The 57,671-nt window shown below is 38.9% G+C and carries 55 protein-coding genes (2 of these 55 only partly in view); 32 read left to right on the top strand and 23 right to left on the bottom strand.

Annotation, left to right across the window (positions count from 1 at the left end; genetic code table 11):
- The 3 genes from B3E00_RS02830 to pth all read left to right on the top strand — a co-directional run.
- A protein-coding gene (locus tag B3E00_RS02830; protein WP_293883805.1) for a ribose-phosphate pyrophosphokinase crosses the window boundary here: on the top strand, positions 1–509 show its 3' portion. 448 nt of this gene lie to the left of the window's left edge; 509 of the gene's 957 nt are visible here — the last part of the coding sequence; the start codon falls outside the window, past its left edge; its stop codon occupies positions 507–509.
- 599 nt (positions 510–1,108) lie between these two features.
- Positions 1,109–1,705 (top strand): 50S ribosomal protein L25/general stress protein Ctc, encoded by a 597-nt coding sequence (locus B3E00_RS02825; protein WP_209580563.1) that lies wholly within the window; start codon positions 1,109–1,111, stop codon positions 1,703–1,705.
- Positions 1,706–1,786: 81 nt separating this feature from the next.
- Positions 1,787–2,350: an aminoacyl-tRNA hydrolase gene (gene pth / locus B3E00_RS02820; protein WP_209580561.1), complete on the top strand. Its 564-nt coding sequence runs from the start codon at positions 1,787–1,789 to the stop codon at positions 2,348–2,350.
- A 1-nt stretch (position 2,351) separates the two neighbouring features.
- On the opposite strand, the gene B3E00_RS02815 is transcribed toward pth, so the two are convergent.
- From B3E00_RS02815 to B3E00_RS02800, 4 genes are all read right to left on the bottom strand, one after another.
- Entirely contained in the window at positions 2,352–2,492 is a 141-nt protein-coding gene (locus B3E00_RS02815) for a type II toxin-antitoxin system YoeB family toxin (protein ID WP_209580559.1), read from the bottom strand.
- Positions 2,493–2,567: 75 nt separating this feature from the next.
- Positions 2,568–2,771: a hypothetical protein gene (locus tag B3E00_RS02810; protein ID WP_209580558.1), complete on the bottom strand. Its 204-nt coding sequence runs from the start codon at positions 2,769–2,771 to the stop codon at positions 2,568–2,570.
- Positions 2,772–2,837: 66 nt separating this feature from the next.
- On the bottom strand, positions 2,838–4,619 hold the full coding sequence (locus B3E00_RS02805; RefSeq protein ID WP_293936776.1) for a M56 family metallopeptidase: 1,782 nt from the start codon (positions 4,617–4,619) through the stop codon (positions 2,838–2,840).
- Positions 4,620–4,623: 4 nt separating this feature from the next.
- Positions 4,624–4,986 carry a BlaI/MecI/CopY family transcriptional regulator gene (locus B3E00_RS02800; RefSeq protein WP_209580554.1) on the bottom strand — a complete coding sequence of 121 codons (363 nt, stop codon included), beginning with the start codon at positions 4,984–4,986 and terminating at the stop codon, positions 4,624–4,626.
- Between the two features lie 337 nt (positions 4,987–5,323).
- On the opposite strand from B3E00_RS02800, the gene B3E00_RS02795 reads away from it, so the two are divergent.
- The 15 genes from B3E00_RS02795 to B3E00_RS02725 all read left to right on the top strand — a co-directional run bounded on the left by B3E00_RS02795 (position 5,324) and on the right by B3E00_RS02725 (position 21,524).
- Positions 5,324–6,694 carry a hypothetical protein gene (locus B3E00_RS02795; protein WP_293883796.1) on the top strand — a complete coding sequence of 457 codons (1,371 nt, stop codon included), beginning with the start codon at positions 5,324–5,326 and terminating at the stop codon, positions 6,692–6,694.
- A gap of 5 nt (positions 6,695–6,699) precedes the next feature.
- Positions 6,700–7,707, top strand: coding sequence for an SPFH domain-containing protein (locus B3E00_RS02790; protein ID WP_209580552.1), 1,008 nt, complete (start codon positions 6,700–6,702; stop codon positions 7,705–7,707).
- Positions 7,708–7,713: 6 nt separating this feature from the next.
- On the top strand, positions 7,714–7,959 hold the full coding sequence (locus tag B3E00_RS02785; protein WP_209580546.1) for a hypothetical protein: 246 nt from the start codon (positions 7,714–7,716) through the stop codon (positions 7,957–7,959).
- Between the two features lie 189 nt (positions 7,960–8,148).
- Positions 8,149–9,435 carry a citrate synthase gene (locus B3E00_RS02780; protein ID WP_209580544.1) on the top strand — a complete coding sequence of 429 codons (1,287 nt, stop codon included), beginning with the start codon at positions 8,149–8,151 and terminating at the stop codon, positions 9,433–9,435.
- 250 nt (positions 9,436–9,685) lie between these two features.
- A complete protein-coding gene (gene nuoH / locus B3E00_RS02775) occupies positions 9,686–10,759 on the top strand; it encodes an NADH-quinone oxidoreductase subunit NuoH (RefSeq protein WP_209580543.1) in 1,074 nt (357 codons plus the stop codon).
- Positions 10,760–10,765: 6 nt separating this feature from the next.
- The gene (locus B3E00_RS02770; protein WP_293883790.1) at positions 10,766–11,329 is read left to right on the top strand and encodes a 4Fe-4S binding protein; all 564 of its coding nucleotides are present in this window, start codon (positions 10,766–10,768) and stop codon (positions 11,327–11,329) included.
- 3 nt (positions 11,330–11,332) lie between these two features.
- Positions 11,333–11,875 carry an NADH-quinone oxidoreductase subunit J gene (locus tag B3E00_RS02765; protein WP_293936774.1) on the top strand — a complete coding sequence of 181 codons (543 nt, stop codon included), beginning with the start codon at positions 11,333–11,335 and terminating at the stop codon, positions 11,873–11,875.
- Entirely contained in the window at positions 11,872–12,180 is a 309-nt protein-coding gene (nuoK, locus tag B3E00_RS02760) for an NADH-quinone oxidoreductase subunit NuoK (protein WP_293936772.1), read from the top strand. The genes B3E00_RS02765 and nuoK overlap by 4 nt, the downstream gene beginning before the upstream one ends.
- A gap of 33 nt (positions 12,181–12,213) precedes the next feature.
- Complete coding sequence (locus tag B3E00_RS02755) at positions 12,214–14,238, top strand: NADH-quinone oxidoreductase subunit L (RefSeq protein WP_293936770.1); 2,025 nt, start codon at positions 12,214–12,216, stop codon at positions 14,236–14,238.
- A 3-nt stretch (positions 14,239–14,241) separates the two neighbouring features.
- Positions 14,242–15,843: a complex I subunit 4 family protein gene (locus B3E00_RS02750; protein ID WP_293936768.1), complete on the top strand. Its 1,602-nt coding sequence runs from the start codon at positions 14,242–14,244 to the stop codon at positions 15,841–15,843.
- 6 nt (positions 15,844–15,849) lie between these two features.
- Entirely contained in the window at positions 15,850–17,334 is a 1,485-nt protein-coding gene (locus B3E00_RS02745; RefSeq protein ID WP_293936765.1) for an NADH-quinone oxidoreductase subunit N, read from the top strand.
- Positions 17,335–17,545: 211 nt separating this feature from the next.
- Positions 17,546–18,151 carry a DUF4254 domain-containing protein gene (locus tag B3E00_RS02740; RefSeq protein ID WP_293889603.1) on the top strand — a complete coding sequence of 202 codons (606 nt, stop codon included), beginning with the start codon at positions 17,546–17,548 and terminating at the stop codon, positions 18,149–18,151.
- Positions 18,152–18,155: 4 nt separating this feature from the next.
- Complete coding sequence (locus B3E00_RS02735) at positions 18,156–19,181, top strand: glycosyltransferase family 9 protein (protein WP_293936763.1); 1,026 nt, start codon at positions 18,156–18,158, stop codon at positions 19,179–19,181.
- A complete protein-coding gene (locus B3E00_RS02730) occupies positions 19,178–20,392 on the top strand; it encodes a glycosyltransferase family 4 protein (RefSeq protein WP_293936761.1) in 1,215 nt (404 codons plus the stop codon). The genes B3E00_RS02735 and B3E00_RS02730 overlap by 4 nt, the downstream gene beginning before the upstream one ends.
- A gap of 13 nt (positions 20,393–20,405) precedes the next feature.
- Positions 20,406–21,524, top strand: coding sequence for a glycosyltransferase family 4 protein (locus tag B3E00_RS02725; RefSeq protein ID WP_293936758.1), 1,119 nt, complete (start codon positions 20,406–20,408; stop codon positions 21,522–21,524).
- Here B3E00_RS02725 and B3E00_RS02720 read toward each other — a convergent pair.
- From B3E00_RS02720 to B3E00_RS02685, 8 genes are all read right to left on the bottom strand, one after another.
- Entirely contained in the window at positions 21,516–22,472 is a 957-nt protein-coding gene (locus B3E00_RS02720; protein WP_293936756.1) for a glycosyl transferase family 90, read from the bottom strand. The two genes, B3E00_RS02725 and B3E00_RS02720, sit on opposite strands and share 9 nt — an antisense overlap.
- 62 nt (positions 22,473–22,534) lie before the next feature.
- Positions 22,535–23,203, bottom strand: a complete 669-nt coding sequence (locus B3E00_RS02715; protein ID WP_070561253.1) for a glycosyltransferase family 32 protein — start codon at positions 23,201–23,203, stop codon at positions 22,535–22,537.
- A 12-nt stretch (positions 23,204–23,215) separates the two neighbouring features.
- A complete protein-coding gene (locus B3E00_RS02710; RefSeq protein WP_293936752.1) occupies positions 23,216–24,025 on the bottom strand; it encodes a glycosyltransferase family 2 protein in 810 nt (269 codons plus the stop codon).
- Between the two features lie 24 nt (positions 24,026–24,049).
- On the bottom strand, positions 24,050–24,859 hold the full coding sequence (locus B3E00_RS02705; RefSeq protein ID WP_293936750.1) for a glycosyltransferase family 2 protein: 810 nt from the start codon (positions 24,857–24,859) through the stop codon (positions 24,050–24,052).
- A 4-nt stretch (positions 24,860–24,863) separates the two neighbouring features.
- Positions 24,864–26,030 (bottom strand): glycosyltransferase, encoded by a 1,167-nt coding sequence (locus tag B3E00_RS02700; protein ID WP_293936747.1) that lies wholly within the window; start codon positions 26,028–26,030, stop codon positions 24,864–24,866.
- Positions 26,031–26,200: 170 nt separating this feature from the next.
- Positions 26,201–27,469 carry a glycosyltransferase gene (locus B3E00_RS02695; RefSeq protein WP_293936744.1) on the bottom strand — a complete coding sequence of 423 codons (1,269 nt, stop codon included), beginning with the start codon at positions 27,467–27,469 and terminating at the stop codon, positions 26,201–26,203.
- A complete protein-coding gene (locus B3E00_RS02690) occupies positions 27,466–28,524 on the bottom strand; it encodes a glycosyltransferase family 2 protein (protein ID WP_293936741.1) in 1,059 nt (352 codons plus the stop codon). Before B3E00_RS02690 ends, B3E00_RS02695 begins: the two co-directional genes overlap by 4 nt.
- A gap of 49 nt (positions 28,525–28,573) precedes the next feature.
- Entirely contained in the window at positions 28,574–29,803 is a 1,230-nt protein-coding gene (locus tag B3E00_RS02685) for a hypothetical protein (RefSeq protein WP_293936739.1), read from the bottom strand.
- A 428-nt stretch (positions 29,804–30,231) separates the two neighbouring features.
- Here B3E00_RS02685 and B3E00_RS02680 point away from each other — a divergent pair, with 428 nt between their 5' ends.
- From B3E00_RS02680 to B3E00_RS02660, 5 genes are all read left to right on the top strand, one after another.
- Positions 30,232–30,723: a SixA phosphatase family protein gene (locus B3E00_RS02680; protein ID WP_293936736.1), complete on the top strand. Its 492-nt coding sequence runs from the start codon at positions 30,232–30,234 to the stop codon at positions 30,721–30,723.
- A gap of 197 nt (positions 30,724–30,920) precedes the next feature.
- A complete protein-coding gene (locus B3E00_RS02675) occupies positions 30,921–32,921 on the top strand; it encodes a thioredoxin domain-containing protein (protein ID WP_293889631.1) in 2,001 nt (666 codons plus the stop codon).
- A 36-nt stretch (positions 32,922–32,957) separates the two neighbouring features.
- Complete coding sequence (locus B3E00_RS02670; protein ID WP_209580491.1) at positions 32,958–33,455, top strand: FKBP-type peptidyl-prolyl cis-trans isomerase; 498 nt, start codon at positions 32,958–32,960, stop codon at positions 33,453–33,455.
- 98 nt (positions 33,456–33,553) lie between these two features.
- Positions 33,554–34,243, top strand: a complete 690-nt coding sequence (locus B3E00_RS02665; protein ID WP_293889598.1) for an SMUG2 DNA glycosylase family protein — start codon at positions 33,554–33,556, stop codon at positions 34,241–34,243.
- 590 nt (positions 34,244–34,833) lie between these two features.
- Positions 34,834–35,574: a hypothetical protein gene (locus B3E00_RS02660; protein ID WP_293889597.1), complete on the top strand. Its 741-nt coding sequence runs from the start codon at positions 34,834–34,836 to the stop codon at positions 35,572–35,574.
- Positions 35,575–35,667: 93 nt separating this feature from the next.
- Here the strand turns inward: B3E00_RS02660 and B3E00_RS02655 are convergent, their stop codons facing one another.
- Both B3E00_RS02655 and B3E00_RS02650 read right to left on the bottom strand, forming a co-directional pair.
- Entirely contained in the window at positions 35,668–36,486 is an 819-nt protein-coding gene (locus B3E00_RS02655) for an Rpn family recombination-promoting nuclease/putative transposase (protein WP_293883866.1), read from the bottom strand.
- 212 nt (positions 36,487–36,698) lie between these two features.
- Positions 36,699–37,160 carry a hypothetical protein gene (locus B3E00_RS02650; RefSeq protein ID WP_293883739.1) on the bottom strand — a complete coding sequence of 154 codons (462 nt, stop codon included), beginning with the start codon at positions 37,158–37,160 and terminating at the stop codon, positions 36,699–36,701.
- 531 nt (positions 37,161–37,691) lie between these two features.
- Here B3E00_RS02650 and B3E00_RS02645 point away from each other — a divergent pair.
- Positions 37,692–38,108, top strand: coding sequence for a helix-turn-helix domain-containing protein (locus B3E00_RS02645; protein ID WP_293883737.1), 417 nt, complete (start codon positions 37,692–37,694; stop codon positions 38,106–38,108).
- A gap of 208 nt (positions 38,109–38,316) precedes the next feature.
- Here the strand turns inward: B3E00_RS02645 and B3E00_RS02640 are convergent, their stop codons facing one another.
- Positions 38,317–39,981 carry an SWIM zinc finger family protein gene (locus B3E00_RS02640; protein ID WP_293883735.1) on the bottom strand — a complete coding sequence of 555 codons (1,665 nt, stop codon included), beginning with the start codon at positions 39,979–39,981 and terminating at the stop codon, positions 38,317–38,319.
- A gap of 136 nt (positions 39,982–40,117) precedes the next feature.
- A complete protein-coding gene (mnmD, locus tag B3E00_RS02635) occupies positions 40,118–40,783 on the bottom strand; it encodes a tRNA (5-methylaminomethyl-2-thiouridine)(34)-methyltransferase MnmD (protein WP_293883864.1) in 666 nt (221 codons plus the stop codon).
- Between the two features lie 278 nt (positions 40,784–41,061).
- Here mnmD and B3E00_RS02630 point away from each other — a divergent pair, with 278 nt between their 5' ends.
- Positions 41,062–42,312: a dicarboxylate/amino acid:cation symporter gene (locus B3E00_RS02630; RefSeq protein WP_293883733.1), complete on the top strand. Its 1,251-nt coding sequence runs from the start codon at positions 41,062–41,064 to the stop codon at positions 42,310–42,312.
- A gap of 77 nt (positions 42,313–42,389) precedes the next feature.
- Here B3E00_RS02630 and B3E00_RS02625 read toward each other — a convergent pair whose 3' ends face one another.
- Positions 42,390–43,349, bottom strand: coding sequence for a lipid A deacylase LpxR family protein (locus B3E00_RS02625; protein ID WP_293883731.1), 960 nt, complete (start codon positions 43,347–43,349; stop codon positions 42,390–42,392).
- 339 nt (positions 43,350–43,688) lie between these two features.
- Between B3E00_RS02625 and B3E00_RS02620 the strand changes: the two genes are divergently transcribed.
- From B3E00_RS02620 to B3E00_RS02605, 4 genes are all read left to right on the top strand, one after another.
- On the top strand, positions 43,689–44,096 hold the full coding sequence (locus tag B3E00_RS02620; protein ID WP_209580469.1) for a cytochrome c maturation protein CcmE: 408 nt from the start codon (positions 43,689–43,691) through the stop codon (positions 44,094–44,096).
- Between the two features lie 19 nt (positions 44,097–44,115).
- On the top strand, positions 44,116–46,575 hold the full coding sequence (locus tag B3E00_RS02615) for a heme lyase CcmF/NrfE family subunit (protein ID WP_293883729.1): 2,460 nt from the start codon (positions 44,116–44,118) through the stop codon (positions 46,573–46,575).
- A complete protein-coding gene (locus tag B3E00_RS02610; protein WP_293936733.1) occupies positions 46,575–47,336 on the top strand; it encodes a Rossmann-like and DUF2520 domain-containing protein in 762 nt (253 codons plus the stop codon). Before B3E00_RS02615 ends, B3E00_RS02610 begins: the two co-directional genes overlap by 1 nt.
- A 216-nt stretch (positions 47,337–47,552) precedes the next feature.
- Entirely contained in the window at positions 47,553–49,079 is a 1,527-nt protein-coding gene (locus B3E00_RS02605; RefSeq protein ID WP_293936731.1) for an FMN-binding glutamate synthase family protein, read from the top strand.
- A gap of 94 nt (positions 49,080–49,173) precedes the next feature.
- On the opposite strand, the gene B3E00_RS02600 is transcribed toward B3E00_RS02605, so the two are convergent.
- From B3E00_RS02600 to B3E00_RS02590, 3 genes are all read right to left on the bottom strand, one after another.
- Positions 49,174–49,617, bottom strand: coding sequence for a MarR family winged helix-turn-helix transcriptional regulator (locus B3E00_RS02600; RefSeq protein WP_293936729.1), 444 nt, complete (start codon positions 49,615–49,617; stop codon positions 49,174–49,176).
- A gap of 264 nt (positions 49,618–49,881) precedes the next feature.
- Complete coding sequence (locus tag B3E00_RS02595) at positions 49,882–50,658, bottom strand: amidohydrolase (protein WP_293883721.1); 777 nt, start codon at positions 50,656–50,658, stop codon at positions 49,882–49,884.
- 84 nt (positions 50,659–50,742) lie between these two features.
- Complete coding sequence (locus tag B3E00_RS02590) at positions 50,743–51,711, bottom strand: polyprenyl synthetase family protein (RefSeq protein ID WP_293883719.1); 969 nt, start codon at positions 51,709–51,711, stop codon at positions 50,743–50,745.
- Between the two features lie 111 nt (positions 51,712–51,822).
- Here B3E00_RS02590 and B3E00_RS02585 point away from each other — a divergent pair, with 111 nt between their 5' ends.
- Together B3E00_RS02585 and B3E00_RS02580 are read left to right on the top strand one after the other, a co-directional pair.
- Positions 51,823–52,992: a glycosyltransferase family 4 protein gene (locus B3E00_RS02585; RefSeq protein WP_293883717.1), complete on the top strand. Its 1,170-nt coding sequence runs from the start codon at positions 51,823–51,825 to the stop codon at positions 52,990–52,992.
- Complete coding sequence (locus tag B3E00_RS02580; protein WP_209580447.1) at positions 52,989–53,318, top strand: metal-sulfur cluster assembly factor; 330 nt, start codon at positions 52,989–52,991, stop codon at positions 53,316–53,318. The genes B3E00_RS02585 and B3E00_RS02580 overlap by 4 nt, the downstream gene beginning before the upstream one ends.
- 2 nt (positions 53,319–53,320) lie before the next feature.
- Here the strand turns inward: B3E00_RS02580 and B3E00_RS02575 are convergent, their stop codons facing one another.
- From B3E00_RS02575 to B3E00_RS02565, 3 genes are all read right to left on the bottom strand, one after another.
- Entirely contained in the window at positions 53,321–54,562 is a 1,242-nt protein-coding gene (locus tag B3E00_RS02575; protein WP_293883714.1) for a cation:proton antiporter, read from the bottom strand.
- A 3-nt stretch (positions 54,563–54,565) separates the two neighbouring features.
- Positions 54,566–55,045, bottom strand: coding sequence for a cation:proton antiporter regulatory subunit (locus B3E00_RS02570; protein ID WP_046672804.1), 480 nt, complete (start codon positions 55,043–55,045; stop codon positions 54,566–54,568).
- A gap of 305 nt (positions 55,046–55,350) precedes the next feature.
- On the bottom strand, positions 55,351–56,139 hold the full coding sequence (locus tag B3E00_RS02565) for an MBL fold metallo-hydrolase (protein ID WP_293883705.1): 789 nt from the start codon (positions 56,137–56,139) through the stop codon (positions 55,351–55,353).
- 114 nt (positions 56,140–56,253) lie between these two features.
- Between B3E00_RS02565 and recJ the strand changes: the two genes are divergently transcribed.
- Positions 56,254–57,671: the 5' portion of a single-stranded-DNA-specific exonuclease RecJ gene (gene recJ / locus B3E00_RS02560; RefSeq protein WP_293883703.1), read on the top strand. Its footprint extends 283 nt past the window's final position; the window shows 1,418 of its 1,701 coding nt (coding positions 1–1,418); it begins with the start codon at positions 56,254–56,256; the stop codon falls past the right edge of the window.

Genomic DNA, 57,671 nt, shown 5'->3' with positions numbered 1-57,671 from the left:
GCTCTATTATCTTTGTTCCTTATATCAAATCACTAAAACTTCCGAATTTAACGATTGCTTCTCCAGATATGGGCGGTTCGTACCGAGCACGTACTTTTGCTAAATTTTTCAATGCAGAAGTTATTATCTGTGATAAACGCCGTAAGCGTGCGAATGAAATCGAATCGATGTCGATCATCGGCGACGTTACAGGTCAAGATGTTGTTTTGATCGATGATATCTGTGATACGGCCGGTACACTTTCAAAAGCAGCGGCATTGATTATGGAAAACGGTGCAAAATCTGTCAGAGCAGTTTGTACGCATGCTGTGCTATCAGGAAAAGCTTATGAAACCATTGAAAATTCTGTATTGTCAGAAATGATCGTGACGGATACGATTCAATTGGATCCAGAAAAAGCAAAACAATCGACCAAAATCAAAGTGTTATCCACAGCTGATTTATTCGCGAAAGCCATAAAAAGCGTCAATCAACACTCTTCTATTTCTGACTTATTTGAAGTAGAATAAGCGTTGCGTTTTAGCTATTAAATATTGGACTCTGGTGCGTGAAGCCTTTAGCGAAACGACCAGAGTCTTTTTTTTGTATGGCACCATCCCCCCTTTTCTAAAAGCAACAACTATTTAAAAATACTATTTCGCGTGGTTCCTCTTTTTAGCCCTAGGCGAATAGCTTTCTAGTTCATACATAAGTGAACAATACTTGATTTATATCAATTCCTACATTACCGAGGGGACAACAGGGGGTTAACAGGGGTAAAACCCCTGTTAACCCCCTGTTAACCCCTGTTAACCCCCTGTTATTTCCCTACTAAAAGAGTCCTATTTCGGTTTTAATATAGGAAATGGTATCTATTTGTTCTTAAATTGAGCTAAGCAACAAATTTGAATAGGTATAATCATGAGAATGGAAAAGTTCATAATCTTGAATAAGTGCCTGTTTTCGAGGTAATATCAGTCGTATTTTTTGATAATACCAGAAATTAGATTATCTTTGCACCTCAAATTTATAAAAAATTAAAAGATGAAACCGAGATGTAAATAGCATTGTCAGAAAAACAATTGTTATTTACTCGAGCTCTCATCAACCATTAAAAAAAAATTAAAAGATGAAATCAATTGCTATTAGCGGTTCTGTAAGACAGAACGTAGGGAAAAGAGATGCAAAAGAATTGCGTTACCAAGGCTTAGTACCAGCAGTACTTTACGGTGGTACAGAGCAAACAGCTCTTTCTGTGTCCGCAGCTGATTTGAAACCAGTTCTTTACACTGCTGACGTAATCATTGTTGAATTAAACATTGAAGGTCAAACTAAAAGAGCTATCGTTCAAGACGCACAATTCCACCCATTAACTGATTTAGTTACTCACGTTGACTTTTTAGAGTTATTCGATGACAAAGAAGTATCATTGAATATCCCTATCAAATTGACAGGAACTTCTCCAGGTGTTAAAATGGGGGGTAAATTAGTTCAAAAATTACGTAATTTACGCGTAAAAGCTTTACCTGCAAACTTACCGCAAGAAATTGAAGTACCAATGGAATCTTTAGAGGTTGGTAAATCAGTTCGTGTGGGTCAAATTCAATTAGAAAACGCAAAAGTATTGAACAATGCTGATGATACAATCGTATCAGTAATCATGTCTCGTGCATTGCGTCAAGCTGAACAAGAAGCTGCTAAAGCAACTAAAGGTGGTAAAAAATAATCTGAACAAGATTTTAAGATACTGCAGAAAGCACCGGAATTCGGTGCTTTTTTTGTTTACTAAAATTTTTATTTTTGCATCATGAATTATCTTATCGTTGGATTAGGCAATATTGGCAGTGAATATGCCGACACAAGGCATAATATCGGTTTTATGGTTGCCGATGAGCTTGTTAAACAGGCCAGTGCTAGCTTCTCCTTGCTGAAATTAGCCTATTATAGTGAATTTAAGCAACGAGGGCATAATGTCACCGTCATTAAACCTACGACTTACATGAACTTAAGTGGAAAAGCTGTTAATTATTATATGCAACAATGTAAAGTCCCAATTGAGCATGTATTGGTAATTGTGGATGATTTGGCGATCCCTTTCGGCTCACTACGCATGAAGCCCAAAGGAAGTAGCGCTGGTCACAACGGACTAAAATCCATTGAACAGCTTTGCGGTGGACAAGCATATCCCCGTTTACGTTTCGGCATTGGAGACAACTACCCAAAAGGTAGACAGGTAGATTATGTACTTGGCCCTTTTGATAAAGATGAACAAGCAGAGTTACCGGCTCTGATAGACCATTCCGTTAAAATGATCCAGAGTTTTGTTAATATAGGCATCGAGCTAACCATGACTAATCTGAATACAAAATAAGTCACTTGTTGTTGTAATGCCCCAGTGCTTGGATCACAACGACAGCAGTCTCATCTTCAAAAATTTCATAAATAAGGCGATCTTTCTTATTGATCGCCCTACTCCAAATTTCGCCGTCAAAATATTTTAATTGTTCGGTCAATTCTTGTCCTATCAGATTTACGTCCAGATTTTTTTATCATTTGCAAATCTCTAATCGCTTTTTTTGAATATTGGATTAAATACTTTCCCATATATTCTTGCTATCCAATTGGACTAATTCACCTCTTTCTTTCTCAGCTCTAGCTTCTTTCACGCGGTCATTTAATTTCGACGATCTATCTTCAGACTCAACTTTTATTTTTGTCCCACCGAGTGCCTTTAGCACCGCTTTAATCTTTTCTACTTCAGAAGAATCTATTTGAAATGATAATATTGCCATAACCCTTTCGTTTTTACAAAAAAAAACAACTCCACAAACGGAAAAGCCAAATATATCGGCTTTTTCTTATCGAATGGATAATTGCCCCCTTTCTTTTTTAACCGCTTCTCCTTTTTCTTTCTCTAACTCAGTCTTAGTTACTTTGTTCCCTTTCCCAGAAAGACCGTCTTCTACATCAGAAGATGCTGCCTTAGGATGTTCCTCTGCATATGCCTTGGTGGTCACAATGATAACGCCATTCTCCGCCTGATCACCATATAGTGCCGTAGCAGGATTATTTTTCAAAACCGATATGTTATCGATTGTATTCGGGTCTAACCCACTTAACTGAGCGTCTTCGACAATTTTCCCGTCGACCACAAATAGAGGATTATCCTTAGCTCCATGAACTCCACGAAACTTAATACTGCGGACAGCAACTTTCCTCGATCCATCATTTGATAACCCAATGCTATTTCCAGAGATTCCCTCCGCTCGGCCTTTAAGCTCTGGTTCAGTCGTATTTACAGATTTATACCCCGCCACAACAACTTTCGTAGGATTTCCATTTACCTTAATCTTAGGATTACCTGCATTGTCCTTTTTATCATTAGTAAAAGTAAGGGTCTGATTCGTTACCATAGGTAAACCATTTTTCTTCAACGTAACAAGGACAACGCCATTCTTGCCTTTTTCACCATATATTGCCTTACCATTATCCTTTATTACATTGATCGATTCGATTTCCGACGATGGAATAGCAGACATAATGGTTGAATAGAGCGGCTCCTTTTCAGACTTCATATTTGTCCGAAAATGAATCGTATCTCTAACACCTTTTGGCTTCAAGGTATCCTTTGTCATTTGCCTGGTAAGCAAATCTTCCGCTAAAGGCTTACTTACCTTGCTACTTATCGTTGCAGGCAAAGCAACATCAACTTGTAAGTCCTTGTCCAACTGAATAACAGCCGTCTTATTTACCTGCTCCACTACCCCTTCTATACTCCCCTCGGCTTTACTTACTGTAAATGCGGCTCCCGTCAATAAAAATACCGGTAAAAGAAAGGCATATTTACTCAGCTCTATTTTCGATGATCGCTTCTTGTTCATCATCATAATACGACGTTTTAAAAGTTTAAAATTAAATTGATTGCTCAATCCCACCGAGCCCCCCTTTTTGGACACGTTCAATAAGCTGTACTGGTAGGTTTGCTTGTCCACTCCTTTATCAAGGACCTGTTGATCAGTCAAGAACTCCAAATTTTGGCGAATGGCCCTGCGCATGAGCCAAACGAAAGGATTGTACCAACAACACACCAATATCATTTCAAACAATAAAATATCTAGACTGTGAAGGCCTTTCACATGAATATCCTCATGCTTAAAAATATCTTTCAGTTCAGCCTCCTGATGCTGCCCCTTATTGACATATATTTTATTCAAAAACGAAAATGGAACAACCGGAATAAGCACATTCCGGAATAAATACGTCCGCCATTGATCGGACTTCGAATTCAGATGAATCCGCAATAAACTCAATAACTGAAATACAAATTTCAATAACAATAAAACGGCACCGGTCACAAACAGGATTTCCACCAGCCTTCCTAAAGATAGCTGTTGTTGGACCTCCGGCTCCGTCATATATAGTGAAATCTGCTCGCCTACTCCCCCCAGATTCAGCCCGCGCTGTACGAACAAAGACTTTAAATCCAAAAATGGATACATAAAAGCAAAAAGTCCACCCACTAGGAAGTATACCCGATTTAGCACATAGAATGTCAGCCCTTTCAATAGTCCAATATATCCCAAATAGATAATACCCAACAACAGATTGACTTGTATAATATAGGTGAGTAAGGTTTCCATGCTATCAAGATTTATTATGCTTAATCATGTCCATAATTTCCTTTAATTCATCAGCTGTTAGTTTCTCTTCCTGCACAAAGAAAGATACCATCTCCTTATAGGAATTTTTAAAATAATCACCGACAAAGGAATTCATAAATTTCGCTTTATAATCTTCCTCACTCACCATCGGTTCATAGCGCTTAGCGTTGGCATAACGCACTGCTTTCACAAAATCTTTACGTTCCAGATTCTTTACTGTTGAAGCCAAGGTGGTATAAGGCATCTTTTCACCTTTGATATTATCTAAGATCTCCTTTATAAATCCTCCATTGAGACTCCAAATCGACTGCATTGCCTGTTCTTCCTGTGCTGTTAATTTTTCCATGCCTGTATCTACTTTATCTAATCTTTCACTAATCTACGAACAATTCGTAAATATAAAAAATCTTTTTATACTGAGTTATATAATCGACAGTAAATAGCATCAGTCCTATTAGATCAAAAAAGAAATCGCTCATTTTCTGCGTTTTTAAACTCAAATCCCACGAATATAAGTTAGCTGGCAGAAAATTTGTTATAGGATTATTTTAATTCTAAATTCACTATAAATCGTGTCCTGCATTGGAAAGAAAAAAAAATCAATTGGATAAATTCACTGCAATCCGATCGATTGGAAGCATGAAAAGTAATAAGATGATTCAAGATAAATACAATTAAGATCAATGGCTAAAAATATTAAAGCGATCAAATGTCCGCATTGTGGGAGTATAAAAGTTACCACACTACGTCCGGATTATTATAAATGTGACAGCTGCGGAACAGAATTTTTTCTCGATAGCGACGATATCAATATCAATCACAACTATAACTATCCGCGCAACAATACAGATCAATATAAGGCCCTTCGGATTGTCCTATTCGCCGTTGTGGGATTTATCGCGGTCATGTTTATCATCGGGGCTATAAGTGCTATTTTTTCCAAGAAACCTGAGCCGAGTTATTCCACTTATAGTGGTTCCAACTCAGCGAACGAGAAAGAAGAAGTAGAACCGCTTGAATGGAACTATGCGAGTAATACGTTATTCATGGACAAAAATAATACGCCGCATGTTGTGGTCGTTGGTAATGTAGGAACTTTTAGGAAAAGAATGGATTCAACCAAAGACAACAAGGTATACATTGGGCTTTTTGACCCTAAAACAGGTAAAAAAGAATGGGTAAAAGCATTGATGGAGACTCCCGTTGAATTATCGAGCAGCGACGTTAAACTTCAGGTATTTGAAGATCAAAACCTTTACATCATCGTCAAGTCCAAATACATCTATCAACTTGACAAAAACACGCTCACGTATAAGAGTGTTTTGGAAAATTATGTTAAAGATGCTCCATCTTTAAGTACTGGCATAGCCAAAGTTGAATTTAAGTATGAAGACTATGGTTCCGCTTATCAAATTATCAACAATGAAGGTCAAAATCTGGCCTATTACCCGTTAATAAATAAGGCGATACCGGATAAAGTGCTTTACGAGGAAAGAAGAAAAAAACTTCCCAATCCGACGACAAAAACGGAGTTTACTTTTTCAAGTAAGTCCAGCTATTATCCAGAGGAAAAAATTCAGTTAATCCAGTATACTTACCATTATCAATATGGATATCCTAAAGATACCCCACGGTTTTCTTGGGATAAGGATTATGGTGGATCGGGTATTTTTACCGACCGAGATCCCTATAAAAAGGTATTGATCAATCCGTGGCAATTTAAAGGAGCGCGTTTGATTAACTTTAAAGACTTTACACCAGGCAGACTTTACTTTCAGCCTATAGTCATCGCCCAGAATGACAAAACGCTCCTTATCGCCTATAAGCCAACACCAGCTGAAGACGATCCTTTCCAGATCCAACTGCTGGATATCACAACTGGGGCTATACAAAAAACCTTTACTACTGACCTCAAGTCCATCTATGGAAATGGGAGCCTGTTAAAAGACGGCTTTATTGTAAGAGGCTCGAGTGACTATTATTATTTTGATAATAATGGAAAACAAATCAACAAATTTGAAGGGTATAATCCCAAATTCGACACACTAAATTAATAACTATGGGACTATTTAATCTTTTTAACAACCAACTTTCTGAAGTTATCGAGTGGAAAAACCAAGACCCTCGATTATTATGGTATAAATTTCCATCCGAAAGGAATGAGATCAAAAATTCCAGCAAACTAATCCTCGCCCCAGGGCAGGGATGCATTCTTGTGTATGAAGGTAAAGGCGAAAATCTGCTAACCGAACCTGGAACGTATAACCTCAAAACGGATAATCATCCATTTTTTACTACGTTAGCACGACTACGGCAAAATTTTGAATCAGAGCACAAACTGTATATCTACTTTTTTCGCACGGCTGCTATCGTCAATCAATCCTGGGGAACAGGTTCTCCGATCAAATATATCGACCCACAATACAATTTACCTATAGAAATCGGTTTGAATGGTACATTTTCCTACCTGATCAATGAACCGGTCCATTTCTATAAAAACATTGTCGCCAATCAAAATACAGTCACTACAGCAGTCATCCAAGACATACTCAATAATCGCATTCCCCAACAAATTACCGCACAGATTGCACAAAAGAAGCTAGGCTATAATGAGATTGATAGCCAACTAGCATTACTATCTAACGACATCAAGACTGCAGTGGAACAAGATTTTAAAGATCTCGGGCTCGATATTACAGATTTTAAAATCCTAGGAACCCAATTTGATGCCAATACCAAAAGGAGGATTGGAGAAATCGCCGATCTAACCACGCAAAATCAAGCCGCACAGCAAGCAGGTTTAAGCTATGTTGAATTAGAAAAGTTACGCGCGCTGCGTGATGCCGCTAAAAATGAAGGTGGGATTGCGGGAGTGGGTGCACAACTTGGCGTCGGTATGGAACTTGGTAAGCAGTTTGATCTTCAAAAAGAGGAAATCAAAGGTCATATTCAGCAAGAAGGCGACTTCGTGGAGAAGCTCCAAAAGATGCAACTGCTACTTCGTGAAAATATCATTACCCAGGAAGAATTCGACGCATTAAAAAAACAGATTCTCAACAAAATATAACCCATTATGAAATATATATTCGGTATACTATTTACCTTGGTGATTCTCTTCGTTGCTACCTATTTCCTTTTGGGAATGTGGGGCATTCAGCTGTTAGCTGCCGAAAATTTCAGTAAAATTCTATGGACAACTGGAATACTGACCGCAACTTCTATTATTCTTGTGTGTTTTGTTATACTTCCTTTCTTTGGATCAGGTAAACATGGGAATTATGAAGATAAAGGAAAGGTTGCTCAGCGAAAAATAGATTAGCGCTTTGTACAATAAGGTAATGTTAAATTTGGATAAATGATTTGCTTATTTAAGTAAATTGTTAGTAGATATTATCCAATATGACGTAGTCATGTCATTTTAATTCCACAAGAACTTTCAATTTTAAATATCAAATAGTTAAATTTGTGAGATTAGCATAACAAATCAGATATAAGATAATATATAAACATGTCAGATAAAGCATCTATAAATTTAGACGGAACTTCTTATGACCTTCCGGTCGTTGTCGGTACTGAGAATGAAAAAGCAGTTGATATTTCCAAATTAAGAGATCTAAGCGGATTTATTACATTAGACCCAGGATATAAAAATACGGGTGCTACGAAGAGTGCGATTACTTTCCTTGACGGTGAAAAAGGCATATTGAGATATAGAGGATATCCCATTGAACAATTGGCAGAGAAATCGACTTTCTTGGAAGTTGCTTATTTGTTGATTTATGGAGAGCTTCCCAAAAAAGAGGTATTGGAAAAATTCAGAGCTGACATCAAAAAGCAAATGATGATCCACGAGGACATGAAAAATTTCTTCGCTGGATTTCCTTCCAAGTCACACCCAATGGGGCAACTTTCCTGTTTAGTTGGTGCATTATCGGCATTTTACCCAGAATCTTTAAATCCAAACTTAACAGATGAAGAGGAGGATCAAACGATCATCAATCTTTTGGCAAAAATGCCTACAATCGTTTCTTGGATCCAAAAGAAATCATTAGGACACCCTGTTGTATACCCTAAAAATAACCTTGGCTACATCGACAACTTCCTGAATATGTTGTTCGGAGAAGTTAACGACGAAAAAACATTCGATCCGGTTGTCATTGATGCTATGCACAAGTTGCTGATTTTGCATGCTGATCACGAGCAAAACTGTTCGACATCTACCGTTCGCATTGTAGGTTCGTCAAATGCAAACCTCTATGCATCTGTTGCTTCAGGTATTAATGCATTATGGGGTCCATTGCATGGAGGTGCAAACCAAGCGGTAATTGAAATGTTAGAAGCTATTAAAAATGATGGTGGTGATGCCGAAAAATATCTTGCCAAAGCGAAAGACAAAAACGATCCTTTCCGTTTAATGGGATTCGGTCACCGCGTTTATAAAAACTTTGACCCACGTGCTAAAATCATCAAAAAAGCATGTGACGATATTTTGGAAAAATTAGGTGTGCAAGACCCTGTATTGGATATCGCTAAGAAATTAGAAGAAGCTGCATTGAATGACCAATACTTCATCGACAGAAAACTTTATCCAAATGTGGATTTTTACTCTGGTATTATTTACCGTGCACTAGGTTTCAAAGCAGATATGTTTACGGTATTATTTGCCTTAGGCCGTCTCCCGGGATGGATTGCACAATGGAAAGAAATGCGTGAAAACAAAGAGCCTATCGGCCGTCCTAGACAGGTGTATGTTGGCCACACAGAACGTGATTACGTTGAATTCTCAAATCGTTAATTCGGTTTTGATTTATATCCGAAAAAGCATCCTTACAGGATGCTTTTTTCTTTTTATTGCAACTCCTGTGAATCCTTTGCAAGTACGAATGACCTATTCGATCAAACAATAAACAGCTGCTCGCCGCTACGCTATTGTCACGATAATCTACTTGTTAAGTATATTTTAATTTTTCCTTATCTAAATTCCCTGTTTTTCGTTAAGTTTGCGTATTGATTCGTCTCTTATTAAAAATCATTATAAATAAGACTTGCTAGAAAATGTACTACATATCTTGGTTCCTATTGCTATTTTCACCTTTATAGCAGCATTTACCTTATTTGCAGTATATGCCGAGCGAAAGATTGCCGGATTCGTCCAAGATCGGCTAGGTCCTATGGAAACCGGAAAGTATGGTAGTCTTCAAACCATCGCTGATATTCTTAAATTACTCCAAAAAGAACTGATCACCCCTTCATCGGCAGATAAGATTCTCTTTAGGATTGCTCCTATCATTATTTTTGTTGCCGTCTTTACAGGGTTTGCCGTTATTCCTTGGGCAAAGGATTTTATTCCAGCCGATACGCATACCGGTTTATTTTTCATTATGGCGATAATTTCCATTGATGCTTTGGGCATTTTAATGGCTGGTTGGGGTTCCAACAATAAATATTCTTTGTTAGGCTCCATGCGTGCCATTGCACAGATGGTATCCTATGAAATACCGGTCGGCCTTTCGCTGATTACAGTTGTCATGCTTACACAAACCCTAAACCTGAATGAAATCGCTATTGGGCAGGGAATCCTCACCAATGGGAGCATTAAATTCTTGGGTATTTGGGAAGTTAATGAGATTGGCGGTCTCTTCGCCTGGAATATTTTTCAGGCTCCGCATTTGATTATCACCTACATCATATTCTTTATCGCTACTCTTGCCGAGTGTAATCGTGCTCCTTTTGATATTCCGGAAGCCGAATCTGAACTGGTCGGTGGTTTCCATACGGAATATGGTGGAATACAATTTGCCTTTATCTTTCTGGCCGAGTACGCTATGATGTTTTTGGTATCGATGTTGGGCGTTGTCCTCTTTTTAGGCGGCTGGAACACGCCATTACCAAACATTGGGGCTGTACGCCTCGCAGATTGGACGACTGGTTTAGCTTGGGGAATATTTTGGACCTTAGCCAAATCATTCCTTATTGTAGGCATCCAAATGTGGATCCGATGGACATTACCGCGGTTACGTGCAGACCAATTGATGAGTTTATGTTGGAAAGTATTGACACCGCTGGCTTTTCTGTGTATGGCCATCTCTGCCATTTGGCGAATTTTAGTTATAGCATAGGATATTATGATATTTAAAACGGCTTCGCATGCATTTCGTACGGCAATCAAAGGTTTATCTTTGACTGTCAAACACCTGTTTGGTGCACGTCGCTCACGGACGGAATTAAATATCAAAAAAGAAAACTACTTTAATCAACAGGAAGGTATTGTGACGGTGCAGTATCCGCGTGAAAAAATGCCCATCCCGGAAGTCGCGCGTTACCAATTGCAGGTTGATATCGACGACTGTATTGTATGTGATCTTTGCGCTAAGGCATGTCCTGTGGACTGTATCGAAATTGAAGCGATCAAATCGCCAGAAGCGATCGGAAAGACTTCTGACGGTAGCGTCAAACGGTTATATCCCGCAAAATTCAATATTGATATGGCTAAATGCATGTATTGCGGCCTGTGCACGGTGGTATGTCCGACAGAATGTATTACCATGACCAATGCATATGACCGCAGCTCGCAAAAGCTGACCGATCTTATTTACGGGTTTTCAGACATGACTGACGAGCAGGTAGCTCAACGCAAAGCTGAATGGACACAGTTTCAAGCTGAAAAGGAGGCAGCAAAGCAAAAATAGAAAATGGAAAGTATTTTGTTCTACGCTTTCGCTATCCTAGCAATCGGTTCGGCCCTTTTACTGGTCAATCTTAAAAATATCGCGCGCGCATTATTCCTGTTTTTTATTGTTTTATTTGCAATGGCAGGACTATACCTATTTGCGTTAGCTGATTTCGTGGCCATCACACAAATCATGGTCTATGTCGGAGGCGTACTCATTCTTATGCTGTTTGCCTTTATGCTGTCCAATAAAGAACTTCTAAAAGACCTTCAAGATAACCGCGGTTCCTTCTTAAGCATGCCCAAATGGCAAGCTATTCCAGTGGTACTTGGTTTTCTGTTACTGATGCTTTATGGCATCTTTGAATGGCAACAGGCACCATCAACGTGGATCATTCAGTCCATAGAAAATGGAAATAATATTACTGCGACTGATAACAATATTCATCAAATCGGATTACGTTTTATGACTTTTTACGTATTGCCTTTTGAAATTATATCGATATTTCTGATGATGGCTTTAATTGGAGCTTCTCATTTATCCAGAAAGGAGCGTACACTATGATCACGCTGACCCATTTCTTGGTGGTGAGTGCGTGTATCTTTAGCATTGGACTCTACACCGTTCTTTCCAAAAAAAATGCGATTATGATTTTGGTTGGTATTGAATTAATGATCAATGCAGCTATCCTGAATTTTGTTGCCTTTGGGAAATATGATAAAGTGAGTTATAGTGGGCAAATTTTTGCGTTGTTTGCGATTGTTCTAGCAGCGGCAGCTGTAGCCGTTGGATTGGCTATTGTATTAAATGTTTATAGACATTACAACACCATTAATCCGGATGAGGTAAACCAATTAAAAGACAAATAAACATTGGATCAAGTTGTTCACATATCGCCCCTTTTGACCGCGCTAGTTACCGTAGTGTCCCCATTAGTAGCGTTCTTATATCAATCTTTATTAGGCAAACGTGACCAGTCAGGTATTGTCTCCCTCCTAGCCATCGCCCTCAGTTTTACCGGTGGTGGGCTTACCTGGTTCACCATATGGAATAATGCCCCCGTAACGGTTCAGGCGGATTGGTTCACTATTGGCGAAACCTCATTTAAAGTTGGTATCCTGTTAAATAATTTAAGCACCTTAATGCTTTTTTTGGTACCTACTGTCGCGTTGCCGGTGCATATTTATTCTCGGGCATATATGAAAGGTGATCCTGGCATTCATCGCTATTGGATGTATCTAAGCCTGTTTTGTTTCGCCATGTTGGGATTGGTCATTATGGACAGTCTTTTACTGATGTATGTCTTTTGGGAGTTGGTTGGGTTTGCGTCCTATCTCCTTATCGGATTTTGGTTTACGCGCGAAACAGCTGTACAAGCCAATAAAAAGGCATTTTTGGTTAATCGCATCGGTGACCTCGGCTTTCTAATCGGCCTTGCGATCTTATTTACGCAGTTCAAGACACTTAATTTGGTCGATTTATTTGGTGATAACGGACTGCTCTATCAATCCGCAATCGTCGATGGACTATGGGTATCTCCAGTCAATAGTTTACCTCAGATCTGGTTTACCCTAGGAGGACTAGCCTTTTTCTTGGCTGCTATGGCCAAATCAGCACAATTCCCACTACATGTATGGCTTCCGGATGCCATGGAAGGCCCTACATCCGTATCGTCCTTGATCCATGCGGCAACCATGGTAGCAGCCGGCGTATTCCTATTGGCTACTGTATTTCCATTATTCAGCGAATCGGCATTACTATTTATCGCTATTATCGGTACCATCACGGCAGCTTCGGCAGCATACTTCGCCTTGGGCCAATATGACATCAAGCGTATTCTTGCCTTTTCGACCATATCGCAACTGGGCTTTATGATGGTTGGGATCGGTATTGGAACATGGGATGCCGCTTTGTTTCATCTTACGACACATGCCTTCTTTAAGTGTTTATTGTTTCTTTCCGCTGGAGCTGTCATTCATGAGATGGCCCATCTGAAAACACATAGTCAACTAGACTTTGATCCGCAGGACTTACGGAACATGGGTGGATTACGTCACTATATGCCCAAGACCTTTGTGCTCATGAGTATTGCTTCATTGGCACTTGCCGGATTCCCACTGACTTCAGGTTTTCTATCCAAAGACAGTATCGTTATATCTTCTTTTGAATGGGCTCTTTTAAAAGGGAACTTATACCTGATCATCCCATTAAGCTTGATCATTGTAAGTATTTTAACCGCTTTCTATATTGGTAGATTGCTGTTTAAAGCTTTTTTTGGAGAGTTTAGGCTTACTAACCAACTGCATGGCAAATTACATGATCATCCGCTACATGAAGCGCCAAAAACCATGTTGATGCCCATGTTTGTTTTGGGTGTATTCTGCTTATTTCCACTATTTTCGTTCAATCCATTTTCGTACCACGATTCCTGGTTGATGGACGGACTCTTATCGGACGAATATGCCTTTGCTCCAAGCCACATTGCCCACCTGATTATCCCTGCAATACTCCTCCTTGGTTCAGTTATTGGCTGGATCATCGGCTGGAAATGGTATGTGCAGCATAGATACCCATTCAATCCGGCCAATCCGGCACTGAAGGTTTCTTTAAATCAGGGCTATATCAATCAGTTTTACGATGTTGTATTTGTCAAGGGCACATTAAAATTGGCTCAATTCTGTTATTGGTTTGACCGACATGTTGTTGATGCCTTTGTTTCTTTGATTCAGTCAATCGTGCTATCGATTTCACAATTAAGTGTTTGGATAGACAAATATATTATAGACGGCTTCGTCAACACGGTTGCTTCGGTAACCTATTGGACCGGTCATCAAGTCCGCCTGGTACAAAACGGGAAGATACAGACCGCTTTATACTCCGTCTTTTTAATAGTTTTACTTGGTTTAATTTATCTTTTATTCTTTTAGGAAATGCCTATTTTATCCTTATTGATATTTTTACCGCTATTGGCTACGGCGCTTATTCTCGCCTTGCCAACACGATATAAATTGAGTTACAAATATATTGCGTTAGCATTTACCGCAATACAATTTGTACTGGCTGGATTGTGTTACGCACATTTTGATGCAAGCAAAACAGGTATTCAAGATCTGGGGGGCTATCAGTTTGTTGAGCAGGTTTCCTGGATTCGTTTAGATCTAGGATCAATAGGTAAGCTAGAAATTGATTATCTCATTGGTATTGATGGGATATCGATGCCCTTATTATTGCTGAGCGCTTTTGTGATGTTGATGGCTATCGGAGCCTCCTGGAATATACAGAAGAGTCCGAAGGGATACTTTGCTTTACTCATGGTGCTTAATATGGCTGTTATGGGGATTTTCTGTGCACTGGATTTCTTCCTGTTCTACCTTTTCTATGAAGTGATGTTACTTCCACTATATTTCCTGATCGGTATCTGGGGTGGTGCAAGACGCGAATACGCAGCCATCAAGTTCTTTTTATACACGCTATTTGGTTCTGTATTTATGCTATTGATCATCGTAGGACTATACTTTTCAGTGATCAACCCGATGACTGGGGCGCATACGTTCAATATGATCCATATGATGAACCCACAGAATTACCTTGAAGGATCTATTTTTGAGTGGGGTGGTTATCAGGAAATCTTGGGTATTTCGGCCAGACTGGTTGGCTTCATTGTGCTCTTTTTTGCCTTTGCCATTAAAGTGCCCATCGTGCCATTGCATACCTGGTTACCCGATGCCCACGTCGAAGCACCGACTCCAGTATCCATTATTTTAGCAGGTATTCTTTTGAAAATCGGAGGTTATGGTATCATCCGTATCTGTTATAGCATCTTTCCCGACATGGCCGCCTTATCCAATTGGTGGCTTGGACTAATAGGCGTTGTTTCCATTATCTACGGAGCCTTGAACGCCTTATCACAAAAAGACCTCAAACGAATGATTGCGTATTCATCCGTTTCCCACATGGGCTTTGTCTTATTAGGTATTGCTTCATTAACTGCAGAAGGAATTTCTGGAGCGATGTTTCAGATGATCTCCCATGGTTTTTTATCCGCGGCCCTCTTCTTTCTTGTCGGTGTAGTTTATGACCGCGTGCATGATAGAAATATCTATAGTTTTCGAGGTTTAGCTCAAATTATGCCCAAATATACGGGGTATGTTGCTGTTGCATTTTTCGCTTCCTTAGGTTTACCTGGCTTTTCAGCTTTTATTGGTGAAGCATTTGTCATTATCGGTTCATTCAATTCTGAAAGTGTTGGCACAGGTTTGCCGCGTTGGATGGCACTTGCAGGTTCTATAGGTATCTTATTAAGTGCAGCCTACCTACTTTGGACATTGCAACGGATGTTCTTTGGACAGATTCGTTTAAAAGGCGGTGAATCTTGGAGCAATGCACTGACAGATGTCAATTCGCGCGAGCAGGTGATCTTATTTCCAACGTTAGCGTTGGCCTTATTACTTGGCATTATGCCTGCATTAGTTTTTAACAATTTAAACGCAAGTGTCCTGAATCTTGTAAGCTTTATTCAACAATTTATTTAAATCAGCATGCTCGCATTCAGTCCATATATCAGTTCATTTCTCGATCAGATTATCGTCAGTGTACCGTATTTTAAACCCGAACTGACATTGATCATCACTTTTATTGGTACTATTCTCGCTAGTCTTTTTGCCGACAAGCACTGGAAGCATACGTCTTTTATGCTTACGATCATCGGATTATTGTTGAGTGGCTGTTACCTTGTTGGGCAAGGACTCAGTAAGGTAGAGATGGCTGGCTTTTTTGATATGATCCAGGTTGATGCCTTTGCAACCTCTGCACGATTGATTATCCTGTTGTCGACATTCCTTGTTTGTATTTTTATTCAACAAGGTCATGGTAGATATGGCCGGCCGTTAGGAGATCTATATGCTGTTTTACTGACGGCAACGTTGGGACTGAACCTATTGACCATGTCGAGTAACTGGCTGATGATTTTTATAGCCGTTGAAACCGTTTCCATTAGTTCCTATATCATGGTGGGATACTTTTCAGCGACTAAAGTTCAGTCGGAGGCAGCTTTAAAATATGTACTCTTTGGATCGATTTGTGCGGCAGTGATGCTTTACGGTTTGTCTTTACTCTACGGTTTCACGGGGAACTTGAATTTTGATTCCCAGAGCCACATTGCTGGCCTAATGGAAGCTCCAAAGGTCATGATCAGCATTGCGCTATTATTTTTGTTGACAGGCATTGGCTTTAAACTGAGTTTTTTTCCTTTTCATGTCTGGAGTCCAGATGTTTATCAAGGTGCTCCCACAGTAATTACCGCGTACCTGGCTACAGTACCAAAAATTGCAGTCGTCGTCCTATTATCCAAGCTCCTCGCCGCATGGCTTAATGTTTCCTTTTACTTTAGCGATTTCCTAACGTATGTGATTATTGGGGTAGCTATTGCAACCATGCTGATCGGTAATTTAGCGGCTCTACGTCAACAGGATGCCAAACGGATGATGGCCTATTCATCGATTGGACATACAGGTATACTACTTATGGCTGTATTGGTTTATCAGAATAATGAGTCGAATGTATTGTTGTTTTACCTTTCCATATACGCTTTGATGAATATTGCTGTATTTATATTTATTGATGCCTTGGAAGTTAGTCTGGGCAATACATCCATCGATTCCTATCGTGGCTTAGGAAAGCAGTCCCCCCTTTTGTTTACTTCATTTTCAATGGTTTTAATCGCTTTAGTGGGGCTCCCTCCCACTGCGGGATTCGTCGGAAAGCTTTTGGTCTTTTCCAAAGTGTTCGAACAGTATCAAAACTTTCAATCCTTCGGTTTATTGGCATTGCTTATTGTCGGCGCACTGACTTCGGTTATCTCTTTATTTTATTATTTTAAAATACCACTGAACGCATTTCTTAGGGACAATGCCGCATCTTCAACAATAAAAGTCAATGCTGTTCTTCTCTTTATTGGCATCCTATGTACCTTGGCTGTGTTGTGCTTAGGAATCTTTCCGGATCTTTTGCTTTCGGCCTTTTAGAAAAACAGAGAAGCTTCTTTCATTCTTAACAAATCTACGATCCTCATCAATTACGCTATGTGCGGGTCGAATAGTAAGGATAAACTCCATAATATATTTTATATTTCCTCAATAAAAGTATTATCTATGGTTGAGGAGAGACTGATAAATTGTTTTTTATGCAAAGCGCAATTAAATTGCATATAAAAAGCAATTTATCTAAGTTTGTACCATGATTAGTGCAATAGCAAATCCAATTTTTCAACGTGCTATCCAGGATTACCACGTATACGACCAGATTGAGCATCCAATCCAAAATCCGTATGACAAACAATCCCTAGAACATCTCCTCTATTTAAAATGCTGGATTGACACCGTACAATGGCATATGGAAGATGTCGTGCGTAATCCCGCTATTGACCCAAAAGAAGGCTTACATTGGAAAAGACGAATTGATGAGTCCAATCAATATCGCACGGATACCGTAGAGTATATTGACAGCTATTTTCTACAAAAGTTTCAGGATATACAGGTTAGGCCTACAGCAACGATCAATACGGAGAGTCCGGCGTGGGCTATTGATAGGCTTTCCATTCTGGCTTTAAAAATCTACCATATGGAACAGGAAACGTTACGCACAGATGCTTCCGAGGCGCACATTAATACCTGCCAAGAAAAGCTTAACGTTTTATTAGAACAAAGAAAAGATTTATCTCAAAGTATTGATGAATTGATGGATGCCATAGCATCGGGCGATAAATACATGAAAGTCTATAAACAGATGAAAATGTATAACGATCCTTCATTGAACCCTGTCTTATATTCATCAGGAAAGTAAAAACATGTCCTTACCGCAACGGATCATAGTCACGCGATTTTCAGCTATGGGCGATGTTGCCATGGTTGCCTCAGTATTGAAAGAGTTTTGTATACGCTATCCTGATGTAGAAATCATTATGGTCAGCAGACCATTCTTTTCGCCATTCTTTGATGGAATAAAAAACCTCAGGTTCCATGTGATTGAACCCAAAACCATTCATAAAGGTTTTTGGGGCTTGTTCAGGCTAAATAAAGAGCTGGCCCAGTATTGCCCAGATGCCGTAGCTGACTTACATTTCAATTTGCGTTCGCGTGTGCTTGATCTTTTTTTTTCCTTATCGGGCGTAAAAGTGAAGCAGCTTGACAAGGGGCGGGAAGAAAAAAAAGCGCTTACCAGGGAAAAAAACAAAATCAAAGTTCCACTGAGGCTAACGGTAGAACGCTATGCAGATGTATTTCGCGCATTAGGTTTTAAATTTGAGCTCAGCCATAAATTGGTTCCTAATTTGCAGGATGTACCCAAAGCTGCTTTTAGTATGTTCGCGAATTTCGATCGAAAAAAAATTGGCATTGCCCCATTTGCACAACATCGTTATAAAATTCTTTCCTTGGTAAAAATGGGGCAGATCATTGATCATTTGACACACCATGGATATGACGTATTGCTTTTTGGAGGTGGTCAAGAAGAGTTTCAAGTCGCCCAAAACTGGACCGAAAGTTTTCCGAATACTTACAATACCATTGGAAAATTTACGTTGAGAGAAGAACTGGATTTAATTTCGAATCTGGATCTGATGGTTAGCATGGACTCTTCAGGACTTCATATGGCCTCGTTAATGGGAGTAAGATGCCTTTCGTTATGGGGAGCAACACACCCTTACGCTGGATTTACGGGCTACGGTCAAGAGTTAGCAGATTGTATCCAAGTCGAACATCCCCATAGACCAAGTTCAGTGTATGGCAACAAGTCCTGCATCTGTGACGGAGTAGAAGCAATTGATTTAATTACACCAGAAATGGTGATTGAACGAATAAGAGCAATAGGATGAAGATAGGGTTAATAACCATTCGATACGGATTGGATATCACCGGTGGAGCCGAATTCCATTGTAGAATGCTAGCTGAACGATTATCAGCAAAACATGACGTGACTGTATTAACCACCAATATCAAGTTTTTAAATAAACCAGAGGAGGATTTCACCCCGGGCCTAGAAATTATACAGGGAATACCTGTGATGAGATTTGTGACCGATAAAAATCCATCTTCCGAAAAGAAAAGTAAAATCGCCCGGAAAATACGCCGATTGATCTATCGCTGGGGATTAGCAAGGCCTGTTTTTTCCTTATTTCCCATTTGGAATTTCAAAATTGATGATGAATCAAAATATTTAGAAGGACATCCATTTTATTCGTCTTCATTACTCAACTATATTAGGGAATTTCAACACGATTTCGACAAATTCATTTTCTTTACTTACGAAAACCCACTAACCATAATGGGATCACTTCGTGTACCAGAGAAGTCTATTCTGATTCCCACTGCACATATGGAGAGTATGTTATTTAGAAGCATCAACACACTTTTATTTTCAAAAGTTAATCATATTGCCTTTAACACAGAAAGTGAAAAAGAAATGTGTTTAGAAATTTTCAGAAATTCGCTTGCAAAAAATACAGTTGTTGGCATAGGAGTCAATCAAATAGATGATTTACCGGCTGCAACAACGATCAGCGCCAAATATCAGATCAAATCACCATACTTACTTTATTGTGGCCGCATTACGCCAGTCAAAATCAACAATTTTATGGCTTATTTTCTGAAATTAAAATCAGAAAAACAGATCGACTTGCAACTTGTACTTACAGGAGAAAATACCATGAATGTTGAGCAAAATCCTGATATCATCTATACTGGTTTTGTAAGCGAGGAAGAAAAAAAAGCGCTAATACAACAAAGCTTTGCCATTATTAATCCGTCACTTGCCGAAAGCTTATCACTATTGACATTAGAAGCGCTCCACTTGGGGAAACCGGTCATTGGTAACAAAAAGTGTGATGTTATGGTCGAACATGAACGCAAAAGTGGAGCTGTTTTTTGTTATGATTCTTTCGACTCCCTAAGTTCAATTATCACATATTTGCAAGATCCAAACACAGATAAGAACATCATTGAGGCAAAAGCAAAAGAATATGTTTCTAAATATTATAATTGGGATTTGGTATTAAGTAAATTTGAAAACATTTTTAAAGAAAACTAAAACCGAGTCAGGCATGATAACAATTGGATTTGATGCTAAACGATATTTTCTCAATCAAACAGGCTTAGGTAATTATAGTAGAGATCTCATCCGTATTCTGGAGCAATACTATCCTCAGCATACTTATCTGAAGTATACGCCAAGATTGGACAATAATGATCTTTCGAAGAAGGCACTTATTGAAGAAAAAATTCGTCTACCCAAAACTACATTTAACCGTGCTTTTCCTGCACTTTGGCGAAGCTTTGGACTCGCATCTGACCTGCTTAATGATGGTGTAGAACTCTTTCATGGCCTTACAGGAGAAATACCAAGAGGCTTAAAAGCCCGTGGAATTAAATCCGTTGTCACGATACATGATTTAATCTTCTTACGCTACCCCGAACTCTATAAACCCATAGATCGTTGGATATACAACAAGAAATTTCAATTAGCTGTTAATCACGCTGATAAAATTATTGCAATTAGTGAACAGACTAAATCGGATATCATCGATTACTACGCAATTCCCGAAGATAAGATTGAGGTCATTTATCAGGGTTGTCATCCGACTTTTAAGGTCCCAAAAAGCGGCGACGAGAAGGAAAAATTAAGGTTAAAATATAATTTACCCAAAGACTTCCTGTTAAGTGTGGGCTCAATTGAAAAACGAAAAAATGTTTTACAAATTGTAAAAGCTATTCAGGATATCGATATTCCATTATTAATAATTGGTAAGAAAACGCCCTATCTTGAGGAGATTAACAGATATATAGTAGCCAACAAATTGGAAAGCAAAGTCATTATAAAACAAGGCTTTACTATTGAAGAACTATCGACCATTTATTCGATGGCATCAATTTTTATATACCCTTCTATCTTTGAAGGCTTTGGTATCCCTATCATCGAAGCCTTATATGCTGGTACTCCTGTCATTACAACCAATTCGGGCGTATTTCCAGAAGCTGGTGGACCATCGTCTTGTTATGTCGACCCTTCAAATGTAGACGAAATAAATCTAGCGATCAAACGTATTCTGAGCGACTCCCAAACCAATGCAAGGATGATTTCACAAGGACGTCACTATGTGCAAAAATTTAATGATGAAAAAATTGCATCAGAACTCATAAACTGTTATCAGTCCTTATTGTAATTTAGGCTGAACGGTATGCGTAAAATATTTATCCAAGACTTTTAATGCGATTATATCCTCTATTTTTTTATTTTTAAACTGAGCAATATATTCGTGTGCATTTTTTACGATCCTCCTAGCCGCATGATCATCTGCCATAAAATACCGTAATTTTTCCTCCAAATCAGAATAATCATCTTTAATACAAATAAAATGAACATCTGGAATTAGGCGTCCTTCCATAAACCAAGTCTCATATTTCGGCATAGGCATGACCGCAATAGAATTAGAGGACATAATCCACTTCAAATTTGTCGCAACATCGTTTCCCTCAAGCGCCAAAATAAATTTATAATCAAGGTGCCCGGCGATGGATAAATAATCCTTATCGGAAGATCGATTAGCCTTTTTGATATTGCACAATGGATGATCATAATACAATTGGTAGAATCGACTTCGATGAATCTGTCCAAAACCGCTCCTTCCGACCAACATATCTATTTTTTTATCAAAAGACACGTCATCCTGAAGAAAATTAAAATGTCTTGCTTTATCCAAATTTAAGACTACTGCATTGCTATTATTACCATGAATAGGTCGGCTCTTGAGTAAAGTCGGATGTGAGGGAATATGAATGATATCACCGGGCAAAATACTGAACCGCAACTTGGGGTTAAAAAACCTTAAATATTCCTTACTGTCGAAATAATAAACGCGTATGCGTTCTGGTACGCGATATTTGCCTATTTCAACGGCGTCCTGATCTAAAGTCTCAAGCCGTTCCAACTTATTGTAATAATTTACCCTATCATCAATATATTTGGCATTTTTGCGATAATAAGTGCTATCTAAACGCTTTGTCAGTTGGGCTTGAAAAAGACTATCAGGAACTAGCTCCCTAAGAATTGCTTTAATATAATAGTAAATCTTATTATTTTTATTTCGCAAAAAGATTCTTTTGAAATTCATCGATGTGCAATGCTTTTTCCTCAAAAATAAGTAAAAATAACTCTCCCTTAAAATAAATAAGCCTAAAAGTCTGTATCAGGTTTTACAACAGGAATACGCAGTTGTAGTTTCTTCCAATGGTTAGATTTGTCTTTATAAATCATGAGTTTACCTAATTTATACTTAAATTTCAGTAATCCTTTATAATCATCTTCAATGCAGCGATACGCTACATTCGGATTTTCTTTCAAAACCTCATTAATCGCTAATGTATAAACTGTTGGTCCTGTCATCGCATGTACATCATGTGGAAATCGATTCTGTTCAATATTATCCACAATCAGCTCCATCGTTCTTTTTAAAAAAGGATGTCCTTTATCAAAGATAAGTGCCCATTGTGCATACAGGCTCCTATTGTTCTCATGCGTTATTACCGCAACGTCATCGCTATTTAGATATTTATCGATAGAGACTAACAAATCACTATCTAAATCTATATAAATACCACCATATATATATAAAACAGCATAGCGAAAAAAATCTGCTTTGGCGGCCCCTATCTGAAGACGATGATAAGCTTTATTAATGCGCTCATCAAAATGTTCAGCAAAGAAGTCACTCACCCGTTGATCATCATAGAACTCATACGAATAATCCTTATTCTTTTTTAAAAATGAGCGAATATAGAGCTTCGTAAGCCAAGGAATCTTATTATCCTTAAATGTTTGAAATATATTTTTTGGAATTCCCATGATAATGAATAACTATAGGAAACTAGAAAGTCCGTCAGCACAGGATGTCAGCTTTTCTAATTTTGTCTTTTCTAATAAATGATCGTTTTGTGGTAGTGCTTTTCTAGACGCCTCCTTATGATATAAATGATACCCAATTGCAGCAAACTTGATTAGTTGCCCTTTGAGTCCATAATTGAATAAACGTTCCACAAATTCACTGTCTTCTCGGCCCCAGCCTTCAAAAAGATTATTAAAACCATTCACTGCACGAACATCGCGCATGTAGAAGGACATATTACATGAGCGTACTTTGCTTCTTTTATGTGCTAGGTTTTTCGCAGTCCATCGTGCTAAAAGAAGATTACGAAAACTACTTATTCTCTTTTCAAACCGACCAGATTCGAATCCCGCCTGAAACATATTCGGATACCTTAGTTGATTCGACTCAGTTAACAATTTAGATGTTAATGCTTGATTTAGTAAGACCCTTCCACCTTGAATAAAATGTCCTACTTTGGCGAGTTTTAGATGGTCTTCAATAAAATTTGGTGCCATAAGAATGTCACCGTCAACGAGTATAACATAGGGTGATTTCACTTGGGCTATCGCTTGATTTCGAATACGTGCGACGCGAAAACCACAATCTTCCTGCCATACATTGGAGATTGGAATTTCAGAAATCTGCTCATAACGATGGACCAGCTGTCTTGTTCTATCATCAGAACCGTCATCTGCAACAATAATTTGACTCGGCAAAACTGTTTGATTTAATGCAGACAATAGCACCAATTCCAATGCATCGGGCCTATTATACGTTGTAATAATTATCGAAGTTTCCAAAAAATAGCTGTAAAATCGTAAGTGCTAATCAGATGATTTCAGATATTTATCAATACCGTTATCACAATAGGTCAAATTTAGCTTTTTTGTTTTTGCAAACAAACAATTGTTGTTACCTAAATTCTCTTTTGCATTTATCGCATGCCAGATATGAAACACAATGCCGCCGAATTTTAAGAAGCGTTTTTTTACGTTGACATTTAAGAGTCTAGCGACAAATTCTTTATCTTCCGGTCCCCAGCCTTTAAAGTCTTCATTGTAACCATTCACACGAATGGCATCTTCTTTCCAATACGCCATATTGGCCCCATGAATCTCCCAACGTTCGTTGCCTTTATTTTTATAATTAAATTCAAAATATTTCCATAATAACTGAAAACGAAAAGCACTGAATAAGTTCGAGACTCCTTTATCGAACCTATTTACCTTTGTATCACGCTTAGTCAATTTTTTCTCAGAAAACTCCCGATCAAGGTAGATACGGCTGGCACGTACCACAGATCCTTTTCGAGCAAATTTTCGATGATCCCTAATAAAATAGGGATGCAAAATTAAATCACCATCAATTTGAACAATATAGTCGGATGAGGCTTTAGCGATGGCCTTATTTCTGATTTTCGCCAATTGGAAGCCCTCGTCTTCATGCCATATATGAATAAAAGGAATATTAAACTTATTTTTATATTCTGCTACAACTCGTTCTGTCTCCTTTCCAGACCCATCATCAGCAATAAGTATTTCATCAGGAAGAACCTTTTGATGCAATACACTTTCCAAGCATAATGCCAACGCCTCCGGCCAATTATAAGTAGATATTATTAAAGAGATTTTCATTTATTCATACATTGTTAAACACAGCATCCAGGACCTCATACTCCTTCTTCACCGTATGATTATTTCTCATATATTCAATGGCTTGATTCGATTTTCTCTTATGAAATTGATCGTCCTGAAGCAATTCTGTTATATTAGAAGCAAAGGCCTGTTCATCCAGTGATATAAGACATCCATTATCTGATTTATTAAACAATCCATCGACACCACGTTGATTTGTTACAACGGGAATGCCAAAAGATAATGCTTCCAAAACCTTTATTTTGATTCCTGTTCCTGAAAGCATTGGACAGATAGCAACTTTAGCTTGTTCATAATAGCCTGCAAGCTCATCCACTAATCCATGTTTTATTACATTTTTCAATGTGGGAATATGCACACAAATCTTGCCAATAACATGCAGTTCAACATTCGTAAGTAGTGGAAATACCTTTTCTAAAAACCACTTCATACTTGACACATTGTGCGGATTGTCACTTGCTACATAAATTAAGTCAATCGTTTTTTCGCACTCCCGAATAACAGGCAATGGCATTGAAACTGGGATTAATCGTACAAATTTATCAGCAAACTGTTCAAAAATATATTTTTCCTCAATTGAAAATGTCCATATCTCGTTAAAAGAAGCCATGGTAGACAACTCAGCTCCAAACATTTTACCTAACTGACGCATTGAAAAATGTTCCTTTTCCTTTGTCTTATTTTGCAGTGTCAGAAAATCATGCGAATCTAAAATTGTATAAGGCCCTATCAAATTCTTTACCAAACTTCCAAATTCAACATAGCTAATAATAATATAATCGTATCTATGAGCGCTTAAAACCTTTTCAAATCTTCTTTGAAAGGACGGCGAAACACGATCAACCAAATTTGAGTGAAATATATTTTTTATCTCCTTTTGCAATTTGTCACCAAAGAAATAACTAATTCTATTTTTTTTGGAAGATTTAAAAGGTAAAATAATCAGGTTAATATTGGGAAATTCGGAATGAAAAATAGATTCATCTCTTGGTCCCCAATTAATTGAGGATACAAAATCAATTTCAAAATTTACACTTATCGTATTAAAATAAGTTAACAACTGCTTACACCTAGTCAAATTGCCTGCTTTCGAACTGTTAGGATTTTCAGGCATAAAATATAATATTCTCTTTTTCTTTATTGTTTGCATTTATTCTTTTGAATAGATAAAAAGCACTGATTACTTTTATAATAAATAATACGAATTATTTAAAGGGAATGCCACATTCCCTTTGAGTTTTTCTAGTTTGAAGGATTAATACCCTATAAATAAATCATTCATAATGCAATTTATCCATAAATACGATGGGGGCATCAAATCTAATCATTTCTCTCCTTCGTCTCAACATTCTTTATGACGATCCGGACTAAATTTAACCACCCTTTAGTCATATTTTCAAAACTGTACGCCTTTATTGCCAAATTGCTTTGAACGCCAAACCTCGAACGTAGTGAAGGGTTCATAATCAATTGTTCGAGATACAGCGCCATCTCCTGCTCATCCAATGCTAAAAAACCATTTTGATTGTGTTTGATCAATTCATTTACCCCGGAACAAGTTGAAAAGCCGATACTAGGCAGGCCTACTGACATGGCTTCTGCCAAGGCCAATCCAAACCCCTCATATTTGCTGGGGAAAATAAAAATGTCAGCATCTCGCATCTTTATCAAAGGATCTTCGCTAAATCCACGAAGAAAAACCCGTTCAGATAATCCAAGATCGCGAATTTGATTATTCAATCGATCAAAGTCTGGACCTATCCCCCAAAACTCCAAATCCCATTTGGGATATTTGTTTGCCAACTCAGCAAAAATTGCAATAGCAAGATGTTGCTGCTTGCATTCGGTATCCAAACGCCCAACATGGATAATCTTATATCTTTCCTTGATACAGTCATGCATCACTAAATCATGGGGATCTACCTGCTGAATTGGATTGGCAATAACGACGCATTGTCCAGAAAAATTCGACGGTAGGAAATCCCGATAGCTATCAAATAAGATCTGAATACCATTCAGATGATCGAAACTAGCCGTTAACAAATCAACCATATATGCTTCTCTCCCGCCTAGGACATTGGTATAGTCGTAATCAGGTCTTCCATTGACAGAATCTATAATGGGGATTGACAGTGTATTTCCATAAGTGATCTCCAGAAGTGAGCCAATGGACATTGTAATAATCAAGTCCGGCTTTAGCCCGTCGATATAATCTTTCCATAAAATCGCCCGCTTTCGTAAGTTATATTGATATAATTTAGCTTCTCCCCCCATCCGTTGCTTCAATAGGCGGTTATACCACTTGGTATATTTTTTGAGAGCCTTGTATTTCAACCATAAAAATGGATTCGGCCCCTTATAGTTATATATAGGAAGCTCGAGCATCTGCTCCAAACTAGCGTCAAAGATATTCGTCACTTTCACCGACTTATGCAGCGGAAAAACTGGGGAGCCTTTTATATTCTCATTGGTTGCAATCTCAACTTCATACCCATTTGTACTTAGTATATTCGCTAGCGTAGAACATATTTTTTCCGTTCCTCCTATTCCATTTAAAAAATATAAATGTTGTATTAGCAAAATCTTCATACGTCGAGATACTTATTTCTGATCTTTTGACGGACTTTTCTTCTTAAACCAGCAACTGGAATAAACCTTACCCAAAATAAGCCCCTCCTTAATTGTTCAGCTCTCTTTTTACAATAACCTGCGTAAAATTCATCAAAATCCCTGTGATCTCGAGCTTCTAAAAAATAGCTAAAAGGCACCGTTAATATTTCTTTATCTATTTTGGTAAGGTGTGGGCTTACATATTCTTGCATAAAATTTTGCAATAACTTAAATAGCTCTTCCTTCTCTAGATCATTAAATGCCATTTTTAAATAACGAAACTCAAAAGGTTCATGTTCTACAAATAGAGCTAGTTTTAAGCCTTTTGAAGCGAAGAGGTCATGTTCCTTATAAAACACCTTCAATAGTTCTAACCATATTGGGATCTGTTTCAATAAGCGATTGGTCTGTCGATTAATTTGCGTATGATTTTGATTCTCGTGCTGTCTATAAAAATACACTGCCGCCGGATTGAATCCGATCTTATCGGTCATCAAAAAAAGACGATGCGAAAACAACCCATCCTCACAGGGTTGGATTCCTTCTGGAAAACGAATATCGGGATATGTGTCCAGTAAGGTCTTTTTGATCAGCAATCCGCAGGTCGGTACGGCAGCCAAACGTGGAGCCCGGGAACAATAGGGTTCCCCTAAAACCACGAGATCCAGTTTTTTTTGAGTTGCAAGTTGTAAAGATTCCAATAAAAATGCCGAATCAATGGTATCATCGGAATCCAAAAAATAGACATAGTCTCCTACTGCGTGACTTAAACCATTATTTCTCGCTACGGAAACGCCAGCATTTTCCTGATCGAAAAAGTAAATTCTCGGATCTAAAGAAGCATACTTTTGACATATTGCAGCAGACGAGTCCGTACTGCCATCATTGACAAGAATAATTTCGAAATCCTGTAATTCCTGCTTAAGTACGCTTTGAATGGTCTCATCCAAATATTTTTCGACATTGTACACCGGTATTACCACCGACACAGCAACGCGAGAAGTCCGCTCCGTAATACCACTTTTTCCCATCATTGACATTTAATATACAAAAATAGTAACAGTAATGATATATTAAATATTGTCATTTTAACGATTGCTCGATTTTATCTTTGTTTAACGTAAATTCCCGATAACGGAATTCCCCAGATTTATTGCCAATCAAAGCCCCCATCTTAATCAACGACTCGTTGCTTCCCATTGGAAAAATGGAACTTCTATAGGCATTATTTTTCAACAGTGGCTTTGGTAATACCTTGAAATTCAAACCATCTTTCGAATAAGCAACATATAATAACTCTGCTGTATATTTTTTCACTTCACCAACAGCTATACATAAAAAGTAATATCCATCAGCATATGTTGCCTGGATATGCCATGGAGAATTTCCATTTCCGACTCTCAACCACGGTTTATTAAGAAAATTGACGATTTTGCTTTCCCGAAAACCTGTAAAATTAATTCCATCTCCGGAAGTTCTACGAATAACATAAGACGGATCCTTACCCTTAAAACTCTTGGGACCGAGATTCAGCTCAATTTCATAACTTAAAAATTCACTTCCGTCATGGATAAAGGAAGGAGATAACAGGTGATCATCTTTGGGAGTAAAGGGTGGATTACTTGTAAAAGCAATATTCAAATTCGACCACTTTATACCATCTGTTGACGTTTGCTGTACGATAGTTCGATGTGCATTTTGCTTTAATCGGTCAAAATTGCTATTACTTAAAACGCATTTACCTTTCAATGACTGCGCAGTGATAAAACTGCCTCTATAATAAAGATAGAACTGATTATTCAAGTATACCCAATCGACATCCGACCAAAATCCCTGGATCGGATCAACCTTGTTTTCACCAAAACTTTCTGTCGGAAATGGGGCATTCATGATTGGATTGGTTAGTCCGGATGGATTTACCCAGTCAAGACCGTCATTTGATACAACAACACTTGGGTTTTCAAATTTCTTTGAATTCTGATTGGTCCCAACTGCTCCAAAATAAGGCGTGAAAACCATCCAATATTTGTAACCATTTAATTTGTTTGGGAAATAAAGAACATCTGGATGACAATAACTAGCGTTTGCGCCAGAGATATCGATAAAATCGACAGCATTTTTTAGCCCTTTAAAATTAGCATCAGCGACGGTATGGATATTGACAATCCCCTCATCATTGTCAAAAACAACCGAATCAATGGGATCAACAGTCCAAATCGGAGTTTCAACATCTTGCGCAAAAAAATCCGCTGTACGGTTGCAGGCCAAAAGGAAAATACTTCCAAATAGAAGTATCCAAAAATTACGATTCATAAATAAAAATTAAACGATAGAAACAAGAGAATGCTACTAGGCCAATAATGTTTTTCAATAAATAAAATAAGCAGACAACATACAAATGTATTTTTTTCGTTGCAAAATTAACATATTTTTATCAAAAAAAAACAACTACTTCCCTTTTGAAACTGATGAAATGAGAACACTCCGAAATCATTTTAAAAACTTATATTCCAAGACATTCACTTCGCCATTAGCAATCTAATTTACATCAAAGGTCTTTATTCTCGACAAGACACTCAACACATCCATGGAGGAAAGTAAACTGTTCACTAACTGCATACTTTTAAAAACTTCCTGTATTATTATTTGTACTCTTATTCACGCCTGCAATTGCACCGACACAATGAACCGCGGCAACGAGCGTTAATATTTATACGAAAAAAGAATCAAAAAATTCAATCATGGACAACAATAAAAAACTTTATATCATCCGACATGCCAAAGCCGAAACCATTCCGGGAATAAATGATTTTGACCGAGCACTTACCTCAGACGGAATACAGCAAGCAAAACAAGTGGCTGCTAAAATTGCAGCTAAATTGACTCTGGGCGAAAACGCTATGGTAATCAGTTCCCCTGCAAATCGTGCGCTCCAAACAACACGTGTTTTTTTAGAGGTAATGGGTTCATCTTCTTTTGACATTAAAATTGAAGAAACGATATATGAATGCACATTCAAACATATGCTATCTATTATCAATACAATTCCCGATCATATCGACCATGTATTGCTCTTTGGACACAATCCCACTTTGACCGATTTGGTCGAATACTTAACCCGAAAATCAGCCTATTTACGGACATCATCCTGCGCAGAAATAAAACTCGATACCGGTTTTACCTTTCAGATGCTCAGTGGCAATTGTGCCGATCTTATACAAATAATTGATTAATCATTCGAAAAAAATTATATGCATGATCTGATAAAAAATGAACTTGAATACAAGTTATCATAAGAAATTACAGTAGAGGCATTCATTTGCTGACATCAGGAGGAACGCTATGTAGATTGATCTAGTCGTTACAGAGCCCAAATATTAAAAAACATATTTAAGCCTCCATCATGGAGGCTTTTCACTATCTTCGTCTTATGGCGAATCAATTGCAATTTGAAAATTCACCGTACCTTAAACAGCATGCACACAATCCGGTAGATTGGATGCCCTGGGGGCCGGAAGCTTTAAAAAAAGCAAAAGACGAAAATAAACTGATAATCGTAAGCATTGGCTACTCCGCTTGCCATTGGTGTCATGTGATGGAGCGCGAAAGTTTTGAAAACTCTGCCATCGCCCAGACCATGAATAAATTCTTTGTCTCGATCAAAATCGATCGTGAAGAACGCCCCGACATTGACCAAGTTTATATGTTAGCTGTCCAATTGATGACGAATGCGGGCGGATGGCCTTTGAACTGTATCTGTTTACCAGATGGTCGCCCAATTTATGGCGGCACCTATTTTAAACCGCACGACTGGCAGAACATCCTGTTACAAATTGCTCAAATGTGGGAAGAGAAACCCGAAGTCGCGTTCGAGTATGCCGAAAAGTTAAACAACGGTATTCAACGGGCTGAAAAACTACCTATCCACTCCATTCCAGATCAGTATAGCAGGGAAGACTTACTTGAAATTGTAACACCATGGACCGAAACTTTCGATAAAAAAGAAGGCGGTTATCAAAAAGCACCAAAATTTCCGCTACCAAACAATTGGCTGTTTTTTCTAAAATATGGGGTGCTCTCAGATGATAAAGAGATCTTGAACCACGTGCATTTTACATTGAAAAAAATCGGATCTGGCGGTATATATGACCAGATTGGCGGTGGCTTTGCACGGTACTCAGTCGATCACTACTGGCATATCCCCCATTTTGAAAAAATGCTCTATGACAACGGGCAATTGCTATCCTTATATGCGGAAGCTTATCAGCAAAACCGCGATCCATTCTATAAACGAATTATCGAAGAAACGATTGCTTGGGCCGAACGGGAGATGCTTGCCTCCAATCATGGTTTCTACAGCGCTCTTGATGCCGACAGTGATGGTGTTGAAGGAAAATACTATGCATTCTCCAAAGCTGAATTTGATAGCGTACTGGGCAAAGACGCTGGCTTATTTAGTCAATACTTTAATATTACAGAATCGGGCAACTGGGAGGAAGAGCAAACGAATATTCCTATTTGCGCCATAAATGCAGATCAGTTAGCTGCAAAGGTCAATATGTCAGCTGACGAATGGGCAGAGTTTCTAAAAGATTCAAAGAAAAAATTATACGACTTCCGCGAAAAAAGAGTACGCCCGGGACTGGACCATAAACAATTGACTTCTTGGAATGCCCTATTCTTAAAAGGACTCGTAGATGCCTACACCAGTCTGGACAACATACATTTTCTGGAACTAGCTTTGAATAATGCACAATTTATATGTAATGAACTTATCCAAAACAATGGGCAATTATTGCATCAGCCAAAAGATAAAAATAGAGCGATTGCAGGCTTCCTCGATGATTATGCATTCACGGTTGAAGCGTTCATAGTATTGTATGAGGCTACATTTGACTTCAATTGGTTAACCAAAGCAAGACAGCTTGCTGACAAAGCTATTGTCTTATTTTACGATGGATCGCAAAAAACTTTTTATTATACATCGTCGGAAGCGGAGCAACTCATCGCGCGAAAAAGCGAAATCATGGATAATGTAATCCCATCTTCTTTATCAACCATGACCCGTCAACTGAAACGTCTAGGTCTGCTTTTTGATGATGAAAATTATATCGCCATATCAGACCAATTGTTGGCGAATGTATTCCCTCAAATCAAGACTTATGGTTCAGCCTATTCAAATTGGGCAATATTATTGCTAGAAGAAAGGTATGGAATCAATGAAATTGCATTGACGGGTAATAAAGCGATGGCTTTTAAACATGAGCTCGATCAATATTATATTCCAAACAAAATTGTTCTTGGCGGTACAGAAGAAAATCTTCCACTTCTAAAACATAGGGTTGGAAAGGAGACAAAAGCTTATCTTTGTAAAAATAGGACCTGCAGTCTGCCTCAGGATTCAATAAAAGCGTTAATAAATTATATTTAATAAACGGTAGCCTCGGCTTCCAAAAATCAAAATCAGATGGCTATAAAAGCAAACGACGTCGTAGCATTGACGTACAGACTTCACACAGTAGAAAACGGTGAAAAAGTTTTCGTTGAAGAAACAACTGCAGAACAACCTTTAGATTTCTTATATGGTGTAGGTATGATGTTGCCTAAATTTGAAGAAAACATCGCAGATTTAAACATTGGTGATAAAATTTCATTTGAATTGGCACCTGATGATGCTTACGGTCAAAAAGACGAAAGAGCATTCGCACAGTTACCAGTAGATATGTTCAAAGAAACAGGATTACCTCCAGTGGGAGAAGTATTACCTTTGCAAGACAACCAAGGAAACCAATTCCGCGCTGTGGTAGCTGAAGTTACTCCAGAAATTGTTGTTGCTGACTTAAACCACCCAATGGCTGGTAAAACATTAAATTTCGATATCGAAATCTTAACTGTACGTCCTGCTACTGAAGAAGAATTGTCTCATGGACACTCACATGGTGTAGACGGTACACAAGGTCACTAATCGTGGCCTTGATAAATGCATAAAATAGGGCGCCAAAATGGCGCCCTATTTTATTTATAACTTTTTAAAAAATTATCCTGTCTTCAAACACACTCGATATGTTGACATTTGCGGAAAAAGTAGTTTTATTTAATAAACAACTTCATTATAAGGGAAACCTACCTTCAGGGTTCAATGTCATTAATCCCTACCTCGATAATCCCGAGACATTGGTGGTGATGGAACAGTTTTACAAAAAATTTTACCAGGATAACTTACAAAGAAAATTCATTATAGGCATTAATCCGAGCAGACATGGCGCAGGAGTAACGGGTGTTCCTTTTACCGACACGAAAAGATTAGCTAGCGCATGTGGAATAAAAATGCATTCAGCACATACCCATGAAATATCCTCTGTTTTCATGTATGATATGATCGAAGCCTATGGAGGACCAAGTATTTTCTACAAACAGTTTTATATCAATTCACCTTTTCCACTGGCAATTGTCCGTGAGACAAATCCCAACAACTGGATCAATGCAAACTACTATGACGATAAGCAGCTTTTTGAAATGGTGAAGCCATTTATGGTTGAATCCCTAAAACAACATATCGCTATGGGGCTCGAAACAGAGGAAGTATTTGTCCTTGGAAAGAAAAACGCAACCTTCCTCGCAAAAATCAACAAAGAAGAGAAATTATTTGGAGAGATGATTATTCTGGATCATCCCCGCTATATCCAACAATATAAATCAAAGGACAAACAACACTATATTGACAATTATATCCGATTATTAAGTGGACTATAAAATATGGATAAACATGTTAATTAACTGATAAACAAAATCTGTTGTGTTAATAAGTAGTATCAGCTTTTAAGAAGATATTTGCTTTTATATAATCTCCATTGTAAATTCATATCAATAGGTAACCTATATACTGTTTTACCGTTATTATTTTTAATCAGAGAGTCCGTGTTCTATACGCTATTTCATTCTCCTTCGACAATTATTCGAGGCCTCTTCGGGCCTTATTCGTACTTGCTAGCACATAAGAGTGTTTTCCAACAGCCTTGTTACCGCCTTATCTCCGAGTCTAACTCGGACTCACCACGGACACATGTCGCGCTCACCACAGATTCATCTCGACTAGGGGGTGGAGTGGTATCGAAGCAGATACGATGCTGCATCGAACCTCCATTGAAGCAGCAGTTTTAAACCCATACCAAATTCGAAAAAGATCCTTACCCGCGTCACTGATAAAAATAGCCAATGCAATTTTCATAATAAGCTTTTACTAGCTATTATGAATTTAATAATTGTTGGCAAAAGCCAATTTCAAATCTCCCAAAAATAAACAATTATTTGGCTTTCAGTATTTTAATTTGCAAATTCAAAATATGGCTATACTAGAGAACGGAAATCTAAAAGGCTTGGTTGGAAACCTTGTCTTTCGAAAATCAAATGAAAAAACTATTGTGCAGACTGCCCCAGGGCGTAAAACAAAACAAACGAAGGGCACAAAATCAGCTGCTACAGATTTTGGTCATGCGAGTACTGCAGGATCCCGCATACGACATGTAATGGGAGAAGTTCACCTCAAATTGCACGATAGCAATATGCACAATCGCCTCATCAATCAGTTGAAAAGAGTCACCCGCCCAAATAGAGCGCCTCTGGGTGAAAAGACGATTCGAGGCGGAAAGATCGATCGGATAGTAAACTTTCAATTCAACGACAAATGCCATATGCATGACTACATGCATTTTGATCCAGAAATAAAATTGTTGGATAAAAAACAAATTGCCATAAAGTTCCCAAAATTTGACATGCAAAACGATATTCATCGTCCAAAACACTGTAATCTCATGAAGATAAATCTGATGATTGTCGTATTTAATTTCGAAAAACAGATCTATGTCCGTAGCCACAAACACCAAATTCCGTTGAGCTTACAGGCAGATCCTAGAACTGTTGAATTGGAAGAATTACGATTTGATGTGAACGATCGAGATGCTGAGACCGTACTTATTGGAATGAATATCGAATACTATGAAAGATTTCGCGAAGATTATGCCCTGCTAAATAGTAAAGATCTGCATCCTGCGGCAATTGTCGGTGCATTTATTATTGAATTTTAAAAGCAAAATATAGACATAGGCACTATAGAGAAAGAAATACCTTAATTGTTTATTATTGATATCACCAAAGAGGCGATTCGATTAAACACGCTATTACAATTTCTCAATCTCCTCAATTGACAATCCTATAATATCAGCTATGACCTTGGAATCAAAACCGCTCTTCAACATCTTTAAGGCTGAGATTCGCTTCTCAGCTTCAGCCTTCGCTCGTTCCTCTTGCCGACCTTTTTCTATTCCCTTTTCCATGCCTTTTTTAATGCCTTTTTCCATGCCTATACGTTCCGCTGTAAGGCGAATGCTTTCCGCATCTCTTTTATCCTTAAGGCTCAATTCATATGCTTTCATATCTTCTGAATTTAGATTTGACACCTCTCCTATGTCAAAGATAAGACCAAAGACACGCTTATCCAAAAATTTCGGTATTTCATTGAGTTTAGACATATCTTTGAAAAGATAAAGCCACATGTCCATAAAACTTTTTATCTCAACCTCCTCTTTGCGAAAATTAGGCAAACAAAGAAGTTTAAAGCCTAACTTATCGTAAAACTGTTCACCTTTCTCACGATCACAAAGTACCACATCATAATAGTATCGATCATTATCAATGTTATCCAATGCAAAATTAAGAATACCAATGAAATAAACTTCTGGTAACTCATAGGTATTTCCGCTATGTCCGCGTGGAACTAATGTATGTATAAGACGCGAGCTGTAATAAACCATACGATCACGGAAAAAATCTTGGGGAAGTTGTTGCATTTCGATAATGAAATGACTATTGTCATCACTGGTACAATAGAGGTCAAAAATGACTTTACGATTGTGTTCCTGTTCACCACTACGCTCTGTGGGACGATATTCCAGATCGCGAATAACTTTTTCCCCAGCAAATAGGCCGTTAAAGGAAATGGATCAGATTTTCTTTACCACTTCTTGGGCCAAAGTACAGTTTCATGCCAAAATCGGTACACATATCCACATATTTGCCCAATGAAAGGCGACTATGCAGGCTTCTAGCAACTTCAATAGATGCTCATAAGTTTTTAGCGGAGTATCATCTACGGTCCATTCATATAAACTTTCATTTCTCGCTATACATTCTTTGTAATCATCAAAAAGATTCAGCCAAGACGATAAATCCATTTGCAAAAAAAAATTCTGAAAGGCACCGTGAAGTTTTGCACCTCTTCTCGGTTTAACTGGGTAAAGTTATAATCGAAATGTGCCAAATGATGATTGAGCTTTTCGTCATCCTGATGCCGATATTTTTTCAAACAGCGATAAGGGTTTTTTAGCCATTTAATATCTATCCATTCTTCTTCATAGTTCAACCGCTTTTTATGGTGTAAAAAATAGTGACATCCCTTAACGAGCAGAATAAGTTTATCTAAAGTCGTCGTTAATTGACGCTGCTCTTCATCCGTTTTTTGAGATCTGGATGTTAGTTCTTGGAATAAATTCCATAGTCTTTCGCGAAACGACTCAAAGCTTTCAAACTCAAAAGCCTCTACTATTCCGCCCTCTAAGAAGAACCACTGGGGCTCTAATTCACATTCCGGATTTTTGAGATATAAATTGTCCATAATATTACATTTTATTTTCTACCTTATCAGCGATATTGATTTGTTTTAGTGTTTCCGCTTAGCCTTTAGTTAACCAAACATTTGATTGATCTGCTTTTTGGAATACATAGGCAGTCCATATTCGCAAGCAAGAAAAAATTTATTAGCAGCCTCCGTTGTTTAGCAGTAGCTGAGTTATGATGGGAATAGCTTAACATCCACATAAAGTCGTTTAACAGTTTTTCTACTTTAACATGGAGTATCGCACATAACATTCTGAGATTACTTGGAATATCCAATTTGAGGTCTCTAACCTTTGAACCATACATTTCGTCGATTTCGGCATACTTATGATACATGTCTACCGTTACCTTTCTTCTTCATATCAAGTCTATTTTGATTTGCACAAATAAACACATCTCTATCTACGTACCGAACCAAAACCACTTGTAAAATACCTAGCATAGTTTGTATCACACTAGGATTTCTTGTTTTGTACCATCTAAAGATATTTCGTATCTTAAACACTTAATATTTGCTAACTTTGGATTTATGAGTACAACCAGCACCACAAACCATATAGGAAGAAAAATCTGTCGTATCCGCGAACTTAGGGGAATGAAACAAGAAGCTTTAGCATTCGAATTAGGTGTAAGTCAACAAGCTGTATCCAATATGGAACGTAGTCCTGAGATAGAAGTAAGTGTATTGGCTCAGGTAGCGGCAGCATTAGGCGTTACGCCAGAAGCCATTGAGAATTTTGATGAAGAAGCAGTGTTTAATATTATAAATAACACTTTTACAAGCCACGACACATCTACACTAAATGCAATAAATATACATCCGAACTTTAATCCGCTTGATAAACTCATCGAAGCATATGAAGAAAATAAAAGGCTCTACGAACGCCTTTTAGAAGCCGAAAAAGCTAAGGTGGAGTATTTAGAAAGGCTGCTAAAGAATCAATAATCCATTATCTAAAGCGATTTGATATGGAATGTTATCAGACGGAATTAATGATATAAATCCACGAAGTTTATGAAAAGCGGAGAATAAGCAGTTTATTCTCCGCTTTTTTGCGATAAATAACCCACATATTTACCGCATATACTTTAGAGATCGATGAAAATTAATTGCTAAACAATTTCAGCCTGATTAAAAAGTTTAGAAATAAATATTATTTCAGACTCTCCAATCTACTATAGACCATTGCCTTAAAAGTTCGTTGATGGCTCGACCACGCGTCTGGCTTGAACAATATCTTAATGACATCGCTTTCATAATTATCGGTTATCTTGAGAATCAGTTGTTCAAGTGCGGATGGATCCGTACGATAATCAATCTGTACATTAGCTGCGATAGCACGCAAGAATCTTAGCTTATCGTGGGCATAAAGATATTTCCAAAATTTCAGCAGTACAGAAGGACGAACACGATAATCTATCACCTCAAGCATTTTTTTATAATTCTTTTCATATTCCAATATCCTGAAATACAGCTCATCATACCCTGCATATTCCATATTATTGCGAAGCATACTCAATGTCCTCGTCCTAAATTTCTTATTGAGCTCTTCATCGTTGGAATGATCCATGATAAAAACGTAATCAACAATATTCGGAGCACTTGAAAATTTTTCCATTTTAATAGAGGCAAGCTTGCTAAAATCTCCACTATTCGCGTATATGTCCTCTAAAATCTCCAAAAAAGGATCATTATAAGTTGAATTTACATTGCCAGCGATCACCCTGTTGCAATAATCAATCGCTTTGTTGGGATCATGACCTCTTATTGCTTCTATTAATTTCAAATTATACTTAGCTTCCCATTGGCGGGGTACAAAATAATCAGCACTGTCGTCAAACATATTATTCTCAAGCAATACATCTAAAAAGAAGCTATCAACCGCTACGGACATGTGATAGCGCCCTTCTAACAGGGAGATGATCAGATCTTTTATTTTGTCGGCCAGTAAACGTTTCCGTTCTATGGAAGAACTTTCATAGATCTGTATAAACAACTCCAACATACCCCCCTGTGCGTTTTCCGCCGCCCACATTTTATCCCAATACGCATTGGTCAATGCGACCCACTGTATGTCAGAATCAACATGAGCAATGATTCCAGCGATTTTCAAATTTCCGGTTTCAATAAACTTTCTAAAACGCGTACCGGTATAGAAAACGCTATATTCAAGATCTAAAACAGTATTGTAGACTGCCGACAACAGATGGATGATCTTTTCATTTCCTATATTCAAGGCTAAATACTCCCAAAAAGGCTCAAGTGCCTTTTCCCATAATTGTACTATTTTTTTAACTTCTGACGCTTCTATCTTCTTCCGCTTGCCTACTACTGAAACAACAGTATCTTTTAAAATCTTAGCGACATCTGTCTCTTTATATTCCTGCTTATTTTTCCCGAATTTCATCAGAAACTGTAATTCAATATCTTTATTGGATTTGAAAAGCTCCAACAGCCAGGAGGCTAACACTTCCTGTTCTAACATGAGTAGTAGTTGTTCACTTTCCTTCACCTTCTTTCCCTTGGCTGGCTTACTGCTTTTTTTCGTAGCTGAAGGGCTCTCCTTTTCTGACGAGAGCATCAGAAGTATGGCGATCTGATGTATACAATAACTATCCCTACGCCCACAGTCGCAAGAATGACCGACAACAACTTCTTTATCCAACTGGACATTAATATCATAAGATTCCTCCCCCTCATCTACATAAGCCACAAAATTTCCTTTTACCTCAACTTCTTCCAATTCACGAACGATGAGTTTTTTAGCTTGTGTAAGCTTAGTTTCACTCTGTTTAGCTAAGATCTGTGCTATTCTCATTTTGATTTTTATTTCTACCCAACTAGTTATTGCTATCACCTGTCACCGACATACCATCGCTCATTCCAACCGTCTTAGTGCGCGCATACTAATTTATATTCTCTTTCTCCCATAGACATATAGGACAGTAAGCTTCTTAAAGTTTTGTCGCCCGTAACATTTCCCTTTTTCCAGGTGCGCCGGGAGCCTTCTCAATAGAAAAGCCCAAAGATTTCATACTACGTTTAAGATTACCCGTAATCGCATAAGTCACAAAGACTCCCCCCGGTTTAACAAATTGCGCGACATGTGCTAATGCCGCATCGTTCCACATTTCGGGCTGATGTATGGCAGCAAAAGCATCAAAATACACGACGTCAAATTGTTTTTCTGTTTGAAAATCCATCAATAAAGTATGAGCAATAGTGAGTCGTAAACGTTCATGAACTTGCACCTCCTGCTGCAATGCTACTTCATAGCAATTCAGGTAAGCTGACCACACAGTTGGATTCACGGTCTCGTTATATCCTGTCTCGGCAATGGTCGTAAGTGGCAAAGGGAAACCTTCAATTCCTACATAGTCTATCTGAAATGGCCTGTCCCGAATGAAATCGGCTGTCTGAAGAAAGTTAAGTCCGGTACCAAATCCTACTTCCAGGATAGCAACATCCGAAGCCCCTGTCTTTTGCACATAGTGATCCAAACCTGTTTTGATAAAAACATGCTTACTTTCCTGTACGGCCCCATGCGTTGAATGATAACATTCGCCGATCTCGGCATTGTACAATGTCTTCGAGCCATCTCCGGTCGTTACAAAATTCATTTTTCTCATACTCATTATTAAAAATCTAATAACCTTATCTCCCTCCCCCAACAAGACATCAATAAGGTCTTCATGAATCTTCGGACACACTCGACACAAAACGCCTCCATATTCCACCTTTCTCCCTGCAACCGCGACGGTATGCTATCAGAAGATTCGTTCAAAGATAAAAAGCCAGTTCGAATAAACTCCAATTAATCTTTATCAAAGCGTAAAATGAAAATAATGGATAAAAAGATTATTTTAGCGCCGTAAACACGAAACAATCACTGAACCTAATGGCATACTCGGCAAAAACTTTTATACAGAACTACGGCAGCATCTTACTGCTGCTTCTTGGCATCAGTATCGGAAGTTTAATTGGCATCTTTTTCCCACATTTTGTGGATAACCTTAAGCCAATTGGGGATATCTTTCTAAACCTGCTCTTCGTCAGTGTTATACCCTTGGTCTTTTTCGCAATAGCTTCATCTGTCGCCAATATTGAAGGTGACAGTGTGTTGGGCAGAATTATTGGCATGATGTCATTCGTATTTGTTCTCGGTATTGTCGTTGCAGGAGTATCGACCATATTCTTCCTCTACCTATTTCCCGTAGACGCTCCGCTCGCCATCGAACAGGCAAACAATATCATGGATACAGCCATTCATGATTCCTGGGGTGAAAAAATGGTTCGATTCCTGACTGTTAGTGAATTTTCCAGTCTCTTATCCCGGCAGAATATGCTTGCCTTTGTGATATTCTCATTTTTAGTAGGCATCGCCACACGCAGATCTGGCGCTTCCGCTGATATATTCCGAAAATTCATCAACTCCGGAAATGCCGTCATGGGCAATTTACTGGTCATGGTCATGAAACTGGCTCCGATAGGTCTCGGCGCTTACTTTGCCTATCAAGTCGGTACCCTTGGCCCACAGCTGTTTGGCTTCTATGCCAAACCCATTGGCCTCTATTATATCTTTGGGGTACTCTACTTCTTCATAGTATTTAGTGTTTTTGCCTTTCTTGCATCTGGGCTCAAAGGTGTCAAACGCTATTGGAAAAACAATATTTTACCTTCGCTGACTGCCCTCAGCAGCTGCAGCAGTCTTGCGACCATGCCGGCCAACTTACTGGCAGCAAAACAAATTGGCATACCCGATACGGTAGCCAGCGTCGTCATCCCTTTGGGCACGACCTTACATAAACATGGTTCCGCCATCGCCTGTATCTTTAAAATTTACATTGCGCTGCTGTTGAGTGGACAAGAGTTCTTTGAACCAAGCAATATGATCATGGCGGTGGGGATCACTTTGTTGGTCAGCATCGTTGCCGGCGGTATTCCAAACGGGGGATATATCGGTGAGATGCTCATCATATCGGTTTATCAAATGCCGACTGAGGTCATTCCTTCAATTATGATCATTGCGACATTGGTAGATCCGTTGGCGACGATGCTCAACGCGACCGGCGATACGGTCGCGGCAATGCTTACTACTCGGCTAATCGGACAAAAATTGGCAGATCCTGTAGTAGCAAATCAGGTTTAAAACCTGAAAATACAAGTTATTCAGCCCAAGGTCAGTCCATGGGTTAATATCAGTGGAAATGGTCTTTGCCAAATGCACTAAAAGCGGTAGGCAAAGAATAACTGTCCGTATTGATGTCGATGGAATACAGACTTAAGCTCCTTGGAATTGAAAATATAATTAATGCCGTAATTAACCTTATGGTCAGACCAGTTGAATCCGACGCGATGACTGAGCATCCAAGGTTCAATCTGATATAATCCACCAATCGGATCATCTTTCCCCATTCCCCCTTGTATAGTGGAATTATAAAAAACCCGCGTCAAACTAGGCTGATAGACAAAATACCATTCCTTTTCGTTGTTACTTCTGGCCTGCGTCAGATGTCCACGGGTAAAGGTCGAAGCATGGTACGATTTGAGTTTACCTGCACGTATCGGAATTCCTGCCTCGATATTGGTGTTGTTCATGCCCAGCACACCTCTTCCCATCACGCCAAGATCGAAGGACTGCGAATCATTCCGGTAAATTCCTTTAAGATATTTAGCCTGCATATCCACACCAAATGCATTGCGCAACTCCGTTTCCCAACCTGTGGCCTCATACAGTCCAAAAAGATGATGAATAAACTTCTGTGCTTCTTCACCATACGATCTGGAGCCGATTTGCCCAAATTCCACCTTTACTTCTATAACTTGATCCGCCTTTAGAAACCGCGTTGCACCTGCGCTTAAATAAAGGTAACCTGCAAAAGGCCGGTCATATGTCCTATTTTGCCGACGATAGTCCAGCATGCTAACACCGTTATAGATTCGTTGTCCAAGTTCAAAGTCCAATACAGTATTGGAGATCTCCGCGTTGCTCCCATTCCGTATTGCCACGCGATAATTGACATTGATACCATTCGTATAATACCTATCCTGCCCCACCAAGAGGTAAACATCATTATCGTTTTGAATGGAAAGTTCCTGATTACGGAATTTCACCTGCCCAAACACAAGAAAACACGAAGATAAAAGGGGCAACAGGAGCCCTAAGGATCGCAAACCAACACTCATATTAACAGGCAATTGTAAAATTCACGCGAAATCATTGGAACCAAAAAAGCAAATCATACATCAAATTATTGAAAAGCATTGGTATACGTCATATTTTTCAAACTAATTTAAACTATTTAGAATAGATATAAATAATATGGAAAAGTTGCATTATTCCTTTCTTAGCGAATCTATTTGTAATTTTGCATTCGATTAGGTGTCAAATGTAAGAAATTCGGGATTTTTATAAGAAGTAATCTAAATATTTTACCCAGTTAACATCGTCACCAAGAACAACGAAACCGAGTGAAACGATTTATGTTTTCGATGGAATCAAACACTTATAAATAAGTAAATACAATGAAAAAAAGTTCAATTATTCTAATCGCTATCATCGCTGTCGCCATTGCCATGATACTTGTTATCTACACCGATTCAAGTACGTATTCGACATTTACCGAAGCTAAGGAAAAGAAAACCGAACTGTACGTGGTAGGTCAATTAAATAAGGAAAAAGCGCTTCATTATGACCCTAAGACCGACGCCAACAGATTCTCGTTTTTCATGTACGACAATGATGGTACAGAGTGTGAAGTGATTTTTAAGGGTGCCAAACCTCAGGATATTGAACGTTCAGAGCAAATTGTATTGACCGGTAAAATGGATGGAAATGTGTTTAGGGCAAGTAAGATCTTAATGAAATGTCCGTCAAAATATAACGATAAATCGGTCGTTACCGAGATCAATGCGACTGCTTTCAATAATTAATTCGTAAAATCAATTTTCAATGGACGTTAATTACGTTGGTGAGCACCTGCTACCCGGGCAGATCGGACAGTTCTTTATTGTTCTTTCTTTTGGTGCCGCACTTTTATCTTGTATCGCTTATTTTTTCGCGACTAAAACTCCTGAAGAAACTTCATGGAAAAAAATTGCTCGCATCGCATTCTGGGTTAATGCTGTCTCAGTCGTAGCTGTCGGCGCAACTTTATTTTATATTATTTACAATCACTATTTTGAATATAATTACGCTTTTGCACACTCTTCGAGAGACTTACCGACTTATTATATCATTTCCAGTTTCTGGGAAGGGCAGGAAGGAAGCTTTTGGCTATGGACATTCTGGCAAACCGTATTAGGCGCAGTATTACTATTTAAAGCCAAAAGCTGGGAAACGTCCGTCATGACCTTCGTGATGTTGTGTCAGGCATTTTTAGCCTCGATGATTATAGGGATTGAGTTACTGGGTTTACGCATCGGAAGCTCTCCATTTATCCTCCTGCGCGATGCAATGGATTTCCCTATCCTAAAGGAAGCAAACTATTTGTCCCTACTTAAAGACGGTAATGGTCTAAACCCTTTGTTGCAGAACTACTGGATGGTAATTCACCCGCCTACACTGTTCCTTGGCTTTGCTTCTATGATTGTTCCTTTTGCTTATGCAACGGGCGCCCTTTGGACCAAACGTTACAAGGAATGGATCAATGCTGCACTTCCCTGGGCACTATTTGCTGTGATGATTTTAGGAGCTGGTATTATCATGGGTTCATTCTGGGCTTACGAAGCACTTAACTTCGGCGGCTTCTGGGCTTGGGATCCCGTAGAAAATGCATCCATTATTCCATGGTTTACGTTGATTGCAGCGGTACACGTCATGGTCGCTTACAAAAATTCTGGCCATTCTTACTTCACCGCTACTTTTTTAGCGATGATCAGCTTTGTACTGGTGATTTATGCCTCTTACCTCACGCGAAGTGGTGTTCTCGGAGAAACTTCAGTACACTCTTTTACCGATTTGGGAATGAGTGGACAACTGATTTTGTTCAATGTCGTATTTTTAGTTATCATGGTGGTATTTCTGACAGTTAAAAAGAAAGAAATGCCGATAACAGAAAAGGATGAGGATATCTATTCAAGAGAATTCTGGATGTTTATCGGCGCTTTGGTATTAACTGTTGCTTGTGCACAGATCATCGCTTCAACATCAATTCCGGTATTTAACAAGATCTTTGGAACCAAAGTAGCCCCGCCTTTAGATCCGATACAACATTATAACAAATGGCAATCAGGCTTTGCTGTTATCGTTATGATCCTAACCGGATTTACGCAATTTTTAAAATATAAACGTACCGACAGCCGCAAGTTTTTGGCGTCTACTGTGGCATCATTGGTCGTGTCTCTTATATTAACCGCTGGTGTAGTTTATTTGACGAAGACCTATACCAACCTGATCTATATTTTAATCACCTTCGCAAGTATTTTCTGTATTTTGGCTAATATCCGCGTATTGGGAGATGCTGTCAAAGGTAAATGGAAGCTTGCGGGCTCTTCCGTAGCGCATATTGGTTTCGGACTTTTGCTGATCGGTGCCATGATCGCTGCAGCAACCAACGAGGTCATTTCTGTTAACAATACAGGATACATCGCTGTATCAGGGTTTGACAAAGTTGAGAAACCCGGCGAAAATTTATTCTTGACCGAGGGTGAACCGGTACAGATGGGCGAATACAAAATCACCTATATCGGCGACAGCATCGTTGCTCCAAATACGTTTTATAAAATAAAATATGAACGAATCGACGAAGAAACGGGAAAAGTAAAGGAGCAATTCGTTCTGCAACCTTTTGCTCAAAACAATGCAAAAATGGGTGGTTTGATTGGCACGCCAGCGACCAAACATTATATTACACATGATGTTTATACACTGATTACTGCTGCGGCAGCTGAAAGTCAGGCTACACATGCGAAAGTTTCGGCAGAAGAGAAAACTGGTTTCGAAGACTACGAGGAGCCAGCGACATATCAGGTAAATATCGGCGATACGCTACGCTATCGTAATGGCTATTATGTCATTGAAGGCCTAAATAAAGAAGCTCACCTAGAGAAAATTCCAAAGGGTCCCAATGATGTCATGGTTGGATTGAAAATAAAAGTATTTTCCGCCGATAACAAACAATATGAGGTACAACCTATCTACCTTATTAAAGATGGCGGGGTTTATGACTTCAATAAAGATGTCAATGAACAAGGACTTAAATTCAGATTTACGGGTATTAAGCCCGACAAAGATAAACTGGAAATTATGGTTTATCAAAAACCCCTTCCAGAAAAAAAATGGGTCGTATTTAAAGCCATTAAATTCCCTTACATAAACTTTTTCTGGTGTGGCACAATTGTCATGACAATTGGCTTTATCATGTCCATTGTGAGAAGAAATAAAGAGGAAAAACGAAAAGCATTGAAATAATGAACATTGTGATCTTAGGAAGCGGAAATGCAGCCACACACTTCGCACGACAGTTTCAAAAAATAGGACAGCATATCGTTGAGATCTATAGTAAAACAAAGGCCAATGCAGACGCATTGGCCTTTGATCTTCATTGCGCGGCAATTGACCAGCTGTCTGAACTTGACTTAAATGCCGACCTTTACCTCATTGCAGTCGCGGATCAAGCTATCATACCGATAGTAGAAACGCTCCCTGAAAACTTAAAAGGAATTGTTATCCACTGTTCAGGCGCAACAGATCTGGCCGTACTCAGTAGATTTAAGAACGCCGGTGTCATCTATCCACCACAGTCTTTATCTAAAGATAAAGCAGTCGATTTCTCCACCGTTCCGCTTTGTGTTGAGGGTAATACGGATGAAAATAGCGCAATGCTGCTCCAGCTCGCACGCAAATTAAGCCCGCAAAGCATATACTGTACCTCACACCAGCGTTTAGCGATTCATCTTGCTTCGGTCATGGTCAATAATTTTTCGAACATCCTCTATCAGATGGCGTATGAGCTCCTCAACGAAAACAACTTATCCTTTGATCTGATCAAGCCAATCATCCGGGAGACGGCAGAAAAAGCTCAAAATCATATTCCGATAACAGTTCAGACAGGACCAGCCATCCGGCAAGACAGCACAACAATGCAAAAACATTTGCAATTTATTAGCAATAAACCAGATTTACAGCAAATCTATCAACTTTTATCGCAGGAGATTACTAAAAGAAAATAGTTTGTTAGAAACGGTTATAAACTTATCAAAACTTACTCCAAACGGGTAAATATATCTATTTACTTAGGGAACTTTAGTACATTTGCTTCGTCCAAAAGCGCGTTTTGGAATGCTAATTGAGTACTATAATAATCAGTTGGGCTAAAATTAAAAATAGCGAATCAAAAATAAATAATCGTATTTTCTATGGAAGTTAGAAAACTCATTCTTTCAATAATGATAGTGATTAATTTGATCATCTTATCATTTGGATTTATATTTACATCAAGCTGGTTTTGGCTGCTCATCATACCATTTCCGCTGCTATTGATAGCACTATATCATAGTTTCCAAACCAAACATGCCATCTTGCGCAATTATCCTTTGGTTGGATATTTCCGTTATGTTTTTGAATCAATTCGTCCTGAATTGAGACAGTATTTTTGGGAATCAGACATGGATGGACGTCCTTTTAACAGAAGACAGCGTTCGATCGTATACCAGCGTGCAAAAAACCAACGCGAAACTGTCGCATTTGGTATGCAAACTGATCCGCAGGCTGTCGGGAACGAATGGGCAGCGCACTCTGTTTTCCCTTGTCATATCGAGAACCACGACCTCCGCACTACGGTTGGAAACTCGGCTTGTAAAAAGCCTTATAGTTTAAGTGTGTTCAACATTTCAGCAATGAGTTACGGCGCTTTAAGCAAAACCGCGATAACGGCCTTAAATAAAGGTGCTGCACTTCAAAATTTTGCTCACAACACCGGTGAAGGGGGGATCAGTGACTATCATAACAATGGCGGTGATTTAATTTGGCAGGTCGGTACAGGTTATTTTGGGTGCCGTAATAAAGAAGGAAAATTTGATGCCGAACTTTTCAAGGAGAAATCAAACCGTGAAAACGTGAAGATGATTGAGTTGAAACTCTCACAAGGTGCTAAACCAGGTCATGGAGGTATCCTTCCAGCTGCAAAAAATACACCTGAGGTTGCTGCCATTCGTCACGTTATTCCGGGAACAGACGTTATGTCACCTCCAGCCCATAGTGCATTCTCTTCGCCAACAGAAATGATGCACTTCATACAGCATATGCGTGAATTGTCTGGTGGAAAACCCATCGGTTTTAAGATCTGTATCGGAGATAAACATGAGTTTATGGATATCTGTCATGCGATGCAAAATACACAGATTTTTCCAGATTTTATCTCTGTAGATGGATCGGAAGGTGGTACCGGAGCAGCGCCACTTGAGTTTACGGACAATTTAGGTATGCCGCTCTATGACGCACTGGCGTTTGTCACAAAAACCTTAATTTCCTTCGGTCTAAAAAAACATATCAAAGTGATCGTATCCAGCCGTATCGTCACTGGATTCGACATTCTAAAAGTTATCGCCCTAGGAGCAGATGCATGTTATAGCGCGCGCGGTATGATGTTCGCTTTGGGTTGCATCCAGGCACTGAAATGTAATGAAGACGTTTGCCCAGTTGGCGTGGCGACACAACAACCACATCTCTACAAAGGACTAGACGTGAACGATAAATATGTGCGTGTCGCTCAGTTCCATCGTAACACCTTACGTGCTACTGTCGAAATTATGGAAGCTTGCGGATTCAAAACACTGTCTGATGTATCGGCAGATAAATTTTATCGTAAAGTAGATGCGATACGGACACTAAGCTTTCAGGAAATTTATTTCGGAAATGAAGGTAAATTGGTCAACAGCCGCACAGATTTCGAAAGTAAGCTGTTCGAAGATTAAGCGATATTGTTTAAATAAAACAGAAAGTCCCCTATGTAAAATCAGCATAGGGGACTTTTTTATGGCTTGCTTATTCAGGAGCCGAACATAAAAACTATTCTAGATTAAAGAGTACACGATGTAAAATCGTATTTGAGACAGCAATCTGATCATCGTTCAGCCCTTCCAAGGCCTGTTCAATTGTATTTCTAGCTTGCTTCATGCCCTCATCCTTCATCTTTCTTCCCGTTTTTGTCAAATAGATCAGATTAGAACGTCTATCGTTTTTATCATTCACGCGAATAACCAAATTGACCCGTTCCAAATTATTTATTAGCCGAGTCACGCTCGGCTTGTCTCGAAATGTACGAATAGCTAACTCTTGCTGGGTAAGCCCCTCCTCTACCCAAAGGTTATACATGATACTCCATTGTTCAGAAGTAATGCTTAAACCGGCCTCCCGGAGATTACGCTGTAACCTTCGCATAACTGCAATGGAATATTTACCCGTTAGGAAATTATAAAAATACTCTTGTGATACTAAATCTTGGTGCAACATATAATAATGGTTATGGTTGTTTACGCAACTTATTATAGCAATAAAATGCTGTCTTTCATATGGTGTAAAAAAAAGCTAAACGTATTGTGGCTAATAGTTAGCCTAAATTACGCTTTAGTATAGCTTCTTCAAACAAAATTTATCAACATGTCATCAGTAGATGTTGATAAATCATCAAAATTTGATTTATGCCAGATTGAATTTAGCAAATAAAAAGTATACGACCAAAATTATTGCTTGCAATTATACCTAATTAAAAGGGAGTTAGCTGATAGTAAACGAATCAGAGTCTTTCAAGAAAGGGAATTTCTCACGAGCTTCCAGTAAATCATTGGGATTTAAGGTAAATGTATATAAGTCTTCATCTTCCGGTTTGTAATACACTACATCCCCTAAAGGAGATATACACATCGAACCGCCAGAATAATAAACATCATTACCGTCATGCCCAACGCGGTTTACACCAACAACATAGGCTTGATTTTCTATCGCACGTGCTGGAATAAGGGCTCTCCAATGCGCAGATCGCTTGTCAGGCCAGCTGGCCGTATATACTAAAATATCATATGCACCATTTTGATTTTTAGACCAAACAGGGAATCTAAGATCATAACAGATCATTGGACAAATTTTCCAGCCTTTGATATCTACTAAAATGCGTTCATTGCCCGGTTCGAAGTATTCATTTTCTTTCGATAATCCAAAGAGATGGCGTTTGTCATATTTTACATATTTGCCATCCGGAAACATCCACACAAAACGATTATAATATTTCCCACCATCTTCAATGATTAAAGAACCTGCGACAACACAATTAAGCGAACTAGCCATCTCAAATAGCCATCTTGTGGTAGGTCCGTTTGCGGGTTCGGCACATTTCTTAACATTATTGGTGAAGCCTGTATTAAACATCTCAGGAAGAATAATAACATCCGTTTTTTCGCGCAATGCAGAAAGCCTCAACGCGAGATTATTTAGATTCTTCTCTATATTTTCCCAGAATAGGTATGCTTGAAATACGGTGATCTTTAAAGGCTCCATGAACGTAATCTAAAAATTTACTTAATTATTTTATAATAAAATAACCATTTAACGGCAAGATACAAATTTTAAAAGAATTAATACTTATTGCTGCCGCACCAAAAGGTTATTTGCTAAAACTAATAACGGTTCCTTGCGATGATTTGGTACATTTAAAGCTTCCATTTTTTCAAAAGCCCGCTGTGTATAGCTATCCTTAAGTTTATCAGCAGCTGCTTTAATTTCATATTTCCCATACAACGCAAGCATATCCTTTATTTTTGATGGAGTATCCTCAGCAGGAGCTTCCAACAAATTCTTCAAAATGGGTTTATCTTCTTGCGAAATCACGGCCATCAGCTTCACCAATAAAAACGTCTTTTTATTGATCAGAATATCACCACCAACGATCTTTCCAAAGGTTTCCGGATCGCCGTAAGCATCCAAAATATCATCTTGTAACTGGAATGCTAAACCCACATTCTCACCAAAATCGTAAATCAGTTGCTGTTGCTGTTCATCTGCTCCTGACAGAATAGCACCTAATTGCAATGCTCCACCCAATAACACGGAAGTTTTCAGGCGGATCATCTCCAAATATTCAGCCATCGATAGCGAACTCCGACTTTCATAATCCATATCCAATTGTTGGCCCTCACATACTTCCATGGCAACTTTACTTAAAATTTTCAACGTTGCAGGTAGATAAACGGGATTACATTTTGAGATTTCCTCATAGGCTTTAACCAACAATCCATCTCCAGATAATATGGCAATATTCGCATCCCATTTCTCGTGAACTGTCGTTTTACCTCTTCTTAAGGGAGCCTTATCCATTAGGTCATCGTGGATTAGCGAAAAGTTGTGAAAAAACTCCACTGCTTTGGCGGCAGGTATAATATCGGCCATGTCCCGCATACCGAATAATTCGGCCGCCATCAAGGTCAGTACAGGTCGAACCCGCTTTCCGCCCAAAGTCAAAATATACCGTATTGGATCATATAAATTGGATGGTGTCTCAGGAAATTTACTTGTCTCTATCGCCTCCATCACGAGTTGTTGTAAATGTTGCATATATCTTTACGATCGAATCTTGCGAATATAGCAATAATCGGATAGAAATGGCAATTTTGTCCCTTTAAAGGAAGTCGCCCCAAAATTGTACATTTGTACAAGTATTTTATTATGCGCATACTGATTATCCATACATTTTACCAAGATCCTGGTGGTGAAGACACTGTGTTTCAGCAGGAAGCTTCCCTCCTTGCTCAGGATCATGAAGTCCTCACGGTCACTTTCCAGAATAAAAAGGGATGGAGGGGAGCCCTACAGACAGTAGGATCCTTTTGGAATATTTTCGCTGCGCAACGTGTCAAGGAAAAAATAAATACCTTTAAACCAGATATCGTTCACATACATAATACACATTATGCAGCTGGTCCAGTTATCGTGCGTACCATCGCCAAACTCGGAATCCCACAGGTCATGACGCTCCATAACTTCCGGCTGTTATGCCCATCGGCCACGCTGTATCACCACAATCACCTTTTTTTGGACTCAATCCATGAGAACTTCCCTTGGACTGCTGTGCGACAAAAAGCATTCAATAACTCTACGGTAAAAACATTTATCCTAGCTTTGAATTATTGGGTTCACCGTAAAATTGGGACTTGGAAAAAAGTAAATCGCTACATCAATTTAAGCTCCTTTGCAAAAGAAATATTTGTTAAATCTACGCTGAACCTTTCACCTCACTTATTCGTTGTTAAACCAAACTTTGTCTTCCCTACTACAATAGTGCCCAACGTTACCCCTCCCTACTTCATCTACGTCGGTCGTCTTTCAGAAGAAAAGGGCATATTAAATCTGATAGATGCTTTTATCGGGACAGATTTTAAACTACAGATCATTGGCGGGGGACCGCTCGAAGCGGTAGTAAACCGACGCATCAAGGGTCAACCTAATATTTCCTACCTTGGCTTTAAAAAGAGGGATGAAATCTTGCCCTTGGTAGCAAATGCACAAGCATTGCTCGTTCCTTCCATTTGTTTCGAGGGCATGCCAATTACAATTCTTGAAGCTTACTCTGTAGGCACAGCCGTACTCTGCTCCAATATTGGGCCGCTTCCCGAATTGATTGCTCCCGGCAAAACAGGGCTGACCTTCGATCCTCACAATAAAAATGACATCATCCGCTCTTTGACCGCATGGAGTACAAAAATGAAAGATGAAAAAGATGAGATAAGAAAGACCTGCAGTACTTACTATTTTAGTAATTTTACACCTGAAATAAATAAAAGAAAATTATTGGCGATCTATCAGGACGCTATTCACGATAAAAAACGGAATAAATGAGTATCATCGTATTAGATAAACTAGGTTTAGCGCCGCAGATACAGACTGTACTGGAATCGATTTATGATCCTGAACTCAAACCTGCAAATATTGTAGATTTGGGACTTGTATATGAAATCATTACGAAGGAAGAAGGTATTGCAAAGATTGTGATGACACTCACTGCTCCAGGCTGTCCGGTGGCAGGCGAAATCATGAATGAAGTTCAGGAAAAAGTTGCTGCCATCGAAGGCATCAAAGAAGCATTGGTAGAATTGACATTTGATCCCCCTTGGACCAAAGACATGATGTCGGAAGAAGCAAAACTAGAATTAGGATTTTTGTAACTCTAAAGCTTCTGATTATTTTCCAGATCGCTCAGCTTCTTTAAGGGCTTAGCACTATTGGGATCCGCTCCAAAAAGTGTTTTCCACAGCTTTCGCGACTCTTTAGTTAATAGGGGCGATACAATTGAAAGAATAAGGACATAAACAACCACGAAGGATTGGATCACTGGTAATAAAGCCCCCGCTTTACCAATATTTGCCATGATAATAGAAAACTCGCCCCGCGCAGATAAGGTAAAGCCGATATCAAAAGAAGTTTTAGGCTTCATGCCCGAAAATTTAGCCGCAAAATATCCCGAAGCAAGATTACCCATCATGGTTACCAACGCTGCGATCGAAGCCCAAAAAACGGCACCTCCTAACGACATAATATCAATGGATAATCCGAAACTAAAGAAAAACATGGCCCCAAAAAAATCTTTATAGGGCAGTACCATGGATTCAATTTTTTTAATGTATTGAGAATCTGCAAGCACCAATCCAGCCATCAATGCACCAATAGCCTCTGCAACGTGTATCGTTTCGGAAAATCCCGCTACAATAAAAAGCAGCGCAAAGATGATCAATATAAATAATTCAGAGGTTTTCTCCTTCAATAAACGATCAATTGCAGGCACCAGTTTTCTGCCTAAAATCAAAAATGCCAATATAAAACCCAAGGCCAGTAAAGAAGTTCCAGCCACCGTCCAAAAAGAGCTGCTCCCCGTAAGAATCAAACCTGAAAGAAAGGAGATATGCATCGCTATAAACAAATCATCGAACATAATCATGCCCATGATGACCTCTGTCTCGGGGTTGGCAGTACGTTTGAGATCAGTCAGAACTTTTGCAACAATAGCTGTCGAGGAACTCGTCATAATACCGCACAGCACCATCATTTCCTTAAATGGCATGTCCATCAACCAACCGATCAATAGTCCTGAAGTAAAGTTCAATAAAACATAAATGGTTCCCCCTGTCACAATGGCTTTACCAGACTTAATAAGCCGATTGACTGAAAACTCAAGACCAAGATAGAACAGTAGGAATAAAACCCCCAAACGGCCCATGAAATCGATAAAGGGCTTGCTTTCTGTAAATGTTAAATCCACCATGCCAACCTGTGGGGCGTGCTGTCCCAAAACCATTCCTATAATGATGAAAAAAGGAATAACAGAAAACTTAAGCTTATTGGCAATTAGGCCAACAATGGCAACAAGTCCTACAGCGATTCCAATTTCCAGAATTAAGGTATGTGATAGCATAAATTACAGTAAAATTTCCTTTAAAAGTTTAATATTATTCTTTTTCCCCGCGATAACCAGTGTCGTACCTGGGCTAATCAAATAAGATGGTCCTGGATTAATAACCGTATCATCATCCCGTATACCAGCAATAATTGATGCACCAGTGCGCTGACGAACTTCCAACTCCCCGATTGTCTTTCCTGCACCTTCATTTTTGCCCTCTACTTTATACCATTCAATGCGCAAATCGTCCAGAGCAACTTCAATCGTCTCCAAAGCCTTCGGCTTGTAAGATAATCCACCGATGATTCCCGCAATCTGACGGGACTCATCGTCATTAAGTGTCATCACGCAACGTGACTCATGCTCCTCGTCATCATAGCGATAAAGTTCCCGTCTGCCATCGTCATGGATAACAACAACCATGTTATCTCCCGCATCGGTTTCAATTTGAAATTTTTTACCAATTCCAATCAGATCGGACTCTCTTACAATAGACATAATCTTCTTTTTAAAATATATACCAATAATAAAAAAACCTTCATAATTTTTATAAACGAACTTTATGAAAGCAAACTGAAGATGCTTTCCAGCCAATAAAACAAAGACTTACAGAAAAAAACAGCATCCTTACTTAGCTACTAAAACACAAATCTACCCAAAAAATAAATCTTAAACGAATCGTTCAATATCTAACAGGATGTCTTCACAAGGCGCAAATTACCCTAAAGTAGCAAAAAAGAACACAGGAAACAAACATTCTTACCTATGGCACGGTATCCGTGAACCCAATAGATCCGCCTTTTTTATTCCCGCAAGGCAGCATCAATCAGCCTATAAGTACCATCTTCCCGGAGCTGACTGCGCCCGATCGTGATATTTTTTGAATGGTAAAATAAAAAGACCCAGCCTGCCGGGGCACCCTCTGCCCAGTACGCCTGACGTAACGCTTTAGAGCGCCGGCCGTCAAAATCATATTTTGCCACATAGTTGTGGAAAATCTCTTCGGGCTCAGGCAATACATCTCCGCCAAAGAAATAATGCTGGTCATCCGTTTGAATATGAAATGCCTGGTGATGTGCGGTATGTCCACCATTAAGCGCATAGCTGATTTCATCATTTATTTTCCCCTCACCTTCCACCAGTACCAAATTTCCGCTGCGTTGAATCACATCAAAAATCTCGGTCCGGTATGAAGTGGAAATTCCCGAGTAGGCATCTTCCCATTCACCTCGTTGCACAATGTATTCGGCCTCCGGAAATGCAGTCCGACCTGTTCCACTTTCAAATGTCACCATGCCACCGGCATGATCTTTATGCAAATGGGACATCAATACATATTTTACATCATCAGGCCGGTATCCTAATTTATGTAAGTTATCATACAGCTGTAACCGCCCATTTTTATCCGTATAACCAAGCCCAGTATCACAGAGTACGAGTCCGGCATTGGTTTGGATCAAGAAAGGATGAACATCAATAAACATAGCGCCCGGACGGTCCTGAGGGTCATCTAGTGACGGATCAAAGGGAACAAATTTTCTGCTTTTATCTACCGAAAAAGAACCTTCGTATAAAGAATAAGCCTGTACCATATTTAAAACATTGGGAATATGCACGTTAAGCAACAGCGAATCAATACCCGGTTTAGGAATTAGGTAAGTCCAGCCTTAAAACGTATATTTACACTTAAAATATTGTGCAAAGATATGCAAAAAAGATGGGTACTAAAATCTAAAACTGATGTCAAAATAACCAATAAACTGCGCGAGGAATTAAACATAAACCCTGTATTGGCAGAGTTGCTCGCGAGCAGAGGGATTGAGACTTTTGACGAATCTAAACAGTTTTTTAGACCTCAATTATCGGATTTGCACGATCCATTTTTGATGCGTGACATGGAAAAAGCCATTACACGTATTATTCAGGCTATTGGTAATAAAGAAAAAATTCTGATCTATGGTGACTATGACGTGGATGGTACAACCGCTGTAGCCGTTGTTTATAGTTTTTTCAGGGAATTCCATAGCCAGCTGGAGTTTTACATTCCAGACCGCTATGCCGAAGGCTATGGCATCTCGACGCAAGGAATCGACTACGCCGCAGCAAACGGTTTCAGCTTAATTATCGCATTAGACTGCGGTATCAAGGCAATCGATAAAATAGACTACGCAAACAGCAAGGGGATTGATTTCATTATCGGAGACCATCACCTTCCGGGGGAAGAGCTTCCTCAAGCTTATGCTGTATTAGATCCCAAGCGTGTAGACTGTGAATATCCCTATAAAGAACTTTCAGGTTGTGGAATCGGCTTTAAGATTATTCAGGCTTTTATATTGACAAACGGCATGGATATCAATGCCTGCTATCAGTTTTTGGATCTCGTCGCTGTAAGTATCGCTTCGGACATTGTTCCTATTACCGGTGAAAACAGGATACTCAGCCACTTTGGCCTCATTAAACTTAATACGAATCCCTGTGTTGGATTGAAGGCGCTGATTGACTTATCGAATAACCGAACGAAGATTTTTACCGTTAATGACATCGTGTTCCAGATTGGCCCCCGAATAAATGCCGCGGGCAGAATAGATCATGCCAAGGACGCCGTCAAACTTTTGATTTCCAAATCACTGCAAGAAGCAAAAGACTTCAGTTCGAGCATTGATGATCAAAACAATGTGCGGAAAGACTTCGATCTCAGAATCACAGAAGAAGCGTTGGCTCTCATTGAAGATAACGCTCTACTTAAAAGCCGCAAATCCACCGTACTGTATAAAGCCGACTGGCACAAAGGCGTCATTGGGATTGTCGCTTCCCGTCTGACCGAAAAATATTACCGACCGACAATTATATTGACCGAAACAAATGGTCATATCGCCGGTTCCTGCCGTTCGGTATTGGGTTTTGATTTATATGAAGCGTTAAGCGAATGCGCCGATCTATTGGAACAATTCGGCGGACATAAATATGCTGCCGGACTAACCATGTCCTTAGATAATGTCACCCTCTTCCAAGATCGTTTTGAAGAAGTGGTATCACGACGTATCAGTCCAGAAATGCTGACGCAAGAAATTTTGATCGATGCCAAGTTAGCACTGAAAGATATCGACGCTAAGTTTTTCCGTAT

Source organism: Sphingobacterium sp. UBA5996, assembly GCF_002429765.1.
Classification (GTDB): domain Bacteria; phylum Bacteroidota; class Bacteroidia; order Sphingobacteriales; family Sphingobacteriaceae; genus Sphingobacterium.
Note: the sequence above shows the minus strand (reverse complement) of the source record. Positions and strands in the feature narration are given on the sequence as shown.

Bases quoted from the DNA above. Each gene is read 5' to 3' on its own strand.
- B3E00_RS02640 (WP_293883735.1), bottom strand. From the start codon at position 39,981: ATGAGAATAGCACAGATCTTAGCTAAACAGAGTGAAACTAAGCTTACA.
- B3E00_RS02605 (WP_293936731.1), top strand. From the start codon at position 47,553: ATGATAGTGATTAATTTGATCATCTTATCATTTGGATTTATATTTACA.
- B3E00_RS02680 (WP_293936736.1), top strand. From the start codon at position 30,232: ATGGACAACAATAAAAAACTTTATATCATCCGACATGCCAAAGCCGAA.
- B3E00_RS02695 (WP_293936744.1), bottom strand. From the start codon at position 27,469: ATGAAGATTTTGCTAATACAACATTTATATTTTTTAAATGGAATAGGA.
- B3E00_RS02735 (WP_293936763.1), top strand. From the start codon at position 18,156: ATGTCCTTACCGCAACGGATCATAGTCACGCGATTTTCAGCTATGGGC.
- B3E00_RS02730 (WP_293936761.1), top strand. From the start codon at position 19,178: ATGAAGATAGGGTTAATAACCATTCGATACGGATTGGATATCACCGGT.
- B3E00_RS02745 (WP_293936765.1), top strand. From the start codon at position 15,850: ATGCTCGCATTCAGTCCATATATCAGTTCATTTCTCGATCAGATTATC.
- B3E00_RS02595 (WP_293883721.1), bottom strand. From the start codon at position 50,658: ATGGAGCCTTTAAAGATCACCGTATTTCAAGCATACCTATTCTGGGAA.
- B3E00_RS02660 (WP_293889597.1), top strand. From the start codon at position 34,834: ATGGCTATACTAGAGAACGGAAATCTAAAAGGCTTGGTTGGAAACCTT.
- B3E00_RS02615 (WP_293883729.1), top strand. From the start codon at position 44,116: ATGGACGTTAATTACGTTGGTGAGCACCTGCTACCCGGGCAGATCGGA.
- B3E00_RS02810 (WP_209580558.1), bottom strand. From the start codon at position 2,771: ATGGCAATATTATCATTTCAAATAGATTCTTCTGAAGTAGAAAAGATT.
- B3E00_RS02795 (WP_293883796.1), top strand. From the start codon at position 5,324: ATGGCTAAAAATATTAAAGCGATCAAATGTCCGCATTGTGGGAGTATA.
- nuoK (WP_293936772.1), top strand. From the start codon at position 11,872: ATGATCACGCTGACCCATTTCTTGGTGGTGAGTGCGTGTATCTTTAGC.
- B3E00_RS02725 (WP_293936758.1), top strand. From the start codon at position 20,406: ATGATAACAATTGGATTTGATGCTAAACGATATTTTCTCAATCAAACA.
- B3E00_RS02715 (WP_070561253.1), bottom strand. From the start codon at position 23,203: ATGGGAATTCCAAAAAATATATTTCAAACATTTAAGGATAATAAGATT.
- B3E00_RS02690 (WP_293936741.1), bottom strand. From the start codon at position 28,524: ATGATGGGAAAAAGTGGTATTACGGAGCGGACTTCTCGCGTTGCTGTG.
- B3E00_RS02625 (WP_293883731.1), bottom strand. From the start codon at position 43,349: ATGAGTGTTGGTTTGCGATCCTTAGGGCTCCTGTTGCCCCTTTTATCT.
- B3E00_RS02750 (WP_293936768.1), top strand. From the start codon at position 14,242: ATGCCTATTTTATCCTTATTGATATTTTTACCGCTATTGGCTACGGCG.
- B3E00_RS02700 (WP_293936747.1), bottom strand. From the start codon at position 26,030: ATGCAAACAATAAAGAAAAAGAGAATATTATATTTTATGCCTGAAAAT.
- B3E00_RS02670 (WP_209580491.1), top strand. From the start codon at position 32,958: ATGGCTATAAAAGCAAACGACGTCGTAGCATTGACGTACAGACTTCAC.
- B3E00_RS02585 (WP_293883717.1), top strand. From the start codon at position 51,823: ATGCGCATACTGATTATCCATACATTTTACCAAGATCCTGGTGGTGAA.
- B3E00_RS02825 (WP_209580563.1), top strand. From the start codon at position 1,109: ATGAAATCAATTGCTATTAGCGGTTCTGTAAGACAGAACGTAGGGAAA.
- B3E00_RS02685 (WP_293936739.1), bottom strand. From the start codon at position 29,803: ATGAATCGTAATTTTTGGATACTTCTATTTGGAAGTATTTTCCTTTTG.
- B3E00_RS02610 (WP_293936733.1), top strand. From the start codon at position 46,575: ATGAACATTGTGATCTTAGGAAGCGGAAATGCAGCCACACACTTCGCA.
- B3E00_RS02600 (WP_293936729.1), bottom strand. From the start codon at position 49,617: ATGTTGCACCAAGATTTAGTATCACAAGAGTATTTTTATAATTTCCTA.
- B3E00_RS02630 (WP_293883733.1), top strand. From the start codon at position 41,062: ATGGCATACTCGGCAAAAACTTTTATACAGAACTACGGCAGCATCTTA.
- B3E00_RS02575 (WP_293883714.1), bottom strand. From the start codon at position 54,562: ATGCTATCACATACCTTAATTCTGGAAATTGGAATCGCTGTAGGACTT.
- B3E00_RS02620 (WP_209580469.1), top strand. From the start codon at position 43,689: ATGAAAAAAAGTTCAATTATTCTAATCGCTATCATCGCTGTCGCCATT.
- B3E00_RS02705 (WP_293936750.1), bottom strand. From the start codon at position 24,859: ATGAAAATCTCTTTAATAATATCTACTTATAATTGGCCGGAGGCGTTG.
- B3E00_RS02785 (WP_209580546.1), top strand. From the start codon at position 7,714: ATGAAATATATATTCGGTATACTATTTACCTTGGTGATTCTCTTCGTT.
- B3E00_RS02720 (WP_293936756.1), bottom strand. From the start codon at position 22,472: ATGAATTTCAAAAGAATCTTTTTGCGAAATAAAAATAATAAGATTTAC.
- B3E00_RS02570 (WP_046672804.1), bottom strand. From the start codon at position 55,045: ATGTCTATTGTAAGAGAGTCCGATCTGATTGGAATTGGTAAAAAATTT.
- B3E00_RS02565 (WP_293883705.1), bottom strand. From the start codon at position 56,139: ATGGTACAGGCTTATTCTTTATACGAAGGTTCTTTTTCGGTAGATAAA.
- B3E00_RS02800 (WP_209580554.1), bottom strand. From the start codon at position 4,986: ATGGAAAAATTAACAGCACAGGAAGAACAGGCAATGCAGTCGATTTGG.
- B3E00_RS02805 (WP_293936776.1), bottom strand. From the start codon at position 4,619: ATGGAAACCTTACTCACCTATATTATACAAGTCAATCTGTTGTTGGGT.
- B3E00_RS02590 (WP_293883719.1), bottom strand. From the start codon at position 51,711: ATGCAACATTTACAACAACTCGTGATGGAGGCGATAGAGACAAGTAAA.
- B3E00_RS02740 (WP_293889603.1), top strand. From the start codon at position 17,546: ATGATTAGTGCAATAGCAAATCCAATTTTTCAACGTGCTATCCAGGAT.
- B3E00_RS02790 (WP_209580552.1), top strand. From the start codon at position 6,700: ATGGGACTATTTAATCTTTTTAACAACCAACTTTCTGAAGTTATCGAG.
- B3E00_RS02580 (WP_209580447.1), top strand. From the start codon at position 52,989: ATGAGTATCATCGTATTAGATAAACTAGGTTTAGCGCCGCAGATACAG.
- B3E00_RS02765 (WP_293936774.1), top strand. From the start codon at position 11,333: ATGGAAAGTATTTTGTTCTACGCTTTCGCTATCCTAGCAATCGGTTCG.
- B3E00_RS02665 (WP_293889598.1), top strand. From the start codon at position 33,554: ATGTTGACATTTGCGGAAAAAGTAGTTTTATTTAATAAACAACTTCAT.
- B3E00_RS02675 (WP_293889631.1), top strand. From the start codon at position 30,921: ATGGCGAATCAATTGCAATTTGAAAATTCACCGTACCTTAAACAGCAT.
- B3E00_RS02780 (WP_209580544.1), top strand. From the start codon at position 8,149: ATGTCAGATAAAGCATCTATAAATTTAGACGGAACTTCTTATGACCTT.
- B3E00_RS02770 (WP_293883790.1), top strand. From the start codon at position 10,766: ATGATATTTAAAACGGCTTCGCATGCATTTCGTACGGCAATCAAAGGT.
- B3E00_RS02645 (WP_293883737.1), top strand. From the start codon at position 37,692: ATGAGTACAACCAGCACCACAAACCATATAGGAAGAAAAATCTGTCGT.
- pth (WP_209580561.1), top strand. From the start codon at position 1,787: ATGAATTATCTTATCGTTGGATTAGGCAATATTGGCAGTGAATATGCC.
- B3E00_RS02650 (WP_293883739.1), bottom strand. From the start codon at position 37,160: ATGGACAATTTATATCTCAAAAATCCGGAATGTGAATTAGAGCCCCAG.
- mnmD (WP_293883864.1), bottom strand. From the start codon at position 40,783: ATGAATTTTGTAACGACCGGAGATGGCTCGAAGACATTGTACAATGCC.